The organism is Paraburkholderia silviterrae (assembly GCF_004353915.1).
GTDB lineage: Bacteria > Pseudomonadota > Gammaproteobacteria > Burkholderiales > Burkholderiaceae > Paraburkholderia > Paraburkholderia silviterrae.
In genome coordinates, this window is the sequence record NZ_SMRP01000044.1 from 1 (window position 1) to 48,673 (window position 48,673).

Below are 48,673 nucleotides of genomic sequence, written 5' to 3' on the forward strand. Positions count from 1 at the left end.
GCGGGCGCGGGCGCGGGCGCGGGCGCGGGCGCGGGCGCGGGCGCGGGCGCGGGCGCGGGCTTCATCATCGGCCACGTGTTCGGGCGGACTATGGGGGCGCGATCGGCATCTTCCTCTGGGCCACGTGGCTTTCGCTGTCTGCAGGCATCGAAGCGAGCGGCGATCTCGTCGTGCTCAAATTTCAGGCAAAGTTCCCCTGATCGCCAAATGGCTGCTCGCGGTGGCGTTCGCCGTGAACTTCGTGGCGATGCCACGCCTCGGTTCCTGCCGCGCGCTCTTCGGGCTCGCGCGTGCCTATCAAGCGGCGGCGCTCGTGAACTTCAACTACACCTGATTCGAGTTGGCTTCGTGACGCATCCCCGCCGCCGCTGTGGACTTGATCTCGCATGCAAAATTGCTTGTCTTTGGCTCAGGGGACCCGCGCCCTGGACTGATTCAATTGATCTGAGCACGCCGGCAAGGCTTAACCCGGAAATCTGCACTTTTTGTTGAGCTTTCCGTTTTGTCGCGCGCAGGCGCCTGCAGAATCCCGCTGCCGTGTAAAAGCTGAACTGAATACGTGAGCATTGCAGCGTGCCCAACGTGCGTACCCCGATTACCCTGGAAATGTCCCCGCGTCACGCACACATCAACCTGGCCGCACAGTCCTCGTGCCATCCCACCTTGATTTCGCGTCCCCGCGAGTCCCTTTGCGGTGCTCCGTACACCACGGGTCACGGCGAACGCGCTTCGCGCACGGGATTTCCCTGCTCGACACGACCATCGAAATCACCAGGCACGATCTGGGATACACGGTCGTGCTACACACGGCGAGGCTGCGCGGCACCGACTTCGCAGATCCATGGACGTCGCGTTTTGCAGCTGCACATGAGGCTGCCCAGTTGTGACAGCGGGCCATTTATGCGTCGCGCGTACCGGTGACCGTCTGAATTTTCCGCCGGTCCATCGGGCTGATTTTCACGAGGAGAGAATGAGCTTCTTTCAGTTGAAATCCTCCGCCCCATGAAGGGGAGGAGGACTTCTGGGGCAAGCAGCCGCTCGGTGTGGCTGATACTGCAATGGTTTTTCCAAACACTGGCAATTGATTGATTTCTAGTGCGAACCATGTCCGCCGTTGCCGTTGCCGTTGCCGTTGCCGTTGCCGTTGCCGTTGCCGTTGCCGTTGCCGTTGCCACCACTTCCCTGACCGCCGTTACCCTGACCACCACTTCCCTGGCCGCCGTTACCGTGGCCGCCGCTACCCTGACCGCCGTTGCCCTGACCGCCGTTGCCCTGACCGCCGTTGCCCTGGCCGCCGCTACCCTGACCGCCGTTACCGTGGCCGCCGTTGCCCTGGCCGCCGCTACCCTGACCGCCGCTACCCTGACCGCCGTTGCCCTGACCGCCGTTGCCCTGGCCGCCGCTACCCTGACCGCCGCTACCCTGACCGCCGTTACCCTGGCCGCCGTTGCCCTGGCCACCGTTGCCCTGACCGCCGTTACCCTGGCCACCGTTGCCCTGACCGCCGTTACCCTGGCCACCGTTGCCCTGGCCGCCGTTACCCTGACCGCCGTTACCCTGACCGCCGCTACCGTGGCCGCCGTCGCCCTGGCCGCCGCTACCGTGGCCGCCGTTGCCCTGGCCGCCGTTACCCTGACCGCCGTTACCCTGGCCGCCGTTGCCCTGACCGCCGCTACCGTGGCCACCGCTTCCCTGACCGCCGTTACCCTGACCGCCGTTGCCCTGCCCGCCGTTGCCCTGCCCGCCGTTGCCCTGCCCGCCGTTGCCCTGCCCGCCGTTGCCCTGACCGCCGCTACCGTGGCCACCGCTTCCCTGACCGCCGTTGCCCTGGCCGCCACTACCGTGGCCACCGCTTCCCTGACCGCCGTTGCCCTGGCCGCCACTACCTTGGGCACCGCCACCTTGACCGCCACTACCTTGTGCACCACCACCTTGCGCACCGCCACCTTGACCGCCAGTACCTTGCGCACCGCTACCTTGGCCGCTGCCAGCCTGTCCTCCCGTGCCCTGACCACCGGCACCCTGCTGGCCGCCGTTGCCTTGGCTACCAGCGCTTCCAGTGCCAGTGCCGCCCGTGCTCCCTGCACCTGCGCCCCCACTATTTGAACTCCCCGCTGTGGTGCCTCCCACGCCCATACCAGCTATTCCAGCGTCACCTGCGCCACCGCTTGCGGCTCCCGCGGTCGCGGCTCCCACGCCGGCTCCGACGTTGTCAGAGTTCCCTACACCGCTGCCAGTACCACTGCCGATACCCGAATTCCCGATGCCGGTGCCCGTACCACCGTCCGTCGCGACGCCTGTCGTGCCGGCCCCACTGGACCCGGCACCATCGCCCGCGCCCGGTCCCGGGCTGCCAGCCAAGCCGACTCCTTCTCCCGCGCCGCGCGCGCCTCCCGGCATCTGCGGGCTGGTTGCAGCGAGAGCATCAGTTCCGCTTATTGACGAATCGATGCTGCCTTGTCGGAATAGCAGATCTGCGCCATTTGCGAGGACATCTGGCGCGTTCTCGGCAACGGACGGGCTCGCCACCCCCGTCGCCGCATGCAGACTGACCGTCAGCAGCGCCAGAATTTTCAATGGCATCCATTCCTTACGTCCCCGGTTCTTCGTATTCATTTTCCATTCCTAATTAATATTTTTTGATCGAAATCAACCCTCGGCATATCTCAAGCAGCGTCGCCGATGCCTCAGCGTTTGCCGCCCCCCTTTACGTGTCGTTAAGGTATCCGGGACACGAGGGGGCGACCGTTCGCTAACTCACTGAGCGATTGAAAGCGCGAAGAAATCTGGAATAAAGGACTCGATGGACGATTGCTGAGCGGCCCGGACTCAGAAAGTCAATCGTGTCGGCAGCTGATCGGTTGTCAGGCCAACGATCGCTTTGGCATAGACGTCGCAATTGGGCGTCCGGCAGGTTGCGGAGTGAATCAGGCTTCCGAATGAAGGCATGGCGGAATGTGCGGGAGGCAACATTTGGACGAACCCGGACTGATCGCGCTACCATAGCCGCGGGTCGCACCATCGCTACGAACACGCCCGGTACTTTGCGCCGACTATACCAACGCGCACCACTCAAACCAGGGCTGACGCAATGCAATAAACCCGCCCGGCAAGACGCTGGGCGGGCTCTTATATGAAGCGTTGGGCAAGGCAAACCTTTTCGACCCGGTCCATCAGTCTTCGTCCTTTACCCGGTGTGAGGGCTCAAAGGCGACGTCGTCGAACCCCCAGTCAGCGATCACCACAGCGGCGAGTGCCGCGAGGTATTTCCACGTGAGGTGTTCGCCCAGCCGGTGACCGTGAAGGACGGCGCTGATCAGTTGGGGTTCCATGTTTGTTTCTCCAGTTGAGGTTCATGCACCGGTGCATTAGCCGCGCGCGCAACTAGTTCCTACGATTGCAGTTCATTGGCGCATCGCACGGATCATGCTACGGGCTTCGGTACCCATAGACTCCCAGGGCGACGACGAGTCCGATCGTCCAACTGTGAATCATCGAACTGTTATTGGCCAAGCAAACCGCTTTCGCCCTCCGACCTTGGGGGTGGGCGTATCCGTTCTGAACCGCCGCCGCGCACTCTCGGCCGCTGCCGCTTTGTTGCTCCCAAGGTTCGCTGCGAAGGCGACGAAGAGCCTTGTCATAAACTCCTCCAGTCGTGAAAGATGCGGTAGCAATTGGTCGAGGTCGGGAACATCTACACGTAAGGACCTTTTGTCGCGTGCCAGACGAACCCGCACCATGTTCGGCGTGCGATTTGGGATGCGATCGAAAACGGCAAACTCCAGAATGTCGTCTACTGCGGCGTAACCCGCACGCACGGCTTCGCACACTCGCGTGAGGAACATGGCTTCGCCAAGCTTATCGATCGCTTCCAGCAACAGCTCACCGAGGAAGCTGCGGTCGTAATTCTCTTCTGCTCCGAGGCCCGAAAACGCGCCCATCTCCTCGCTCACCTGAAACGCCCGTGCGGTGCCGATGCCGTGCGACGCCACGCCGATCGCAAAACCGCGCACGTCGGCTTCGCGCACACGCACGATATCGAGAATCCAGCGCGCGCTCACGGCGCCACACGCCCGTCGAGATCACGAGCACGGCAGTGAGCGAGGGAATGCCGCCGACCCTCTCGGCGACGGCCATGGCGATGGACGTCGTGACCGACTTCGGCGCAAGCGACGCAAGCGTTTGATGCGAGGCACCGAAGAGCCTGGCGATGCCGACCGCCGAGACGATCGCGGTGAGCGATCCGGCCACCAAACCGCCAAGGAGCGGCAGCGCACCACGCCTGAGTTTGTCCCATTGCCGGTACAACGACAACGCAAGCGCGACCGTCGCAGGCCCGAGCAGGAAGTGGACGAACTGCGCGCCCTCGAAATAGGTGCGATACGGCGTATTGGTGATCTTCAGCGCTGCGACGACGATCGCCACCGCGATCAGCACCGGGTTGGCGAGCGGATTGTGCTTCGCGCGCGCATGGATACTCAGCGCAATCAGATACGCGACGAGCGTGACCGTGAGGCCGAGCAGCGGCGAGGCGGCAAGGTAGGCCCAGATCGCGTCGAGTTTAGCGAACGGCAGCTGCGTATTCATCACGCGCTCTCCCCTGCGTTTTCGTGACCACGCTGACGCCGCAGCAGCGCACGCGTGACGAGCGCGGTGACGGCGATGCCGAGCGTCGTGCTCACAACGAGGCTCGCGATCACGGCAAGCGCTGCGCCGCGCACGGCCTGAGCGCAGACCATGATGCCCACGCCCGCGGGAATGAAGAGCAGTGACAGGTGGCGCAGCAGCTCGAGCGCGGTGGGCTCGATCGCCTCGGCCGCACTGGGCCGGAACATTGCGAACGTGAACAACAACAGCATGCCGATCACGGGACCGCGGACGGGCAGCGAGAACACGCAGGAAACGCTCTCGCCGAGGCACTGGAAGATCAGTCAGGTGGCTGGGGAACGGAGCATGGTCGAATCGGTGCGGTACTCGAGTCAGGCACGCGTGCGCCGCAGCAAAATGCCCGCTCTGTTGCCGAGGTTTGCCGAACCCATCGACCTACTACTGAAACAACCACGAATTGCCCAACGGATTCGCCGCAGACGAGCCAGGCGCAATTGCGCGCCCGCGAGCCACGCGCGCCACACGCGCAGCGGGATGGGAAGCGTGCACAACACGACAGTGTGTGCCGCCCACGCGGCGCGCGGACGGCCAATGCAAACGCGGCGCCTAGAACGCGCCACGATTCGCGGGTGATGACGTGGGCTACCCCGCCGCACCAGCAGTGTTTGCAGGACGCATCGGATTCATGCTGCCAAAAAGCCGCCTCCTGAGCGAATCAGAGGGCAGGAGCTTCATGAAATCTGCATGGTCAGACGTGACCCGCTTGAAGTCGGCATCGCTAAGATACGTCATCGCCGCCCAGATATCGTCCTTCGCCCGCTTCAGGTACTCCTGCTTGAATTCGCTGGCAATTTGACCAACCGCCCACGCATGGGTGTTGAGCTTGACTCGCAGCAACTGCTCCGAAACCTGCTGTGCTCCGAGCTTGCGCGTAAATGCATCAAGAAGCGCAAAGATATCGAAATGCACGAAGAGCCGGTTGTCGGTCACCGCTACGTCCTGCCCCGGGCGCTGCAGTCGATAGTTGTAGATAAAGTCTGGGATGGCCTTGAACGAACGGCTCAAGCTCAATGCTTCGAACTGAAACGGCAAGTCGTCAAAACGACGGATCTCGTGGTAGAAATCCAGTCCGTTTTCCAACAGGAATCGGCGCTTGTAAACCCGGCGCCAGATCGTTGGCTGCGTCGTGAGCAGCCCTCGAATCCTGCCCTGGTCCGTTATCTTTTCACGGAAATCATTCGCTACCCAGGTTTCGTCGATCAATTCCGATTTGCTGGTTGACTCGTAGTATTTGACGAATCCGCCTTGCACGATGTCAACGGAGCCAAGAAATGCGGCCTGGCAAAGCCGGCGAAGCGAATCCGGAAAGAGCCAGTCGTCCGGGTCGACGAACGCGACATATTCCCCCTTGGCTTCCCGCAAGCCTGCCGATCGTGCCGAAGCACAACCGCCATTGGGCTTGTTGATAAGCCGGATGTTCGGATATTTTCTGGCCCATTGGCTAATGACTTCCTCCGAATTGTCAGGAGATCCGTCGTTGACCGCGAGAAATTCCGTGCCTTGAGGGGCCGCAGCTAGCAGCGATTCAAAGCAAGCCGGCAGGTACTGCGCGACGTTGTAGATCGGCAGCACCACCGAAAGGAGATCTTTCTCCACCAGCGTCTCGTGGAGAAAGTGCTGGCGGTCGTCACTACGCACGAACGCAGGAATCCCCAGCTTCTTGAGAGCAAACTTGATCGCGACCGGATCTTCATCGCGATCGAGATAACCAGCCAAGTATCCGCATTCGTTTGCTGTCATATGCGACAGCACCGCGCCAACCGAGTTGGGCCAGCGGGAAACGAAAACCAGGTCGAATCGTTCGACATTCGCCGCGGCGCGTACATTGGCAAAGGAGATCGCGGGTACATCCTTGATTGATGTGAAACGCCGCAGCTTGCTCCGATCCTCGCTATAGGAAAGCGGATGATTGCTCCGGTCCGCATAAAGGCTGGCCTGATCGGTCGCCCCATCCGTGAGCGCACCTTCAATTATCGAAATATTGACCAGGCCATTGTTCTTCGCGTTCCGCTTTAGCAGCTTGATGGCCGGGCCGAACGACTCCACTACGCAAACAGGCCGGTTGGGGAACAGCGACGCCAGAAACAGGGGAATCACGCCAGAACCCGCTCCGAGCACCAGCACAGACTCGATCTTTCGGGACGTGATGATGGACTGGAGGTTGAAGTGATCGCTCCTGAGCCAGTGCGCATCAACTGAAAAACCGAACTGCTCCGCTTCATCCTCAATAGATAAAGTCGCTCCGGTAACAGGCAATTCAAGAAAGTGCATTTTGTTCTACCCCACCCGCTATTTCACAGAAATTGCCTTCACCAGGCCGGCGAAGAATTTCGGAAGATCCTTCGAGACAAGATGATTAAGAGCAACATTTATTGCATACCGCTTTTCTCGGCTGCGACTCAAATATCTCGAATAAAAACCCTTCGTCATCGAGAAAATTCGGAATTTCTCGGCATTCCCGACGCTTTTCGAGGAAAAGAAGCTCGCCAGCCACGGCTTCGGCACCGTCCCGAAGAATTCCCTGGTGGCGATATCAAACGAGCGCGCCATCCTGGACGGCACGCTGCCAAGACACCATCCGATGGCGCGCGATGCTGCCCGTAGAAAAACAATGCCGACCTCAGGCCCCGCGCCGTACTCGTTCAGATCCCGAGCGGCCATCGCAAAGACTTTGAGAATGTCGTAGCGGCGGTCGTCGTTGCGCTCAGTCAGCTTGCCCGAACGCCCAACCCGGTAGTAATAAAGCGGCTTGTTAATCAGCAAAACGCTGCCGGCCAGCATGAATGTCGAAAAGTGAACCGGAAAATCTTCATACAGCACGCCCTCCGGATATTTCATTCCGATAAGCCTGACGAAATCCGTCCTGAATATGCGGCGCGACGTATTGGGTTCCAGCAAGAAAGCGTTGAGGGTCGTGCGAGGCGCCAGCATGCGCACTGAATCACGCGGGCAGAGCTCGTTAAAAAGCCAGTCATCGTAGAACGGATAATAGTCCTGCTTGACCTGGTCGTAAACGAGCGCATTGGTCAATGCCATATCGAACGACTGTCTGGCATCGTTCTTCACGAGTTCTTCGATAAACGACGAGGCGATCCAGTCGTCGCTATCGAGGCAACTAATATATTTCCCGCGCGCCAGCGGAATTCCGGCGTTTCTGGCAGACGACAGGCCGCCGTTTTCTTTCGTGACGATGGATATGCACGGGTACTTCGCCTCGTAACTGCGCAACAGGTCGAGCGTTCCGTCCGTCGACCCGTCATTTACCAAAATGATTTCGAAAGGCGAATCAAAACCATTAACGGCGGTCTGCGATTGGTTCAGTATTGAAGAAATGGTGTGCCCGACGTAATCTTCAACATTGAAACACGGGACTACAAAACTAATAAACGGTTTATTTGACATTTTCCAACTCACAATTCGGCCTAGCTTTTACCGTCTTTTGTGCGCGCACCGCTTTCCCTAATGGTTGTCGCTTTTTCGGACCTCCATTAGTGCACCAACTGAGGAATGCAAAAAGTAACACGTCCAAAGCCGCTGCCCACAGCCACCCTTGCTCAACAATTCGCCAATCGCGCATCTGCATCAAGGAACCGCACCGCAGTCATGCCCCGACCCTGCAGTGCAATCTTGCCCCCATGCATCAACCGACCCGATCAGAATATTCCGAGAAAGAAATCCTTACAAAGTATCACGTTCAGCAAAGAATTGGAATGCTTCCGCAACAAGCCTTTCGCAGATTTAAACCATTTCTGTAGTACGCACACCACAAAGCACTCACCACCATTACAATTAGCCGTCAAAAGTCAACCGCACGTGAAACCAGACACTCGTTGCCGCTGCGCGATGAGGCCGGGGGTTGGCCGCATCCGTCAGTTAAACTATCCGCCTTGCCCGCAACCCAGCATCGCCGCTCGCGAGCGGCTCGCACCCCGTACGCGTTTTGATTGTCCCTTCCCGGAATGTCGTGCCCGTGAACTCTCCCGCCCCCCCTGTACCCGGACTCACCGACACTCGCCGCCTTCACGTCGCCCTCGTCTGCAACACCGCATGGGCGATCTATACCTACCGCCAAGGCTTGCTGCGTGCGCTCAACGCAGCCGGCGCGCAAGTCACGGTGATCGCGCCGCGCGACCGCACGTTCGAGCCACTGGCGGCAATGGGCTGCAACTGCATCGACCTGCCTGTCGCCTCGAAGGGCACGAATCCGCTCAACGATTTGCGGACATTGCTTGCGCTCGTCAAGCACTATCGCGCGCTCAAGCTCGACGTCGTCTTCCATTACACAATCAAGCCGAATATCTACGGCTCGGTCGCGGCGTGGCTTGCACGCGTGCCATCGGTGGCGGTCACGACGGGACTCGGCTACGTGTTTATCCAGAAGAGCCGCGCAGCGCTGGTCGCCAAACGCCTCTACCGCTTCGCCTTTCGCTTTCCGCGCGAAATCTGGTTCCTGAACCGCGACGACGAAACCGCTTTCAAGCAGGAAAATCTGCTCGCGCATCCCGAACGCGCGCGCCTGCTGCACGGCGAAGGCGTCGATCTGGACGAATACGCCTTCGCGCCGCTGCCCGAGCGCGATGCGTTCGCCTTCGTGCTGATCGGCCGGCTGCTGTGGGACAAGGGTGTGGGTGAGTATGTCGAGGCCGCGCGCCAGTTGCGCTCACGCTACCCGCATACGCGCTTTTGCCTGCTCGGCCCGGTGGGCGTCGACAACCCGAGCGCGATCACGCGCGAGGAAGTGGCCGCATGGGAGCGCGAAGGCGTGATCGAGTACCTCGGCGACACCACAGATGTGCGACCTTATATCGCTGACGCCGACTGTGTCGTGCTGCCGTCGTATCGCGAGGGCGTGCCGCGCACGCTGATGGAAGCGAGCGCGATGGGCCGTCCGATCGTGGCGACCGATGTGCCCGGATGCCGGGAAGTGGTGACCGATGGTGAAAACGGCCTGCTCTGCCCAGCGCGCGATTGCGGATCGCTCGCGTCAACGCTCGCGCGCATGCTCGACATGCCCCCGGCGGTGCGCGCCGCCATGGCAAAACGGGGCAGGATAAAAATCGAACGGGAGTTCGACGAAAAAGTCGTCATTCAGCGCTACCGTGAACTGGTCGCCGAAGTGGCCGGGACCACCTTCTGAGTGTCTGCCAGGTATAGCGGCAAGAACATCAAAAGTTCATAAATTTTCCAACAAACACAAAGTGATACAGACTACTGGGGGCTAAATGCGTACAATCGCGGTAGCAATAATTCGCGATGTCGATACAGTGACATCGCTTCCCCCGCCCTGTATTCAAATCGTATTGACCCCGCATGACTGCAACGAACTCGAAAAGCACGATTCTCGTCACCGGCGGCGCCGGCTACATCGGCTCGCATACGTGCGTTGAACTGCTCGCCGGCGGCTACGAAGTCGTGGTAATTGACAACCTTGTTAATAGCAGCAGGAAGTCCATCGAACGCGTCGAGAGCATCGCAGGAAAGTCCGTGGCGTTTTATGAAGCGGACGTGCGCGACGCCGCCGCGCTTGAGCGCATCTTCGGTGCTCATTCGATCACCGGGGTCATCCACTTCGCAGCGCTGAAGGCCGTCGGCGAATCGGTGGCAAAGCCGATCGAATACTACCGAAACAATCTCGACGGCCTCCTCACGGTGCTCGATGTCATGCGCGCGCACAACGTGAAGCAATTCGTGTTCAGTTCGTCCGCTACGGTGTACGGCGTGCCGCGCAGTTCGCCGATCGACGAGTCGTTTCCGCTTTCGGCCACCAACCCGTATGGCCAGACCAAACTGATGGCCGAGCAGGTCCTGCGGGACCTCCAGGTTGCAGACCCGAGCTGGCGCATCGCGATCCTGCGCTACTTCAATCCGGTCGGCGCGCATGAAAGCGGGCTGATCGGCGAAGATCCGGCGGGAATTCCGAACAACCTGATGCCGTTCGTCGCCCAAGTGGCAGTCGGAAAGCTGGACAAGTTGCGCGTGTTCGGTGGCGACTACGACACGCCGGACGGAACCGGCGTGCGCGATTACATCCACGTCGTGGATCTCGCTCGCGGGCATCTGGCGGCGCTCGACACGCTGGTGTCCCGCGAGGAAAGCTTGACCGTCAATCTCGGCACCGGTCGCGGCTATAGCGTGCTGGAAGTCGTGAAGGCCTTTGCGGCAGCTTCTGGCCGCGACGTGCCTTACGAGATTGCCCCCCGTCGCCCTGGCGACATCGCGCAATGCTACGCGAACCCGGCCTCCGCGAAAGAGCTCCTCGGCTGGCAAGCCGAGTTCGACATCGACCGCATGTGCTCCGATCACTGGCGCTGGCAGGAACGTAACCCCCAAGGGTACGTCTGACGCGCTTGGGCGTACCAGTGGCAAGACACGCGAGTCCATGATGGGCCAAGTTGTCGTCACCGGCGCAAACGGCTTCGTCGGCCGCGAATTGTGCCGCCAGTTGCTCGCGCGCGGCCATCGTGTGATTGCCCTCGTGCGCACACCGGGCAGCGCAGTCGCGGGAACCGATGAATGGGTGTTCGCCGGCAAGGATTACGCCGGCATCGGCGCAGCCTGGCCGCGCGAGCTGCAGCCAGACTGCATCGTGCATCTCGCCGCGCGTGTGCACATTCTCCGCGATGACGCGCTCGACCCGGACGCGGCGTTTCACGCAACCAATGTTGAAGGCACCATACGCCTCGCTCGCGCCGCACGCGAACGAGGCGTCGGCCGCTTCGTCTATGCCAGCAGCATCAAGGCCATCGCCGAAATGGACAACGGCCGTCCGCTGCGAGAGGACGACGCGCCCATGCCGCAAGACGCGTACGGACGCTCGAAGCTCGCGGCAGAAGCCGCGCTGAAGCAGTTTGGCGCGCAAAGCGGGCTCGACGTGGTGAGCGTGCGCCCGCCGCTTGTTTACGGGCCGCAGGTGCGCGCGAATTTTCTGCGCATGATGGATGCGGTGCGTCGCGGTATGCCGCTGCCGCTAGGCGCAGTGCAGGCACGCCGCAGCCTCGTCTACGTCGGCAATCTTGCCGATGCGCTGGTCCAGTGCGCATTCGATCCGCGCGCAGCCAATCAGACCTTTCATGTGGCCGACGACGTCGCGCCGAGCGTGCCCGAATTGCTCGAGCAGATTGGGGTAGCGTTGGGCCGGCCCGCCCGCCTGCTGCCGATCCCGCCCGCGGCGCTGCGTGCATTGGCACGGCTGGCGCGACGCCCTGCCCTGGTCGACCGGCTCACGTGTGACCTGCGAGTGGACTCCTCGCGCGTGCGCAGCACGCTTGGCTGGCAACCAGGCATCAGCCTGGCAGACGGCCTGCGGGAGACTGCCCGCTGGTACTTGTCGAATCACTGAGAGTCTATGGCGCCCCCTTCGACGTTCACCGCCCTGCCCATCATTTACTCGAGCGCCCTGACCAGCCTCGTGGCGGCGCTCGCGAGTAGCCTGATCCTGTACTTGCTGTTGAAGACCGGATTCGCGTGGCGGCTGGCGACGGACGTACCCAACCACCGTTCGCTCCATAGCGTGCCGACACCGCGCGCCGGCGGCTGGGGCATTGTGCCCGTTGCCCTTGCCGCTATCGCGACGCTGGCCCCTGCGCTGTGGATCATAGGCGTTTGCGCGCTGGCGCTCGCCGTGGTCTCGCTGATCGACGACCGCCGCGACCTGCCGGCACGCCTGCGCTTCACAGTGCATCTGCTGGCCGTTGCGGCTGTGCTGACCGTCTGGCACACTGGCGTGCCGTGGTGGGCACTCGGGATAATCGCCTTTCTGATGCTGTGGCTCGTCAACCTGTACAATTTTATGGACGGGGCGGACGGACTTGCAGGCGGCATGACGCTGTTCGGTTTCGGCGCGTATGCGGTAGCGGCATCCCTCGGGCCGCCATCGCTCGCGCCGCTCGCCTGGAGCTGCGCGGCCATTGCGGGCGCGGCGCTCGGCTTTCTGGTATTCAACTTCTATCCGGCGCGCATTTTCCTTGGCGACACGGGATCAATCACGCTGGGCTTTCTTGCTGGCGCACTCGGCTACTGGGGCTGGCGCGCCGAGGCGTGGCCAATCTGGTTTCCAGCGCTGGTGTTCGCGCCTTTTATCGTCGATGCATCGGTAACCCTGCTGCGCCGCCTCGCGCGCGGTGAACGATTCTGGCAAGCCCATCGAGAGCACTATTATCAGCGCATGGTCCGTTCAGGCATGGGACATGCTCAGACGGCCGTGTTGTGGTATGCGGTAATGTTTGCCGGCATAATCGTCGCAATCTGCAATCTACGCTGCACGCCACGCGTGCAGTGGGGCATCGTTTTTCTCTGGGCCGTTGCATTGATGCTGATGGGCATTGCGATCGACCGGCGCTGGGTACGTTTCCAGTCCACCTTCAACAAACCGCTCAAGGCCGACGATGATGTTTAGAAACAAAGCCACATGGTTGTCCTTTAGTGCATTTTTGTTTGATTTACTCGCGGTTACCGCTTCGTGGCTGGTCGCGTACGTGATCCGGTTCAATGCCTTGGTGCCCGTTGAGTTCTGGGAGGGTGCGCTCAAGGCAATGCTGTGGGTACTGCCGATCTACGCATTCATGTTCTGGCTGTTCGGCCTGTACCGCGGCATGTGGGTTTTCGCAAGCCTGCCCGATCTCATGCGCATTTCGCGGGCAGTCGTTTCCGGTGCAATCGTTGTGATGGTGGCGGCCGTGATGCTGCAGCCGCACCCGATCGTGCCGCGCTCCGTGCTCGTGATTTCGCCGCTGCTGCTCTTTCTTGCGATGGGCGGCTCGCGCGCGGCATATCGCGCGCTCAAGGAATTCTATTTGTACGGCGGCCTCATCGGCCAGGGCAAGCCCGTCATCGTGCTCGGCGCGGGTGGCGCAGGGGCGAATCTCGCGCGTGAATTGTCGCGCTCTGGCGAATGGCGGCTGGTCGGCCTGCTCGACGACGACACAGCCAAACAGGGGCGAGAAATTTACGGCTACAAGATTCTCGGCCCTATCAGCGAACTGCCACACTGGGCCACTTCGCTCAAATGCGAATGCGCAATCATCGCCATGCCATCGGCGAGCGTCGAGGTCCGCAAGCACGTCGCCATGCTATGCGTTCGCGCCGACGTCAAGGCACTGATGCTGCCCTCGCTCGTCGAACTGAGTCAGGAACAGGGGTTCCTGTCGCAAGTCCGAAAGATCGACCTCGAGGATCTGCTTGGCCGCGATGCGGTGACCATCGACACCGACCACGTCGAAGAGTTGCTGCACAATCGCGTTGTCATGGTGACGGGTGCCGGTGGTTCTATCGGCTCGGAATTGTGCCGCCAGATCATGCGTTTTTCGCCCGCACAGATTATTGCCGTAGACCAGTCCGAATACGCCATGTACAAGCTCGCGGAGGAGATGAGTGAGCGATTTCCTGAGCAGGCACTGGTCACAGTCGTTGGAGACGTAAAGGATTCGCTCCTGATCGACCACGTAATGGCACGCCACGCCCCCCATATCGTGTTCCATGCGGCAGCGTACAAGCACGTGCCGATGATGGAGGAACTCAACGCGTGGCAGGCGATCCGCAACAACGTGCTCGGCACCTTCCGGGTGGGCCAGGCAGCTATGCGCCATGGCGTGCGGCGCTTCGTGCTGATCTCGACTGACAAGGCCGTGAATCCCACCAACGTAATGGGGGCAAGCAAACGGCTGGCAGAAATGGTCTGTCAGGCATTCCAGAGTGAAAAGGCTCAGGGCACGAAATTCGAGACCGTGCGTTTTGGCAACGTGCTCGGCAGCGCGGGCAGCGTAATCCCCAAGTTCCAGCAGCAAATCGCAAAGGGCGGCCCGGTTACAGTCACACATCCGGAAATCACACGCTTTTTCATGACGATCCCGGAAGCGTCGCAGCTTGTCCTGCAGGCTTCCAGCATGGGCAACGGCGGAGAGATCTTCATCCTCGACATGGGCGAGCCCGTGAGAATTGCGGACCTCGCGCGCGACCTGATCCGATTGTATGGCTTGCGCGACGAACAAATTCCGATCGTTTTCACTGGATTGCGCCCCGGCGAAAAGCTCTACGAGGAGCTTCTCGCCGACGACGAAACGACAACTCGCACGCTGCATCCGAAGCTGCGAATCGCGAAGGCGCGCTCAGCACCCGACGATCTGCTCGACGCGCTATTGCCTTGGCTGATGCAACGCCGGATCCCAACCGATAACGAAGTTCGGCGCGATCTGCGCAAATGGGTGCCTGAATATCAGCCGGTGCCATCGACGGAACTCAAGAGCCTGCCGATGGAGCAATTGCAAAGACGCGCCCTGCACTGACCTTAAGTGCCGCGTGGCTGCGACGTCACCGAAGCCTCGTGGCCTGTGATTGCGCAGCACCCTCGGAGCATTGATCGGCGCGCCCAGTCAGCGCATGAGGCTTCATCGATTCAAAGGCCTGAATTCTCGCTCGCCGCACGGCATGTCCGGTACGGTGGCACGCGGGCGCCTTGACTGCGGGCAACGCTCACGAACCGTGCCGCGCGTTATGCCGACACGGTGTCGCTTTGGCGCTCGAATACCAACACAGTCAGACGGCTGTCCCGGCCAATGTGCCAAGGCTCCACTGCGTATCGTTGATACTCGTTCTTCGAATAGCCGCTCAACACAAATCCAGGCGCCGCCAACGAGTCGCTCCGTGCGTACGGATTTGCCGAAATAGAGTGCGCCGGAACAGAACTCCCAACCTGGCGCCGCCGGGTCCCAGTTCCACTTGTGCATACCAAAATCAACGTCGATCGTCCCGAAGGGCACAGGCTTCGATTCGACTGTCGCGTCGGCGTCGAGCCACACAATCGTGCCATCAGACCGCGCCACATCTTGTGAATGAAACGCGCCTTATATGCGCAGTTGTCCGCCCATGTCGCCATAGTCTCGACCGGCTCGATGTGGTAACACGAGTTGGCCATCAAGCGTCATATGGGCCTGTCTATCAAAATCGCGGTCTCGTGTGCGATCTGATCCAATTGGATGACTCGCGCGCTTGCATTTATTTACAGCGACTACTCGCCGAGCACTAGACGACAACGCTCACGCAGCATTCGAAACTGCGAATCGCCAAGGAGCACACAGCCCTCGACGATCTACGCTGCGCGCGGGTGCCGTGGCACCGCATCCCAAGAGTGATCAAGTCACACTCCATAGGGGCCTCGAGTCTTCGCCTTCTTCGCAGTCTGACCGGATCACGAGAAGACCCCAAGCTCAAAAATTCAACACAAGCTCGCGTCGCGCCAGGAAGCAGAGACGGCGAGAGACAGCGGGCCACAACGGACACCCGGCGCTCAAGGCCGGGCGGCGCCGGCACGCGGCGCACCTGTTACCGACGGAAATATTTCGCTTCTGTCAGCACTGCAGGGGTCTGGGTATAATTCTTGTAAGCTAATTGTGGGCTGCTGTGTACGATGTTGCCGGAGGCGGCCGCTGTCACGTTTCGCATCTTTCTCTTGGCGACCGTGCGCATTTCCACAACGTTCATGTACAGGTTCATCGCATTCCAATGATTGAAGGCATTCAAGCCAACAACCTTGCTCAATCAGCATGGGATTGCCTGCTCGTCATGCTGGCAATCGGCGTGCCCGGACGGAGACCGCTCCTGAGTCTCACTGCCCGCACCGTGCGCTGTTGAACCTTTTCGACCCGTCATCATCGCGAGCAACTCGCGGCCCCAGTGCAGCCGCTGTTGCCCTTAGGCCGGTCCAACCAGATCAGATACCGATAGCCATGGAACTTTGAATCATGAGAGCAACCATCCGTGCGCTGGCGACACGCCTGCTTCCCTGGCGGCGTGTAGCAGACGATATGCAGCGCATCGAAGAACGCATCATCCAACACCTCGATCATAACGATCAGGCGCTAGCCGATGGGTTGACGCAACAGCGCGCCCATTTCGATGCGCAGACGGCTCGCGTCGATGAGTCGCTTGGAAAGCTCGACCAACGGCTCACCCACCAAGATCAGGCGCTTGACGAACTCCAGCAACGGACCGCCAGCCAGAATGACTCAATTGGCCAACTCGAACAACGGCTCAGCAGCCAGAACGATTCGCTCGGTAAGCTCGAGCAGCACGTCAGTGTCGTCCTCGGCACGCTGAGACCGAAGCGGCTCTTCATCTCGACGGGCTATTTCGCCACGACAATGGCCGCGACGATCTCTGGTCAACAACATCGTCAGTTCGACGACTACCTGCTCATCACACTCGACAGGCAGTCGGCTGCTGCCAATCGCCAATGGGCTTACCAGTTGAAGGACGAATGGGCCAGCGTTCAGACCGTTTCTCACGAGGACTACTACGAACGGACGGAAGCGTCACCCGAGTTGCCGTTCGCGGGAATTGAATTCGAGGAAATCTATTCCCCGTTCATCGAGATGGCGGGATTCGTGGAGCAACATTTCGCTGCCGGCCGCCACCAGTTCTATGAAGAAGGGCTGACCAGCTATCTGCAGGCACTGCGGTTTGCACCGCCTGACGAGAACTCGCGCTTCTTTGCGCTTGCGCCAACCGCGCTTCGGCAAGCGAACGTTGTGAGCGCACCCATCGACTACACAGTATTCGCGCAAGTGCTGCGCCGCAGTGCACAGTGTTACCGAATCCCACGCCTCAGCGGGGAGCGCAACGTGATCATCGTCACCAGCGGCGCGCCGCCGAATGAAAGCGCAGACCCGCTGACGGTGCTCGATCCCTACAACGAGCTGGCGGCAACGCTACTGAGCAAAGGCTACACGGTATGGGTGAAGGATCACCCTCGCGTCCCCCTCAAGGACATTTTTGCCACGTCGATACTAGCCCAACTAGGTGCGCAACTACTTGAAACGGACGCCCCTTTGCTTGAAACGGTTATCTCGTGCAATCGCGCCTCGATTGCGGCAATCGTCTCGGTCTACTCAAGTATCCTCGTGCATTCGTTTTGGCTGTTCGGGATCCCCGCGTTTTCGCTACGCACGGAACCAATCGGCATAACCCAGCAGTGGTGGAAGGACGTCCAGGACGCAATAGTCCCGGATATCGCCGAATTGATGAACTCCGCTCCCAACGATCTTGAGCGGGTGACGCGCGAGTTTCACAACCGGAATCTCACCTGGACGCCCCCCCATCTGACCGGCGCGGAGCACTGTTAACTTGCCCCAAAAAAAGGGGGGAATGTCATAAAGCAGGGTCACGTGTCCAATGGCCCGCCTCTTCCCCTGCGGCCCCCTTTTTTACACAATTCGGCAGCCGGAAAGCAACCGAGACCGCCACAAGAAGGGCTCACAAAAAATGTAAAGCTCAATGATCTCGACCATCCAACGACCCTGGACACTGCTAACATCAACAGCATCATGACCACGGAGGCGGCATGAAAGATCTTGTGCAAGGCATCGCGGGTGCGCTTGGATATGCAATTCGCAAATCCGATACGCTGGAAAATCTCCTTGAGTCGAAAGACTGGCTTTCGAAAAAGGTCGCTGCCCTCGAAGATAGGCTCCATGCGTCGACGAGCGAAATCGGCATGCTGCGTGACAGGTGTCGTCACCTCGAGGAAGATGCCGCGCAATCGAAACTGGCACTCGAAAACGCTCAGCAGCAAATTTCGGAGCGTGACCTCAAGATAAACCGTGCACAACGTTACCTGAATGCGGCTCAATATTCCGATTGGGCACACTCCGTTTTCGGACGGAGAATCATGCCGGTCACCGACACGTCCGTCAAAGGGATCGCTATATTTTCCGATGAATCCCTTTATTCGCGAGCGGCTGGAAGAACTCTGGGATATATCGAAGAAGCCTATGTCATCCAACTACTACAGAAAATACGGGATGAAAAAGTAACTGGTCAGATTGCCGAATTCGGCGTCTATCAAGGGAAGTGGCTAAAACTTCTCATGAACATGATGTCAAGTATCGGGCTTGAGCGGGAGCTGTGGGGTTTCGACAGTTTTGCCGGATTGTCTCATCCCAGCAAGGAATACGACGATCCTTTCTGGAAAGAAGGCATGTTCAGCGCCGGACTCGAAGAAGTGCGCCGCAATATAAATGCCGATAACCACGAGAATATTCACCTCGTCCCGGGCTGGTTTTCGGAGAGTCTGAGCACCCCAAAGGCTCAAGAACTCAAAGACATCTCCTATGCACGCATCGATTGTGACATTTATGAACCGGCTGTCGAATGCCTGCAGTTTCTTGGTTCCCGTCTTTCGCATGGAAGCGTCCTGGTTTTCGATGACTGGAGTCATGACATTTCCATTGGCGAAACGCGCGCATTTGCGGAATGGATAGAAAGTGTTCCACATTTAGATTTCGAATTTCTGTTTATGGGCGTCTGGGATCACTTCTACATGCGCGTATGGCATAAAGCAAAGCCACGACCGCTCGGCAATTAGGTTTTACACGCAGCTCTTCCTCATCTACAGGCGCCCGCGCGGCAATACCATCCCTCCCGGCCAATCATTTATTACTTTTTCCCGACATATTCATGTCTAAGTGATAACATGCGCTAAACTGCGCACACTTATTGGCCATACGAGGGTAATGCCCGCGCCGGTACCACCCTCGGTCGATCCGATCGCAATTTGGGTCCTCGGTCACACGTTGGCGTGTCCAGTGCCGCCCAATACTTCTTAAGACAGAAAATGTCAGGCATCCGCGGTTTCAAAGTACCTGCTATCCGTGAGCCGGTCATGTACGCGTGCGCCGGTCTTGCGAACACGGCAACTACCGCGGTCGTCATTATCGGGCTCATGCATATTGAATTGGGCACCGTACCGTCAAACTTTGCCGGCTATGCGGTCGGGCTCCTCCTGAGTTTCGTGCTGAACAGCCGCTACACGTTCCGAGCGAATGCCAGCGGGGCAATGCTCGTCAGATTTCTGGCTGCGGCAGGTATTGCGTACGTGGCGAATCTGATTGTGGTGCTCGCGACCCTTTACCTTACGGGGGCGCCGCGCATTTCGCAGATCGCCGGGATGCCCGTGTACACGATCGTGGGATATCTCGTGAACAAGAACTGGGCGATGAAAGGATAAACCGTCATGGCACCGACGCTGACCATTGTGGTTCCCTGCTTCAACGAGGAGGAATCGCTTCCCACGACGGCAGAGAAGCTGCGAACGAAGCTAGCCGACCTCGAAGCCGAACAACTCGTGAGCGGCGAAAGCCGGATCCTCTTTGTCGACGACGGTAGCCATGACCAAACCTGGGCGATTATCGACGAACTTGCGAAGGCGTCCAGTGCGTATTCGGGCGTCAAGCTTTCGCGCAACGTCGGCCATCAGAATGCATTGATCGCGGGCCTCGAGCATGTGAAAACAGACATATGCATCAGCATCGACGCCGATCTTCAGGACGATATCAACGCGATAGACGACATGGTGAGGCGATATCGCCTGGGAAGCCACGTCGTCTATGGCGTGCGCAAAGATCGGAGCTCGGACTCGCCGTTCAAGCGCAATACCGCACAACTGTTCTATCGCGCAATGAGCAGGCTCGGCGTCGAATCGGTAGAAAATCATGCCGATTTCCGGTTGCTCAGCAGCGAGGCCCTTGCCGCGCTGCTGTCCATGCGGGAGGCAAACGTCTACCTTCGCGGCATGGTGCCGCTGGTCGGATTTCCTGCCGCATGCGTCTACTACGACCGTGCCGCGCGGTTCGCCGGTCAATCGAAGTATCCACTGAAGAAGATGCTCGCGCTCGCCGTCAACGGCGTCACGTCGCTGTCCGTCGTCCCACTCAGGATCATTGCGGCCTTCGGGATGATCATGTCCTTCTTTGCGGGTTTGATGTCGCTCTGGGTGATCGCCGCCAAGCTCTTCGGGAACGCAGTGCCCGGATGGACGTCGACCAATCTCATCATCGTTTTTATGGGTGGCGTGCAGATGCTCGCGCTAGGCGTCGTTGGCGAGTACGTCGGATGCATCTATCTGGAAGTCAAGCGCCGACCTAAATACTTTGTCGAGAAAGCCACCGAGGCATGATGCGCCCTTACGCCAAGTTCCTGACGATCGCTGCGCCTCTCCTCGCTGGATTGCTTCTCTACCCCTACTTTCGCGCTTCCCTCCAACTTTACGAAATCGAGCATGCTCATACCCTCGCAGCCGTAGCGTCCATCGCTGGCGCGAGTTCCATGTATGCATTGATCTCGTATTGGCTGCGTCAGGCATCACGTGCGGCAATACGGTTCATGATCGTGATCTCGATAGCAGGCTCCCTGTTACGGCACGCAGGCATCCCCGGCGGCGCCGCCGCTTCCGTTGGCGTGGGCCTTGTGCAGGCATTTGCCGTCGGCCTCTTCGCGGTCTGCCTGGTCAACAGGCTCCTCATAGTCATGCGCGCAGCCAAAGCGGCACCGACGCTTCGCGCATCCACAGCGTGGGCTGCCATCGCGGTCTGGGTCGCTGTGGTCCTGCTATTCGTGCTCTGGTTCTCCATGACGCGATATGTCTGGTACTGGGATTACGCGCATTATGCACACCTCATCGCGGGCCTGAGCGAGACAGCAAGCAACGCCGGATTCCGCGGATTCATTTCGCAAATCAAATCGACACTGGACGCCGAATACAACCTGGTGCCGGCGATTGCCCCGTCTCTCGTCGAGTACTTCATTGGCAGCGCCGAGCGACCGATATTGATCTTTGCCATCGCGCTGGTCTACGTGGGTCCGATGTTGCTCTTCATGGCCTGGCTCGTGCACCGGGCTAGCGGCAGGAAGTTAAATGGAGGTGCCTCGCTGCTGATTGCCGTGCTTGCCACGCTGCTTTTCCCCCTCACATTCTTTTCGCCGCTATACGGCATGCCGGATATTGGGGGGGTGATATTGGTCATTGCAGTCGCCTGCACGCTTTACCGTGGCGGGGAACGAGAAAAGAGCGAGCACGACCGGCTCGCCACCCTCGTCCTTTGCGCCGGCACCGTCTTCATGCTGTGCCTGTTTCGGCGCTGGTATCTGTTCATCGTGCCCCCCCTCATCGTGGCCCTGGCAGCGCGTGAATGGTGCTTCTGGCGGGTAGCCCCTGAAGGTCGAAAGCACGCGTTCTGGAGAGCGGCGATGGTATTCGCGGCCTTCCTGACACTCTGTTTTCTTTCTTTCTACTGGCAGCGCCTCGCCGTCATGATCAAGGGAGACTATGCAGGCGCCTATCAGGCATATGGGGCGAGCACGAGCGTGGTTATCGCCATGGCGGTGCATTATCTGGGATATCTACCGCTCGCGATTTTCCTGATCGCGGTGCTCATGCTGGCGATCGATCCTCGCACGCGTATGACCGCGGCAGGCGTCGTGCTGTGCATCGGCTCCACGCTTTACCTGTTCACGCGCGTGCAGGCAATGGGCCCGCATCACTATCTGCTGATCGTTCCGGTGATGACTTTTTCCGTTGCCTATGCAGTCGCATCGCTCTACACGAACCGTCCTGCTGTGGGAAAAGTGTCGATCTGTGTGCTGGGCTTGCTTGCCATGACTTCGATCATCGGAGTCATGCACCCCAACAGCCGCGGGAAATTGATCGCATGGAGCGTATTTCCCACTGTGGATATGCGCCCTCCCCGCCGCGGTGATCTTCCCGAGCTCAATCGCCTGGATCGTGCTTTGGGTGAGGAAGCGAAAAAAGGCAGGACGTTTTGTGTCGTATCCAGCGGCGCGGTATTGAACGGATCGACAATAGCGGAATCCGCCATCAGTTTTGGCGAAACAGCGCGATATCCAATCGCCCAAAAGCAGCTCTGGCTTGGCGACGTCGATCGTCGCGACGGCCCCGCCATAAACTTCCTGTCTTGCGACGTTGCCGTCGTCGGCAACAAGGACTTCACCCACCTGAGTCCGGGTGAACAACAGGTGATTGTGTACCTTGCCAACGCCGTCAACTCCGGGCAGGGCATTGGCGCGAGCTTCCAGGAAACCGGCCAGACATACGACCTCGATGGCGGGGTGCAAGCCCGGCTGTTCCGAAGAATTGCTCCAATTCAGGTAGGCGACTGGCGGCAGTACGTCAAGGCCGTCAACCATCGATGAGGACCTGACTGTACGCAAACGGGCCCAACCGCTCACAGCAGAACCTATGGGTGCCGTGCCTGGCCGCGCCTTTGGGCAGCGGCCGCAGCTCCACCCGGAGGCAATTCAGATGTGCACGCGCCGGCTGTCCCGCACTGCCTTGATCCAGGTTCGCAATGATGCGACGCTCAAATCCCTGGCGGCAATCATTCCGTGAGACACAATGGGCCACCACAAGCGCCAGCCGGGCGCCGAGCCATAGTGACGAAAGACCGCGAGTTGGTTGCGCAGGTTGTAATAGTGCTTCATGCCATAAGGGCCGTCCCGCAAGCGCCCTTTCGCATTGCGCAGATGCGTGACGGAGGCCTTCGGTACGAGCCAGATCGACCACCCCGCGCTGCCGAGGCGTAGCGAGTATTCGGTGTCGTCATAGGCAAGAAAAAACGATGCATTGGGCAGGCCGATTTCCCGGACCGCCTCTGTGTTCAGCAGAAAGCCGACGAACGAAGCCGTGTCGACCTTGACGAAAGGTTCGCCATAGCGCTCACTCGCCACAGCCGGCTCCCGCAGCGTCTTCGGATCGAAGTAACGCCGGTGCATCACCGCGAGGCGGCCGAATTCAACCACGGCGGTGCACAGCGCGCCAACACGCTGTGCACGCATCTCTGGCAAAGCAGCGAGAAGCTGCTCCACCAGATCCGGGGCTGCCATCGCGTCGTCGTCCAGCAAAAGCATCCAGTCGGCGCCCTGGCGCATCGCATGTTCGACACCGGCCGCGAAGCCGCCCGCTCCGCCAACGTTCTGCTCGAGCCGCAGAACGTCGACCTGAACGAAACCTCGCAGCACCTGCGCCGTTTCCGGCGCGCTCGCATTGTCGACCACGATGAGCGACTGCAGCGCGCAAGTCTGTGCGCTCAGCGCCTTCAGTGCGTTGGCGAGCAGTTCGGGACGATTGTGCGTTACGACGACAGCCGCAACATTCACTGCAACGGATCCACAAAGAAGCGCGGCACGTCCTGTCCTGCCGTCTGCGCGGCGAGGAATGCATCGGCCGCATCGAGCGCTTCGCGAATCGTCACGTGCATGTCGAGATAGCGGTAGGTGCCGAGACGCCCCACGAAGCTCACGCCACGCTCTTGATTAGCGAGATCGACGTAATGCTTGAGCAGCGTCTTTTCCTTCGCAAGACGAATCGGATAGTACGGCACGTCATTTTCGCCACAGAAGCGGCTGTACTCCTTGAAAATGAGCGTGCGCTCGTGCGACTCCCACGGCGCGAAGTGCTTGTGCTCCGAAATACGCGTCCAGGGAACGTCGACGTCGCAGTAGTTGATGACCGCGTTACCCTGGTAGTCACCGTCGTGGCGCGATGCCTCGAAGTCGAGCGTGCGATAGCCGAGACGGCCGTCGCTGTAACCGAACCATCCGTCGATCGGACCGCTGTAGAAGACGTGCGCGTAGTCGCCCGCCTGCTTGCGATCGAAGCGTTCGTTCAGGTGGACCTTGATGGACGGATGATCGAGCAGTTTTTCGACGATGTACGTGTAGCCGTTCTTGGGCATCCCCTGGAACGCGCTGTTGTAGTAGTTGTCGTCATAGTTGAACCGCACAGGGAGGCGCTTCAGGATGCTCGCCTGCAGTTCGGTCGGATGCATGCCCCACTGCTTCGTCGTATAGCCGAGGAAGAAGGCCTCGTAGAGGTCGCGGCCGACGAACTTGAGCGCCTGTTCCTCGAAGTTCTGCGGCGTCTCGATCGATTTATCACCAAGCGATGCGAGAAACTCCCGGGCTTCGGCCGGCGACAGCGCCTTGCCGAAAAACTGGTTGATCGTCAGAAGGTTGATCGGAAGCGTATAGACGCGGCCCTTGACGATGGCCTTCACGCGGTTGACGAACGGCATGAATTCGTCGAACTGGTTCACGAACTGCCAGACCTGCTCGTCATTCGTATGAAAAATGTGCGGGCCATAGATGTGGACCATCACGCCCGTATCCGCATCGCGCTCCGAATGGCAGTTACCCGCGAGGTGGGGCCGTGTATCGAACACTTCCACGCTGTAGCCTTCGCGCGCGAGTCTGTAAGCCAAGACGGCCCCGGTAAAGCCCGCTCCCACGATTCCGATCTTTTTCACTTCCAACCCTTTCAACGATGGATAACTTGAACTTGATACGCCCCTGCCGACGCAAGACCGGCCACGCGGGGCAAAGTGCAGTCTGCGCGCGTTTGTTCCCTGGTGCGGCGCGCAGGCAACTGCGTCAGTGTAACGAACATCCCTGGGCGCGAATGGAGTTGCGCGGCATGTCCGAGGCACACAGCACGCGCCCTTACAGCATCATGTCGCGTGCCCAGAAGAGGGTGCGCTGCAAGCGGTTCGGCATTCGGCGCCAGACCTTGCGCGCAAGGCGATACGCCCGACTGCGGTTCATGCTGGCATCGACCGTTTTCGCGGCAACCGGACGACGCTCGATCACGGCCTCATACCAGAACGTGCGGCGCAGGAAATACCAGTAGAAGTAGGCGAGCGGCGCAGCAGCGTTGTTCCACGGCTTCGCCTCGAAGCCCGCGTAGTGGATCATGCGCGGACTCGCGAATGCCTCACGCACCTTCTCCGCCAGATTCACGTGAAGCCCGGAAACGACGTCCATCGACATGTTCACCACGTTCCAGCTGAGATCGAGGAACTTCACATGGCCGACGAGGTGCTTGTTGAGCACGTCCTGATCGAGGAACCAGTAGCGCTTGCTGGTGAGATCGGCATAGGCGACCTCGCGCAGATTCATCTTGCGAAGCGCCTCGAGGTCCATGACGATGAGCCCAGCCTGGAAGTACTCGTGGCCACGATCGCCCATGCCGAGCCAGTCGCGCAGATAGTTTCCGGCGCGTGCGCCACCGGCTTCCTTGAGCGCGGGCACGCCAGTCGCCGCGAAGCTGCGCATGATGATATCGGGCACCGCTGCCACGGCGTTGCCGTCGAGCTCCATGTCGAAGAGGGTCGACAGGTCGCCGAGCACGACCGTGTCCGCGTCGACGTAGACCACGCGATCGTGGTTGGCGAGCAACTCGCCGAGGCTCAACCGATAGAACGTCGCGGCGGAAAAGTGCGCATGCAACGGAATATCGCCGAACATGTGCGAGCACGACACGAACGTGAGACGGCCGCGGCCGTTCAGGCGGAATTGCCGCTCCAGCATGCTGCGCTGGTCGGCGGGAATGCCGCCGTCCAGGACAACGAGATCCAGTTCGCGCTGTGGATCGAGACTCGCCTGCACCGAAGTCATGAAGGTCGCGAGGTGCGGCACGAAATTGCCGTCCGATGCCGTCACCACGCTCACCGCGTGGGCGGGCGGCCGCTCGGGCGCATGGTAGATGACGCGTTCGTCGCGCACGAAGACGCGCTCGAGCTCCACGTACTTTGCCGGGTCAGCAAGGCGCTTGTGCGCGAAGATATTGAAGAGGCGTTCCGACATGTAACCGAACACGCGCTGGGCGGCGACGGAGTAGTTCGTCAGATCGAGACGACGCTCAACTTCGAAGAGGATCGAGAACAACCATTCGCAGTACTCGTCGAAAAGGTCGCGGCGCAGAACGAAGATGTTCGTGAAGTAGCCGTCGTGCGCCGCCATCACGGCGTCGAAATGTTCGACATCGGCCGGATACAGTTCGTCGATGACCTCGCGCAGCACGTCGAGGTCCGCTTCGTGATGATGAGCGGCCTTCACGTAGTGGGCGCGCAGTGTGCGGTTGCCCGCGTTGCGCACCGACCACTTCTGCGGCAACACGGCTAGCAGGCCGGCCTTCGAGTTGAGCAACGACTCGACATGCGATGTCGTCAAGCCGAGCTTCTCGATCGTTGCATAGTCGAGCTTGTCGTAGTTTGCGCAGCCATGCACGTCGATTTCATGCGTCTCACCACTGAAGTCGAGGAAGCGACGATAGTGCATGAGCCCGATCCATCGCGCATCGTGATCGTTCTTCCAGGCCCAGTACAAGGCAGTCAGTTCGCAAAACGTTCCGTTCTTAAGCGAAATGTTTTCGCCCGTATCGTCGCGGATCAGGCCGAGTTTGGCGGACGACCGGGCGGCGCCCACCTGGATCGGCAGGAAACAAGCGTCGGACACCGTTACCGGTATCGGCTTGTGGTAGCAGACGTAGATATGGGCGGAGCTGGTCATCGTCGACATGGCAGATTAAATCGGTAAGCGCAAGCGCGTAATTTCGGAGAGCCGAGCGGGCGAAGGCGCCACTGGCTAAACAGGCTGATCGACCGGCACCTCGGTCAACGCGCCCTTCTCGAGCACGATCTTGCGGTTGCAAACCTTCTGCACCAGTTGCGGAGAATGCGAAGCCATCACAAGGATCGACGATCGCTCGACAAGCGAATTCAAACGATCGGACGCCTTTTTGTTGAACGACGCATCGCCCACGGACAGCCATTCGTCCATCAGCAGGATATCGGGGTGCACCGCGGTCGACACGGCAAACGCAAGGCGCAAGGCCATGCCGCTCGAATACGTGCGGGCGGGCATGTTGAGATAATCACCCAGTTCGCTGAACGCAGCAATCTCGTCGATTTTCTGCTCGATCTCGCTCGGGTGCAGCCCCATCACGACGCCGCGCAGGAAGATGTTCTCATAGCCCGTGGCCTCCGGATCCATCCCCAGAGACATGTCGAGCAGCGAGCCGATCTTGCCCTTGACATCCAGTTTGCCGAACACCGGCGCGTAGACGCCAGACAGAACCCGCAGCAGCGTGGTCTTGCCTGCACCGTTGTGCCCCACCAACGCGACCCGGTCGCCGGGCTTGAATTCGAAGCTCGCTTCGCTCACCGCGCGCACGACCACGTGCTTGCCCGCGTCGCGGGCGACCCGGCCGCCCGTGGTCGCGCGCAGCACGGCCTTCTTCAGGGACCGGTGCGACGCGTTGAAAATGGGAAACTCGACCGTGATGTTTTCGGCGCGAATATGTACGGAGTCCATTCGACGGTCCTCTTAAAGCCAGTACGCGATGCGATGCCGGTAGCGCGAGAGCAGCAGCGAAGCCAGAATCGCGAAGAAGGCCGTCGTCCCCAGCACCCAGACCCATGACTGCCAGGCGGGCAGCGTGCCGAGCAACGGATCACGCACGATGCTGATGAGGTGAGTCGCGGGATTAAAGTCCACGAGCCACCTGAAGCGCTCGCCAAGCGTCTTCGGCTGCCACAGGATCGGCGTGACATAAAAGCCGATCATGGTCAGGTTCTGGACAACGGGCTGCAAATCCCGAAACCGCGTGCACGGAATGGCCACGCACAGCGACGCGAAATAGATCGCCAGCGTGGCAAGCAGCAGGCCGGGAATCGCCACGAGCGCCGTCCACGACCATCCTGGCCCGACGAACGAGATCACCACGACAATCACGACGAAGTTGTGCGCGAGAATGATCAGGTTGCGCACGACAAGCCGCAGAATGTACGAGGGCATCGGCAAACGTGTCTGTTTCATCAGCCCTTCGAAGAGGGTGAAGCCTGTGCACGACTCGTTGATCTGTGTCGAGTAATACGACCAGAACACCTGCCCCACCGCATAGAACGGCAGGTACTCGGTGATCTTCATGTTGAAGATGAGCGACCAGACGGCGCCGAGCGTCGCGATCAGAATGCCGGTGCTGAGCGTCACCCAGAATGGCCCGAGCACCGAGCGGCGATAGCGCTGCTTGATGTCGTACCAGGCGAGCAAGCCCCATAGATGGGGTGCTTTGGCCGTATCCCAGAGCTCGTTCCTGCGAAAATCTATTCGTCCCATAAATCGAGGTGTGATTGGTTCAGTTGCCTTCGTCTGTCGAAGGTCATAGGGAACGCCGACGCTGGCCAGCTTGACGCGCGCTCGCGCAAGGCCGGGTGGCAGACAGTGCTTCCGGCGAGCGCCTCGGTGCTTATAGCCACCGCCAGCCAAACCGGTTGAAAAAACGTACCGCCGAAACGGCGAACATCCTGATGTGCTTCGCTCCTTTGCGCGCCGCGCCTCCCCCGTGGTGAACGATGCGCACGGCCGGACAATAGACAAGCCGAGCGACCTTCGCGATGCGCAGGCTCAGGTCGTAATCCTCGAAATAGAGGAAGTAGCTCGGATCGAATCCACCCACCGCCTGTAACGCGCGCGTGCGGCACAACATGAAACAACCGCTCACAATGGCCGGATCCCAGACATCGGCATTGCTGGCACATCTGTCGCGCATTTCGTAACGATCGAGGCGGTGCCTGAACATCCGCTGGACAGAACGCGGCGCAAAGCCGCGCAGGACCAGATCGGCAACCTTGGGAAAGCGCCGGCAGAGGTACTGCTGCTTGCCGTCATCGTCGCTCACGTAAGGCGCGAGCATGCCGACGGCCTCATGCCGCATCATGAAGTCTACGGCGTTGGCCATCGCGTCCTTGCTGAGCCGGACGTCCGGATTCAGCACGAGATGAAACTCGCTGTTGGCTGCCATGATAGCCAGGTTGTGTCCGCGGCCATATCCGACGTTGCCGTGCCCGGAAACCACCGTGAATTCGAACTGCTTGCGCACAAAGCGCTCCGCCATGCCGGCCGGCACTTGTGTCCCCCCGTTGTCGACGAGCCAGATGCCCGCAATCGACGGCGGGCCGTCGCTCGTGCGCTTGCTTGCCAGCACCTCGAGGGCGTCGGCGAGCGTATCCATCGTCTCCTCCAGCAGACGGCGATCCGGATGATAGGTGACAACGGAAATGGAAACCCAGCAATCCGGACGGGCGGTTCGATTCATTGAACAAAAACCGGGGACAGGCAATGCGATATCTTGCGGCAGTAAATTCGAGTCAAAGCTTGCGAAATCCTTTCGCAAACAGACTGCCGCCCGATTGCTGCCAGCCTGTCTGGATCCATTACACAGCGTGCGCCCGGACGGCCCACGATGGCGACTACGTTTCGCAATAAGCGCCCGAAATCCGGCATGCGAAATTGACCGGCAATTATAACGGAGCCGCCGCACCAAGACACGCGATATACAATCTGAGACATCTGTTGCATTGCACTCGCGTGCCATCGCGCCCCGCGGATTCAGGGGTCCGGCGCGTTTTTAGCGCATGTCTTCCCTAGCCGCACCGAACCGCACCCCATAATCTGCATATTCGTCCATCACGCAGCGCAGCGCGTCCTCCCAGTCCGGCGCGAAAAAGCCAAACGCCTGCCGGATTTTCTCAGTCGACAGACAGGAGTTCGCCGGGCGGGTTGCCGGGGTCGGGTACTCTGTAGTTGCAATCGGCATCACGTTGGGACGTTTCGCCGCTGGCAGATAGCTGAAGATCGCCGACGCGAAACCATGCCACGATGTGCTCCCCGCCGCCGTAAGGTGATAAAGCCCACTATAACGCGCCCACCACGCTTCGAGCGCCTCGGCTTCACGCGGCCATTGCGCCACGATATGTGCGGTCGCCGCCGCGATCGTCCGGGTCCAGGTCGGCGCGCCGCACTGATCGGACACGACACGAATCTCGTCGCGCGTTTGCGCGAGGCGCAGCATGGTCAACAGGAAATTGGCGCCGCGCAGGCCATAGACCCAGCTGGTGCGGAAGATCAGATGCCTGCCGCCCACCTGCGCGATCGCCGCTTCGCCGGCCAGCTTGGTGCGGCCGTAGACATTGAGCGGACTCGCCGCATCCGTCTCGACGTAGGGCCGCGCCAGCGTACCGTCGAACACGTAGTCGGTTGAATAGTGAATCAGCGTAGCGCGAAGTCGCGCCGCCTCTTCGGCCAGCACGCCGGGTGCCTGCGCGTTGATCCGTTGCGCGAGCACCGAATCCGCTTCGGCGCGATCCACGGCAGTATAGGCCGCGGCATTGACGATTACGGCAGGGCGCAGCGTGCGCACAACCTGACGTATCTGATCGAAATCCGCGAGATCGAGGCCATGCCGATCAAGCGCGACAATATGCCCCTCGCCCTGTAGCGAGCGCAGTAACTCCTGGCCGAGTTGACCGTTGGCGCCCGCCAGCAGTATCACGGGCGCCCCCTGCCCAACGCCGTTCGGAACCGGGGTGGCCTCACGCATAGATTTGCGCGTGTGCAAGGCTACTGCCCGCCGCGTCCTTCTGACCCAAGACGGGTGCGACGTCAAGCGGCCATTCGATGCCGATCGTCGAATCGTTCCAAATGATGCAGCGCTCGTGCTCGGGATACCAGTAGTCGGTAGTCTTGTAGAGGAATTCGGCGTAGTCGGAAAGCGCCAGAAAGCCGTGAGCAAAGCCAGGGGGAATCCAGAGTTGCCGTCTGTTCTGCGCGCTCAGATGCACGCCGACCCATTTGCCGAACGTGGGCGAACTCGCCCGGACATCCACCGCCACGTCATAGACTTCGCCTGCGACTACGCGCACGAGCTTGCCCTGCGGCTTCACGAGCTGATAATGCAGCCCGCGCAACACGCCGCGCGTCGAGCACGAGTGATTGTCCTGCACGAAGGTGACATCGACGCCCACCTGCCGCGCAAACTCGCGCGCGTTAAAGCTCTCGTAGAAGAACCCGCGCTCGTCCTTGAAGACTGTGGGTTCGATGATCTTCACTTCAGGCAGCGCGCCAGTCGCTATAGCTGTTTTCATAGGCTCCGGCCCGTCAACAGACTTCTCAAGTATTGTCCATAGCCGTTCTTCGCAAGCGGCTCGGCCAGTTGTGCCAGTTGTTGCGCATCGATCCAGCGATTGCGGAACGCAATCTCTTCGGGGCACGCCACCATCAGGCCCTGGCGCTTCTGCAAGGTCGCGATGAACGTCGCTGCCTCGATCAGCGAATCGTGCGTTCCCGTATCGAGCCACGCATAGCCGCGCCCCATGATCTCGACGTGCAGCTTGCCCGCTTCCAGATAGCGCGAGTTGACATCCGTAATTTCGAGCTCTCCGCGAGCCGATGGACGAATATCCATGGCGATGTCGCAGACGTCGTTGTCATAGAAGTAGAGACCCGTGACCGCGTAATTCGATCGGGGCACCATCGGCTTCTCTTCGATCGACAGCGCGCGATAAGCTTCGTCGAATTCCACGACGCCATAGCGCTCGGGATCGTTCACGTGATACGCGAACACGGTTGCCCCACCGGTCCGTGCATTGGCCTGCACAAGCTGGTGCACGAGGTCATGCCCGTAAAAGATGTTGTCGCCGAGAACGAGTGCGCACGGGTCGTTGCCGATGAACTCGCGGCCGATCAGAAAGGCCTGGGCCAAACCGTCCGGCGAAGGCTGCGTCGCGTACTGGAGGTTCATGCCCCATTGAGAGCCGTCGCCAAGGAGGCTCTGAAAACGCGGCGTGTCGGCGGGCGTGGAGATCACCAGCACATCCCGGATTCCCGCGAGCATGAGCGTCGTGAGCGGATAGTAGACCATCGGCTTGTCGTAGACGGGTAGCAGTTGCTTGGACACCGAATGCGTGACCGGATACAGCCGCGTGCCCGATCCGCCCGCAAGTATGATGCCTTTGCGCTTCATCGCTTTCTCCACGTGTTCAAGCGTAGTGCGAGTCGATCCAGTGACGATAACTACCGCTCGTCACGCCTGCTATCCATGCGGGATTGTCGAGGTACCACTGCACCGTCTTCGCCAGCCCCGTTTCGAAGGTCTGCGCAGGCCTCCACCCGAGTTCGCGCTCGATGCGCGTCGCATCAATCGCGTAGCGCCGGTCATGGCCGGGCCGATCCTTGATCAATTCGATCTGCGAAGCGTGCGACGCGCCATCCGCGCGCGGCTCGTGTTCGTCGAGCATGTTGCATATCGCCTGCACGACGTCGAGATTCGTCATCTCGTTCCAGCCGCCGATGTTGTAAGTCTGCCCGGGCACACCACGCTCGAGAACCGCGCGAATCGCTGCGCAATGGTCGCCGACGTAGAGCCAGTCGCGCACGTTCTTGCCATCGCCGTAGATCGGCAACGGCTTGCCCGCGAGCCCGTTGAGGATCATGAGCGGTATCAGTTTCTCCGGAAACTGGTACGGGCCGTAGTTGTTCGAGCAGTTCGTCGTCAGTACAGGGAGGCCATAAGTGTGATGCCAAGCCCGCACCAGATGGTCCGACGCCGCCTTGCTTGCCGAATATGGGCTATTCGGCGCGTATGGCGTGCGTTCATTGAAGGGCGCATCCTCGGCCGCGAGCGAGCCGAACACCTCGTCGGTCGAGACATGGAGGAAACGGAACGCGTCGCGCTCCCCCGCCGGCAATGTGCGCCAATAAGCCGTTGCGGCCTCGAGCAAGGCGAAGGTGCCGATCACGTTCGTCTGCACGAAAGCGCCGGGTCCATGAATCGAGCGGTCCACATGGCTTTCCGCCGCAAAATGCAGCAGCGCGCGCGGACGATGCTGCGCGAAAAGCGCGTCGATCGCATCTCGGTCGCAGATATCGACGTGCGCGAACCCATAGCGCGGATCGCCCGCGAGCGGTGCGAGAGTTTCGGCGTTGCCGGCGTAGGTCAGCTTGTCGATGTTGACGATCGCTTCGTCGTGATCGCAAAACCAGTCGAGAATGAAGTTGCTGCCGATGAAACCGGCGCCACCTGTGACGAAAATCAAACCGTATCCTCCTTGGCCTCTATGGCGCCAAGTTGCCTCGGGAAACCTTCGCGGCGGCAATGTCTGGCCGCCCGGCACGCGCTCGGGCGGCAACCATGCCCGTCACGCCAGCGCGCTGCACCGGCATGGCAGCAGGCATCAGCCTGGCTGAACTGTCGACAGGTATGCGCGGAAATCCGCCGCCACTTCCGGGTGGCGCAGGGCAAATTCAACGGTAGCCTTGAGGTAGCCGAGCTTGCTGCCACAGTCGAAGCGCGTGCCGTTGTACTTGTACGCGAGCACCTGCTCGTCGGCGAGCAGCGACTGGATGGCGTCGGTGAGCTGTAACTCGCCGCCTGCGCCCGGCTTGAGCGCGCGCAGGTGGTCGAAAATGCGCGGCTTGAGCACGTAGCGCCCTACCACGCCGAGATTCGAAGGCGCGACTTCGGGTGCCGGCTTTTCTACGATGCCCGAGAGCTTGACGATCGAGTCTTCCCACTCCTTGCCGTCGACGATGCCGTACGAGCGTGTTTCCTCGGGCGGAATCTCTTCCACGCCGAGCACCGAGCTATGGTAGTGGTCGAACACCTCGACCATCTGCTTCATGACGGGCGGCTGCCCGTAGAGCAGGTCGTCGGCAAGGATCACGGCAAACGGATTGTTGCCCACCATTTTTTCCGCGCAGAGCACGGCGTGGCCCAAGCCAAGCGCCTCCGGCTGGCGCACGTAGAAGCAGTCAACGTTGTTCGGCTTGATGCTGCGCACCAGCGCAAGGAGCTTTTCCTTGCCGCGCGCCTCGAGTTCGGCCTCGATCTCATAGGACTTGTCAAAATGGTCCTCGATCGCGCGCTTGCTACGGCCCGTCACAAAGATCATCTCGGTGATGCCAGCCGCCACGGCCTCCTCGACTGCGTACTGGATCAGCGGCTTGTCGACGACCGGCAGCATTTCCTTCGGACTGGCCTTGGTGGCCGGGAGAAACCGCGTGCCGAGACCCGCCACCGGGAATACGGCCTTTGTAACTTTAAGCATATGAAATCCGAGTCCCACTCAAACGTATAATGGCAGCGACTCATCGCGCGGCGCTTCGCCGTCATGCGATGCATTTGCGTCGCACGTTGAATGCCCCTGCTGGTTGGCGCCGGAAGGTTGACCCACCGTGCTGAATCTCCCGGCAGTTTACTTCACCGCCCAGCTCCCTAGCAATTTTTCCAATCGATGAGCCCATTTGCCAAGCCGGTCCCGTTTGCGATCGGCGACCTGCAAGGCTGCCGAGGCGCCCTGCAGGCGCTTCTCGCCAAAATCAACCCCGCCCCGGATACGCCGCTCTGGTTCGCAGGCGACATGATCAATCGTGGCGCTGAATCGCTTGCGACATTGCGCGACGTGATCGCGCTCGGTGATCGCGCGGTCGCTGTGCTCGGCAACCATGACCTGCATCTGCTGTCAGTGTCGGCGGGAATCCGCAACGCGAAAAAGGGCGACACCATCGACGAGATCCTGAACGCGCCCGATGCCGACGACCTGCTCCATTGGGTGCGCCATCGTCCTGTCGCGCACTACGCAGACGGTATGCTGATGGTTCATGCGGGCGTGCTGCCGCAGTGGGACGTCGATCTCACGCTGGAGCTTGCGCACGATTTCGAAAAAGCGCTGCGCCGCGACGACTGGAAAAAGACATTGGCCGGCCTCTATGGCAACGAGCCGAATCGTTGGTCGAACAGTCTGAAGGGCATGGAGCGCCTGCGCATTACCTGCAGCGCATTGACACGCATGCGTTTCTGCAACCGTGACGGGGCGATGGATTTCAGCTCGAGCGGCGGAATCGATTCCGCGCCGGCGGGGTACATGCCGTGGTTCGACGTGCCTGGACGTAAAACTGGCGACTGCACAGTCGTGTTCGGCCATTGGGCCGCGCTTGGCCTCACACTGCGCGAAAACGTGATCGGCGTCGATTCGGGTTGCGTCTGGGGCAAGCAGCTCTCGGCGGTCCGGCTCGACGCCGACCCCAGACGCCGCACGCTTACCCAAGTGGAATGCCCGAATTGTCGCACCGCCGGCGTGTGACGTCACACCCGCTGCGCCACCCCATCCCCTTCCACCCGCGGCGCCGCCCGCATCGCATCGAGTGCCGCGCCCACCGCATCCTGGGCTCGCGCCGCGAGCTTGCGACGATCATCGCCGGGTGCGATCGCCTCGCCCACGTACACATGCGCCGTGATCGGCCCGGCCTTGAGCAGCGCGTCGAGTGACTGCTTGAGCGAGACGTCGTCGATATACGCGGGCGCCGCCGACTGCCGCCCCTGCGCGTCCTCATACAGGATGCAGATGGGCTGCACGGGCTTGCCCGCCGACACCGGCGCCTGGAACATGTTCGAGTGGAACGGCTTGACTGCGAAGCCGTCGGTGGTCGTGCCCTCGGGGAACACGCACATCAGCTCGCCACGCTCGAGACGCGCCGCCAGTTCGTGCATGATGCGCCGTGCGTCGCTGCGCTTCTCTCGCTCGACAAACACGGTGTCCAGATTCTGCGCGAACCAGCCGATCAGCGGCCAATGGCGGATCTCGGCCTTCGAGACGAACGGCGTCGGGCGCCACGCGTTGATCACGTAGATGTCGATCCACGAGATGTGATTGCTGACGACGAGCGCGCCCGCGTCGAGGCGCGCTGCGTCGTTATGGACGACGAGCTTCATGCCACACAGCTCGAGCATCCTGAGCGACCAAGCGCGGTTCATGGCGTGGCGAGCCTCGGGCGTCGCGCGCGGAAAGCGCACGCCAACGGTCCAGGCGCCGCGCAACAGGTGCCCGAGCAGTCGGGCTTTGCGTAAAAAAAGGCTCATGGTAGTTCGGATGTCGAAGTCGGTCGCGAGTGCGCTCGAAGATCCTCAATGAGGTTGCGCGTGGCGCTCGAAGCCGATGCGCCCCGCCACCAGCGTCGCGCGCACCACGGCGGGCAACTCGTAGCCGAGGAACGGCGTGTTGTGCCCCTGGCTCTTGAGCGCGCGCGGCTCGACGCGCCAGTGCGCGTTCACATCGAACACGCAGAGGTCGGCCTGCGCCCCTGCCTCGATACGCCCCACTGCGCGCTGCATCACCGCGGCCGGTGCCGAGGTGACAAGCGAAAGCGCCTTCGCAAGCGGCACGCCGGCTTCCTGCGCCCACTTCACCGTAAGCGAGAGCAGCAGCTCGAGCCCGCTCGCACCCGGCGTCGCTTCGGCGAACGGCAGGAGCTTTTCGTCGTCGTCCACGGGCGTGTGCTGCGAGCAGATCGCGTCGATCGTGCCGTCGGCGAGACCCGCGCGAATCGCCTCGCGGTCGCGTTGCTGGCGCAGCGGCGGATCGAGCCGGAACTGGGCGTCGAAGTAGCCGATGTCCATGTCGATCAGATGCATGTGATTGGCGGTGACGTCGCACGTCACGGGGAGGCCTTCCGCCTTCGCCGCGCGCACGAGCGCGACGCCCGCCGCCGACGAAAGATGCTGCACGTGCACGCGCGCGCCGGTCACGCGTATCAGCTCGAAGAGCGTGAAGAGCGCGATTGTCTCCGCGCTCACCGGCACGCCCGAGAGCCCCAGCCGCGAGGCCAGCGCGCCGCTAGCCGCCACGCCGCCCTTCGCGAGATACGCGTCCTGCGGGCGCAGCCACACGGCATAGCCATAGGTGCTCGCGTACTGGAGCGCGCGCAGCAGGACCTGGGTGTCGGCGATCGGCCGGTCCGCCTGGGTGAAGCCGATGCAGCCGGCCTCGGTGAGCGACACCATCTCCGTGATCACTTCGCCCTTCAAGCCGACCGTGAGCGCACCGAGCGGATGCACGTGCGCGCGCTCGAGCTTGCCCGCGCGGAACTTGAGCATCTCGATCAAGCCGGCCTCGTCGAGCACCGGGTCGGTGTCGGGCGGGCACACGAGGCTCGTCACGCCGCCCGCGAGCGCGGCGTTCATTTCCGAGTCGAGCGTGGCCTTGTGCTCATAGCCCGGCTCGCGCAGCCGAGCGCTCAGGTCGACGAGGCCCGGCGCAACGACAAGGCCGTTCGCGTCGAGCGTTCTGTCCGCGTGAAAGCCGGCCGGCGCGGCGCCGAGCGCGACGATCTTGCCGTCTGCGATGTACACGTCTTGCCGTGCTTCCGTGCCTTCCGACACATTGGCCGGATCGATCAGCGTGCCGCCTTGAATGTGAATCTTCATGCGCTGCCCTTTTTGTTCTCGCCAGTTCAATCGTGGTTACCGGCGACGATGCCCATCACCGCCATGCGCACCGCAATGCCGAAGCTCACCTGGTTGAGGATCACCGACTGCGGGCCGTCCGCGACCTGCGAGTCGATCTCCACGCCGCGGTTCATCGGCCCCGGGTGCATCACGATCGCATCGGGCGCGGCGAGCGCGAGGCGCTCGGGCGTCAAGCCCCAGCTCTTGAAGTACTCCTGCGCCGATGGCAGCAGCGCGCCGCTCATGCGCTCGTTCTGCAGGCGCAGCATGATGACGACGTCGACGTCCTTCAGCCCCTCGTCGAGGTTATGGAACACGCGCACGCCCATCTGCTCGAGCCCGCCCGGCAGCAGCGTGCGCGGGCCGATCGCGCGCACTTCGGGCACGCCGAGCGTGGTGAGCGCGTGGATGTCCGAGCGCGCGACGCGCGAGTGCAGGATGTCGCCGACGATCGCCACGCGCAGGTTCGTGAAATCGCGCTTGTAGTGGCGGATCGTGTACATGTCGAGCAGGCCTTGCGTCGGATGCGCATGGCGCCCGTCGCCGGCGTTGATCACGTGCACGTGCGGCGCGCAGTGCTCGGCGATCAGGTACGGCGCGCCGCTCGATGCGTGGCGCACGACGAACATGTCGGCGTGCATCGCCGAAAGATTGCCGATGGTGTCCAGCAGCGACTCGCCCTTGCTCGTCGAAGACGCTTTGATGTTCAGGTTCAGCACGTCCGCCGAGAGGCGCTTGGCCGCGATCTCGAAAGTCGTGCGCGTGCGCGTGGAGTTCTCGAAGAACAGGTTGAACACCGACTTGCCGCGCAAGAGCGGCACCTTCTTCACGTCGCGGTCGGTCACGCTCACGAACTGCGTGGCCGTGTCGAGGATGTGGGTGAGGATCGCGCGCGGCAGGCCTTCGATGCTGAGCAAGTGCTTGAGCTCGCCGCTCTTCGTGAGCTGCGGATTGCCCTTCAGGAAGCCGTAGCGAAAGCGCTTGTCGTCCGGAACGGTCGGTGCCGGCGTGGGCTGTGTGTTCATCGCATAAATCCTGCGCTGGTGTCTGGCTCGATCTCGTTCGATCTAGCCGGGTCTGGCCGGGTTGGGTTTGAGTCGGTTCGGTTGGCGCTGCGCGCGCCGTGTGCGCCTCGATGGCGTCTTGTTCGGCGGCAAGCGCGCTCAGTGCGCGTCGCGAGGCTCGATGCGCAATGCGAAGTGGCCATCGTCGGCGCGCTCGAGCACGAGCGTCGAGCCCGGGTCCAGTTGCACCTCGCCGCCCACGAAACTAGCCGACACGGGCAGCTCGCGCCCGCCGCGCTCGACCAGCACAGCCACCTCGACACAAGCGGGCCGGCCGTAGTCGTAGAGCTCGTTGAGCGCCGCGCGCACGGTGCGCCCGGTGTGCAGCACGTCGTCGACGAGCAGAATGCGGCGGTTCTCCACCTCGAACGGCAGCGCGGTCGGGCTCGCCTGGCTGTGCAGGCCCTTCTTCGCGTAGTCGTCGCGATGCAGCGCGACGTTCACCACGCCCCACTTCGTGGCCCCGAGATCGCGCGCGAGGCGCCCGGCAAGCCAGGCGCCACCGCTGTGGATGCCGGCGATCGCCACGCCGTCGGGCGCGCTGAACGCGCCGGCCGGGTAAGCCGCGCGGATCTGCTCGAGAACGGCGCGGTACAGCGCCTCGGCGTCGGGTGTGTTCATCACGTGAATTGAGGCGGGTTTTCGTCGAAGTACTGCTGGAGGATCACGCAGGCGGCTTCAGCGTCCACATGCTCCGCGCGCTCGCCGCGCTCGCGCAGGCGTGCTTCGGCGTCGACCGAGGAATAGCGCTCGTCCACCCACACCACGGGCAGGTTGAAGCGGCCATTGAGCTGATTGCCGAAGCGCCTGGCCAACTGCGTCATGGCATGGGGCGTGCCGTCGGGATGGCTCGGCAGGCCCACCACGAGCAGGTCGGGCTGCCACTCGCGCAGCAATTCGCCCACGGCTTCAAAACGATAGTCGCGATTGCGGTTCTGGATCACGGTGAGGGCGCGGGCACTGCGCGTGAGCGCGTTGCCGAGCGCCACGCCGATGCGCTTTTCGCCATAGTCGAACGCCAGCAAGGTCGCCTCGGCGGCGCCTCGCCCCGCGGCTACGCTCATGCGTGACCCGCTTCGCCCGAAAGCATCGTCGACGAAATGCCGAGCAGCGCAAGCGCCGCTTCGAAGCGCTCTTCGGCGGGCACGTCGAAAACGATCTTGGGATCCGCTTCGACGGTAAGCCAGCCGTTCTTCGAGATTTCGTCTTCGAGCTGGCCCGCGCCCCAGCCTGCATGGCCGAGCGTGAGCAGGAACTGCTCGGGGCCGGTGCCGCTCGCGACGGCTTCGAGCACATCCTTCGACGTGGTCATCTCGAGGCCGCCGGGCACCGACATCGACGAGGTGTAGTTCGTGCCGGACTTGGGTGCGTGCAGGACGAAGCCGCGCTCGGTCTGCACCGGGCCGCCGAAATAGACGGGCACGTGCAGCAGCGGTTCGATTTCGAGCTTGAGGTCGATGCGCGAGAACAGCGCTTCGAGATCGATATCGGTCGGACGATTGATGACGAGGCCGAGCGCGCCGCGCTCGGAATGATCGCAAAGGTAGACCACCGTTCCTGAAAACGTGGGATCCGCCATATTGGGCATGGCGATCAGGAACTGGTTGGTCAGATTGATGCGATCGTTACTCTTGGACATGGTTTGAATTCTAGCAAAGACGATGCGGAATGGCGGCGGCCTTCAACGCCTTCCGGGTGCCCCTCGGGCCGCGCTCCGTGGCACGGAGAATGGCTCACTCTACCATGCGCGGGCGACACGGCTGAACGGTAGCCGGGGCTTGCCAAATGTGGCGGGCCAGGCGATGCGCCTCAACGCGGCACGACCTGCGCTGCTGCGCCCGTGACGGCTGCGCCGCCAGCGCCAACTGCAATCGCCGCGCCAAGCGCGCGCACCGCTGCGCTCGCGTCCGGTTGCGCGACGCCCGCCGCCACCTTGTGCAGGATCGCGCGCAGCGCCTCGTTCGCGTGCTCGATCGCCTGCGTGCCAGGCGGCGTCACGGCCGCTCCCACTGCGGCCGCAGCCGACGCCGTTTGCGCCCCGGCATCGGCCGCCGCAGCGTGCGCGGTACACCGCCAGGCAAGGCCTAGCGCGTCGGCGAGCAGGCCCACGTGGCCGAGCCCGAGCGCCCACGCCGCCGCGCCAGTGCGGTAGGCCGCATCGGCCGCGAGGAGCGCCGCCGCAGGATCGGCCGGCGCACCGGCCGGCCGCAGCGACAGCGCGCGAGCGGCGGTGCCGAGCTCGAGCATGGCGGCGTCGGCGGTCTGCAGGAAATCTTCGTAGGCGTTGCCGTTCACGACGAGCGCGCCCAGCTCGCGCGTGGGCGCAACGCGCGTCGCCAGCGCGTCGGCCTGCGCTGTGCCGGCCTCCCAGAGCGCCTCGGACGCCTGCGTGCCCGCAACGTGCCAATCCACGGTCAGGCCGTAATCGAGCAGCAACTCGACGTCGGCGGTGTCTTCCGCGGCGGCGCCGAAGAGCGCGTAATCGCGCCACAAGAGCGCAAGCGCCATGCGCACGAACGACTGGGGCGCGACGTGCAACCCGCGCGCGTGTTCGCCGATCAGCAGATTGCAGCGCGCGTAGAAACGACGCACTTCCTCGTCGCCCCAGGTCGTCACGCCGCGCCGCAGCACCCGGCCGCAAGCCGATGCAAGACGCCAGAAGTCGTAGGGATCGGCGCTCGCGAGATCCGCGATACACGCGTCCATCTCGCCGAATGCCGCCTGCGCGAGCGCTTGCGCCGCGCGGCTGCCATTGCCGTTGCGCGCCTTGAGTGCCGGCAGCAGCGCCGCCTCGTAGCGCGCTCGGGCCTGCGCGAGCCGGTGTGCGGGCTGCGCGCGCAGCGTGGCGACCGCGAAGGGCCGGCCGTGCAGCGCGACATCCTCATAGGCGAGCGCGACGCCCGGCGCGTGCTCCGCCAGCGCGTCGACCAGGACGCGCTGGCGCGCATAGAGCGCAGGGGAACAGGCCAGCTCGCGCAGGTTGTGGCGCTCGAGCGCGTCGGCCAGATCGGCTAGCGCGCCGCGAAACGCCTCGCGAATGGCGCGGTCGTCAGAAGCGTCTTGATCGTGCGCGGGCCGCGGCGGCATGCCGGGCGGCGGCGGCGTGGGCACGGATGCCGCCAGCGCGAGCGGCGAGGCAAGCAGCAGCGTGTCGGCGAAACGCGCCGCCGCGAGCCAGCCCGCGTCGCGCAGCGTGCGCGCCGCCTGGCGCAGCGGCCGGGCGACGTCGCGCTGCTCGTCGAGCGCGGCAAGCGCCTGGGCCAGCGCGGCGTGCGCGAACGGGACGTGCCCGCCACGCGGATTGGGCAGCGCTTCGAAACGGGCGACCGACATCGTATGAAGACTCATAAGACAGCGCCAGGAGCAATTGCGAGCGGATGCGATAGCGGCGAGCCGGCCGGCTGGCCGACTGCCTCGCACGAAAACCGGCGAAATCAGCCGAAAAGCGCCGGCGAAAAATGCCGACGAGAAGCGCAGCAATTTGCGCGCCGCAAGGGCCGCGCGGCGCTCAAGCATCTGCACAGCGTGCCGGCACAACGTGCCGGCACAGCGTTCGAAACGGTACTAAACGGCTGGCGATCCGGCCACAGACCCGCCAGTGGTCCGGCTAGCAGCGTGCTACCCGGCGCGGCCACAGGTACTGAACAGCCCCGAACAGCAGGTACGAAATCAGGCAACGATCGAGTCAATCGAAAGACCGGCCGAAGCGTGCATCGAACTCAACCCGGCTCAACCGGACTCAGCGGGCTGCCTGCAAGCGTGGCCACGCGCCGACCGGCAATGAGGCACAGCTTCGGCAGCGGGCGAGACGCCTCAGATCTGGACCATCTCGAAGTCTTCCTTGCGTGCGCCGCACTCGGGGCAGGTCCAATTGATGGGAACATCCTCCCAGCGCGTGCCGGGCGCGATGCCTTCCTCTGGCAAACCGGCTTCTTCGTCGTAAATCCAGCCGCAGATCAGGCACATCCAGCTTCTATATTCCATTCTTATGCCGCGTCGAAAAGTCCAAAAAACCGCCCGCGTATACATGCCGCGACCGGTTGGGAAAACTGCCGGGAAAACAAGAGCCATGATGGTACCGTGTTGCCGTTTCCATGCCTAGCAACTGTGGCGGCAGTCGAGTCCCGCACCTGGCGCTCTGTCAAGACGAGAAAATCCCTCGCGCGCGGCAGGTCATCCGTCCCCCGCAAGCGGCGCCAGGCTGCATAATTGACTTGTCGGCGCCTGACGTAGATAGCGGCGCCGGCTTCTGCACCGCATCTGCACCTACCTCGAGCCAACCCAACTCTCCCCGTCAACGTTCATGTCCGGCGACACCCCACCCATCGTCCTTACCTTCGGCCTTTCCGATCCGACCGGCGGCGGCGGCCTGCAAGCCGACCTGCTCACGCTCGCCAGCATGGGCTGCCACGGCGTGAGCGTGCTCACCGGCTATACCGTGCGCGACTCCGCAGGCTGCGACGAAGTCACCGGTCTGGACCCCGAAACCGTCGCGAGCCAGGCACGCATGCTGCTGGAAGACATGCCCGTCGCGGCATTCAAGGTGGGCGCGGGCACGCGCGCCGAAGTGGTGAGCGCGATCGCCGAAGTGGTTGCCGACTACGATGAGATTCCGCTCATCGTCGCGCCCGACTTCACGCTCGACGACGAGCACGTGCTGGCCGCCGACGAGCTGCGCGAAGTCGTGACCGATCTGCTCGTGCCGCAGACCACCGTGCTGGTCGCCGACGTCTCGGTGCTGCTCGCGCTCGCGCAGCCCGACGGCGACGGCGATACGCCCAGCATCGACACCGCCATCTCGCACCTGCTCTCCACCGGCTGCGAATACATCCTCTCGATGGAGACTGGCTCGCACCGCGTGGTGAACACGCTCTACAGCGAAGAAGGCCAGTTGCGCCAGGACTTCTGGGACCGCGCGAACCAGCCGATGATGGGCCTCGCCGACACTCTGGGCTCAGCCATCGCCGCGCTGCTCGCGAACGGCCAGGAGCCGCCCGAGGCGGTGCGCGAGGCGCAGGAATATCTCTATCAGGCCGTGCAGAACGCGTTCCGGCCGGGCATGGGCGCGTGGATGCCGGACCGGTTCTTCTGGGCGCGCAGCAATGACGCCGAGGGCGACGAAGCGTCGCCGGGCGACTCCGACGACGTGCCGCCGTCGGGCGAGGCGCGGCACTGATGGGACGCTAAAGGGACCGCGCGGACCGCATGGGTACCTGCCGCGCGCGTCACGACATCGCGGCCTGGCGCGCCGTCGCGTCGATCTCGCGTTGTCGTGCGTCGATAGCCGCAAGGAACGTGGCAGTGAGCAATGCCACCAGAACCGTCACCATGATGGGGACGAGCACGTCGATCGTCAGACCGAAAACAATCGTGCTGGCCGACACCGCCATACCCGACCAAGCGGCCGTGCGTATGAACGCATCGGTCGAGCGCCTGCGGCGCCAGAAGTAGACCGTCGATCCATAGTAAAAAACGAACAGAAAAAGAAGGCCGATTGACCCCGATTCGGCGAGCGTAGAGAAGAAGTCGCTATGCGCGCGCTCGTTCACAGCCCCACTGGGCATGAGGCCCTGCTTCGCCAACTGGCTCATGGAGCTCTCGAGCCGCCCTTTGCCCACACCATAGATGGGGTGCTGCGCGTACAGACGCGCCGACGCCCGCCACAACTCGAGGCGGATACCCGTCGACGTATCCGGATTGCCCTTGGAAAGCATCGAGACGTCCGCAACGAAATCGTGAACGCGCTGTTCGATACGTGGCGTTGAGAGCAATGCGGCGGCGCCGAGCACGACGACGCTCGATGCAAGCGCAAATCTCTTGAAGTTCGCGAACCAGCCGTACTGCACACCGAGCATCACCACGAACACGGGAATGGCGAGCCATCCGCCGCGCGTTCCTGTGGAATAGGATGAAAATCCACCCGCGACCAGCGCTGCAAACTTCAGCCACGCGGTCAGCCTGCGATGCTTACCGTCCCATCCGATCGTGAATACGGAAAGAAATGCGAGCAGCAAAGCCGTATCCCCGTACGGAATGGCATTGGTATAGTCGTTGTTGAGGCGGTCAGCGTCGGTCCAGCCGCCCACTGGACGATGCGCCAGCGCGAGCGCGCCCAGCACCAGCGCGCCGGCGGCACAGCCCCAGCCCAGCGCACGGAAATGGCGCGCGGGCATCTGGCGCAGCATCAGGAAGATCGGAATGGCCAGCGCGAATCGCGAATAGGCATCGAATTGACGCGGCGCCCAGATCCCGTAGACGAGCTGTTGCACGAAGATGGCGAGCACGAGGCCGCACATCCCGACGACGTACCAGGGATAGTCGCGCAGTACGGAAAAGTAGCCCGACACGCTACGGTAGCGAACACCCATGTAGAGCGCCATGGCAAGCAGCGCAAAAAAACAGTAACCCGTGCCGCCCTGCCAGACGAGGTTGACCGCGGGTGCAAGAAAAAGCAGTACAGCTGCAGACCAGGCAGCCACAGGAGCGAAACGCATAGAGTTGTCAGAGCCAGCGATACAGGGCCGTCGAGTTCGATTTCCGGAGTGCCTGAAATCCCGACATCACACGTCGAACGGAAAGCAGCTGCTTCCACAACCGCTCCTTGAGCTTGCCCGACGGCACTACGTTGAGCGGCAAGACAATTTCGCCGGGCCCCCAGCCCGGACGCCACGAGCGGGCAAGACCACGGCGCATGAACAGCGTGAGCGTCGGCACGCCGATCGATGAGGCAAGATGGCCGAGACCTGAATCATTGCCGATAAACCAGCCCGATTCCGCAATCCACTTTGCAACGTCGCCCAGATCGAGCGCGTTCACTTCGTGCCCCTGTGCCGCGATCCCGCGCCACGCCTCGAACTCGTTGGGCGCAACAAGGAAACTCGGTCGCAGGCCGAGGCGCTCGAGCGAGCGCGCCAGCGCGAGAAACTTCCCTCGGCTCCACATCTTTTCGGGATGACTGCCCGTCGGGTGGATCACGACGCGATTCGCAGCACCGCCGGGGACCACGCCCGGCGGCAAGGTCAAACCATTCGAACGGGTAACGTCTTGCAGTTCGAAAGTATGACAGGCAATGTCGACGATACGGTCCACCATGTGATGCTTCGGCCCGTGGTAGGCCGGCAGGTCCGCGAGGCACAGCGTCCGGCCCGAGCGCGCGATTGTCGGCCCCTTTTTGGTTGGACGCAGCTCGATCACCGTCTCGAACGCACCGGCGTGATCGGTGAAGCGGCCCACGCGCACCCAGGGAAACCAGTCGGCGAGCTGTTCCGCCACCCAGCCGAACACGACCGGCTGGTAGCCGTTTCGAACCAAGTTGTTCACGAGGACCATGCCAATGAGGCTGTCACCGATCGGCGGTGGCAGTACGACCGCGACGCTGCTATTCGTCTGAATTTTCATTGGTGATTGAAATGCTATCGGACGCCGTTTGTCGCATCGGCACGAGACGCCCGAATTACGTCCCTCGTGTGCCACACTCGAAGCGAAGGCGCATTCGCGGTCGCAAGGGTCGGCCGGCGTCCGATCTAACCCCACGGCGGGTTCCCATATTCAAATGCTGCCCACCACTGCGGCCAGCGGGGCCGACTCGCGAAAGTATAACGCCCCCGGGCAACCCCAAGCATGTTTAATATGCCCCCAATTACATGTTCGCGGCGCAAAACCTCGCAGCACGGGCGTAAGGCACAGCGCTCTCGCCGGAGCGAAGACAACGCCGCTCCCTCATGGCGGGGATATGTAATGAACTCGTCACCCCTCCCTTCGGAGAAGAATCGAGCGCCCCACTACGCATGGTGTATTGCCCCCGGGAGCAATTAGCCTCCGTCATGCGGGTTGCACACCGCCGGGCGGTATCGCCGGCTGTCACCGTGCAACGTTTCGGTGCGCGTACGCCGTCGCCCTGCGACAGCGTCCACCACTTCTCATCCATCGTTTGAACACCATGTACATCCGCCGCGTTTCATCCGTGTGGCCTACCCGAGCAGTGCATGGGCCACACAGGGTTAGCTGGCGAACAGAAACTGTCCACAACCGTTGATAGCTTTCCGGAATGTCAGAGAGAACAACGGGCGCCCCGGAAATGTCGACTTTGATCCAAAACCCTGCTTCATTTTATTTGATGTCAGGTCACCTCCGTCGATTGCCGTCGATCCCAATGTCCGACTCTTAACCAACCTTGGCGCTCCACATGATGCGCTTTATGCGATTGGATCCGGCCGAAATCGTTATGCCCTTTTCAGCATCCGAAGCTATCTGAGGCCATTGAGACATGACGGACTATATAGATTTTGAAATAGACACCGAGTCTCGGATCGGGCACGAGCCATTTGATCTCATCGTTGTTGGTGGCGGTGCCGCTGGATTGACAATCGTGCGCGAACTGTCCGGCCTTGGGCTCAAGATTCTGCTTCTGGAGAGCGGTGGACTCCAGGAATCTTCCAGCCACGAGGCTCTGAACAGGGTGGAAGTGCAGGGGTCTCTCAACGACGCCAACATTCGGCAAGCGCGTCAGCAATTCCACGCGCATCAATTGAAGTTCTGGAGCGCCGAGACTCAGAAATTCGGCGTCCGATGCCGTGTCCTGGGGGGATCTACGACCGGCTGGGCGGGCAAGGTGGCGCCCTTCGACGCGGTGGATTTTATTCAGCGCGACTGGATACCGAACTCTGGATGGCCAATCGATTCCGCCGCCATCGCACCTTATATCGACCGGGCAGCCGAGCGGCTCGACCTGGGACCGATCATCCACGATCGCGCGTTCTGGAGCGCCGCGAAACTGAAGGAACCGACCGAAGTTTCGCGAATGCAACACTTGACGTCGTTCTTTTGGCAATTCTCCCGCTCTCGTCACGACACGATGGACGTCATGCGATTCGGGCCCGACTTCAGGCAAGAAACACATCACGACGTGACGGTCGTGTTTAACGCGACGGTCGTGATGGTGAAGGTCGACGCAGATGGGATAACGGGGGTGGAGATCATTTCGTCGCTCTCCGGCAGCAGGAGGAGTACCGTTGAATCGGCCCACGTGGTGCTCGCCGCCGGCGCGATAGAAAATGCCCGCTTATTGCTTATGTCGAAAGATCTCGCGGGCGGCGCGCTGGGAAATGCGCATGACGTAGTCGGGCGCTACCTGACGGACCATCCGTGCATATTGCTGGGCGCTGTTTCGCCGAAAAACCACGCGCATGCCGCCACACTGCTGGGCTTTTTTCCGCTGCATAAGAACTATCGAGCCTTTATCTATTCTCACGGACTCGCTCTTCGTCAAGAGGTTCAGAAAGGCGAACGTCTGCCCAACATGGCCGTTTTTGCGAATATGCATATTTCGGATGATGACCCCATGCTCGCGCTGAAGCGGTTGGTAAAAAAGCAGAGCAAGGCTCCGATGTCGGATATGCTCCTGGTCGTGAAAAGTTCGGGACTCGTCTTGAGTTTCGTCGGTCGCAGAATCCTCGGCAGCCAGAAAGTGCCTTACCGGCTGCGCCGCTTGATTGCAGACGCCGCAGTTCTGCTGAATGCCAATTTTGTTGCCCGAGACTATGCGACTAAAGGCACTGCGCGAAAAATCGAAGCGCTGACGCTAAATCTGATTTGTGAGCAACCACCGTTGCCCGATAACCGTATCACGCTGTCCGAACGGCGCGACCGCCTCGGGCTCCCGCTCGCCCATATCACATGGGAGGCCGGGGATTACATGAAGCAGGCCGTCCAGACGTTCTCGGAGCTTCTGAAACAGGATCTATCTGCCGCGGGTATCCGCGGGTTCGAATTTTCGCCGGAAATCGCAGGGGGCGACATAGCGAAGATCGTCTTGCACGACATGGCCCATACTGCCGGGACAACGCGAATGGGGCTGAACCCCGCGACGAGCGTCGTGGACGACACATGTCAGGTACACGGCATACGTGGCCTTTACGTGGCAGGCGCTTCCGTTTTCCCGACGAGCGGACACGCCAATCCAACGATGGTTCTCATGGCGCTCGCAATCCGATTGGCCGACCATCTGAAATCGCGACTGGCGGCGCACCGCGCAGCACGTAATTGATCGCAGACGCAACAAAGCCCGCGAACGAAACATTCGCGGGCTTTTTTCGTTCAGGCAGAAAACGCGCCTTGCGGCGCGTCCCCAGCACTTCGATGCCATACCGGCGTAAGCCGCTATTACATGTCCATGCCCATGCCGCCGGGCATGCCGTCAGCCATCGGGGCATCTTCCTTCGGCAGTTCAGCAACCGCTGCGTCCGTCGTCAGCAGCAGG

Annotated in this window: 41 protein-coding genes and 2 pseudogenes; 15 read left to right on the forward strand and 28 right to left on the reverse strand. The window is 61.7% G+C overall.

The annotated features are described in order from the left end of the window. Both EYW47_RS42275 and EYW47_RS42530 read left to right on the forward strand, forming a co-directional pair. Window positions 1-334 (forward strand): annotated as a pseudogene (locus tag EYW47_RS42275) (hypothetical protein); the annotation flags it as partial. A gap of 770 nt (window positions 335-1,104) precedes the next feature. Further along, window positions 1,105-2,106: a hypothetical protein gene (locus EYW47_RS42530; RefSeq protein WP_165976797.1), complete on the forward strand. Its 1,002-nt coding sequence runs from the start codon at window positions 1,105-1,107 to the stop codon at window positions 2,104-2,106. A 1,067-nt stretch (window positions 2,107-3,173) separates the two neighbouring features. On the opposite strand, the gene EYW47_RS41205 is transcribed toward EYW47_RS42530, so the two are convergent. The 6 genes and pseudogenes from EYW47_RS41205 to EYW47_RS37740 form a co-directional block, all read right to left on the reverse strand. After that, entirely contained in the window at window positions 3,174-3,332 is a 159-nt protein-coding gene (locus tag EYW47_RS41205; protein WP_165976798.1) for a hypothetical protein, read from the reverse strand. A gap of 159 nt (window positions 3,333-3,491) precedes the next feature. After that, complete coding sequence (locus tag EYW47_RS41510; protein WP_205710227.1) at window positions 3,492-3,941, reverse strand: hypothetical protein; 450 nt, start codon at window positions 3,939-3,941, stop codon at window positions 3,492-3,494. Then, window positions 3,918-4,587 (reverse strand): annotated as a pseudogene (locus EYW47_RS37725) (LrgB family protein); the annotation flags it as partial. The gene EYW47_RS41510 and the pseudogene EYW47_RS37725, both read right to left, overlap by 24 nt. Next, window positions 4,587-4,931, reverse strand: coding sequence for a CidA/LrgA family protein (locus EYW47_RS37730; protein WP_240764098.1), 345 nt, complete (start codon window positions 4,929-4,931; stop codon window positions 4,587-4,589). The pseudogene EYW47_RS37725 and the gene EYW47_RS37730, both read right to left, overlap by 1 nt. Window positions 4,932-5,250: 319 nt before the next feature. After that, entirely contained in the window at window positions 5,251-6,939 is a 1,689-nt protein-coding gene (locus EYW47_RS37735) for a glycosyltransferase (protein WP_133199902.1), read from the reverse strand. An 18-nt stretch (window positions 6,940-6,957) separates the two neighbouring features. Beyond that, on the reverse strand, window positions 6,958-8,070 hold the full coding sequence (locus EYW47_RS37740; RefSeq protein WP_133199903.1) for a glycosyltransferase family 2 protein: 1,113 nt from the start codon (window positions 8,068-8,070) through the stop codon (window positions 6,958-6,960). A 568-nt stretch (window positions 8,071-8,638) separates the two neighbouring features. Between EYW47_RS37740 and EYW47_RS37745 the strand changes: the two genes are divergently transcribed. The 5 genes from EYW47_RS37745 to EYW47_RS37765 all read left to right on the forward strand — a co-directional run bounded on the left by EYW47_RS37745 (window position 8,639) and on the right by EYW47_RS37765 (window position 14,948). Further along, window positions 8,639-9,805: a glycosyltransferase family 4 protein gene (locus EYW47_RS37745; protein ID WP_133199904.1), complete on the forward strand. Its 1,167-nt coding sequence runs from the start codon at window positions 8,639-8,641 to the stop codon at window positions 9,803-9,805. Between the two features lie 173 nt (window positions 9,806-9,978). After that, complete coding sequence (gene galE, locus EYW47_RS37750; RefSeq protein ID WP_133199905.1) at window positions 9,979-11,010, forward strand: UDP-glucose 4-epimerase GalE; 1,032 nt, start codon at window positions 9,979-9,981, stop codon at window positions 11,008-11,010. Window positions 11,011-11,050: 40 nt separating this feature from the next. Then, window positions 11,051-12,007, forward strand: coding sequence for an NAD-dependent epimerase/dehydratase family protein (locus tag EYW47_RS37755; RefSeq protein WP_133199934.1), 957 nt, complete (start codon window positions 11,051-11,053; stop codon window positions 12,005-12,007). 6 nt (window positions 12,008-12,013) lie between these two features. Next, window positions 12,014-13,063: an MraY family glycosyltransferase gene (locus tag EYW47_RS37760; protein WP_133199906.1), complete on the forward strand. Its 1,050-nt coding sequence runs from the start codon at window positions 12,014-12,016 to the stop codon at window positions 13,061-13,063. After that, window positions 13,056-14,948 carry a polysaccharide biosynthesis protein gene (locus tag EYW47_RS37765; protein WP_133199935.1) on the forward strand — a complete coding sequence of 631 codons (1,893 nt, stop codon included), beginning with the start codon at window positions 13,056-13,058 and terminating at the stop codon, window positions 14,946-14,948. The genes EYW47_RS37760 and EYW47_RS37765 overlap by 8 nt, the downstream gene beginning before the upstream one ends. Window positions 14,949-15,984: 1,036 nt before the next feature. Here the strand turns inward: EYW47_RS37765 and EYW47_RS37770 are convergent. Further along, on the reverse strand, window positions 15,985-16,200 hold the full coding sequence (locus EYW47_RS37770) for a hypothetical protein (protein ID WP_133199907.1): 216 nt from the start codon (window positions 16,198-16,200) through the stop codon (window positions 15,985-15,987). 203 nt (window positions 16,201-16,403) lie between these two features. Here EYW47_RS37770 and EYW47_RS37775 point away from each other — a divergent pair, with 203 nt between their 5' ends. The 5 genes from EYW47_RS37775 to EYW47_RS37795 all read left to right on the forward strand — a co-directional run bounded on the left by EYW47_RS37775 (window position 16,404) and on the right by EYW47_RS37795 (window position 22,647). Further along, on the forward strand, window positions 16,404-17,783 hold the full coding sequence (locus EYW47_RS37775; protein WP_133199908.1) for a polysialyltransferase family glycosyltransferase: 1,380 nt from the start codon (window positions 16,404-16,406) through the stop codon (window positions 17,781-17,783). 218 nt (window positions 17,784-18,001) lie between these two features. Beyond that, window positions 18,002-19,024: a TylF/MycF/NovP-related O-methyltransferase gene (locus EYW47_RS37780; protein WP_133199909.1), complete on the forward strand. Its 1,023-nt coding sequence runs from the start codon at window positions 18,002-18,004 to the stop codon at window positions 19,022-19,024. Window positions 19,025-19,273: 249 nt separating this feature from the next. After that, window positions 19,274-19,666 (forward strand): GtrA family protein, encoded by a 393-nt coding sequence (locus tag EYW47_RS37785; RefSeq protein ID WP_205710225.1) that lies wholly within the window; start codon window positions 19,274-19,276, stop codon window positions 19,664-19,666. A gap of 6 nt (window positions 19,667-19,672) precedes the next feature. Continuing rightward, complete coding sequence (locus EYW47_RS37790) at window positions 19,673-20,614, forward strand: glycosyltransferase family 2 protein (RefSeq protein ID WP_133199910.1); 942 nt, start codon at window positions 19,673-19,675, stop codon at window positions 20,612-20,614. Window positions 20,615-20,763: 149 nt separating this feature from the next. Beyond that, a complete protein-coding gene (locus EYW47_RS37795) occupies window positions 20,764-22,647 on the forward strand; it encodes a hypothetical protein (RefSeq protein WP_133199911.1) in 1,884 nt (627 codons plus the stop codon). A 105-nt stretch (window positions 22,648-22,752) separates the two neighbouring features. On the opposite strand, the gene EYW47_RS37800 is transcribed toward EYW47_RS37795, so the two are convergent. From EYW47_RS37800 to galU, 11 genes are all read right to left on the reverse strand, one after another. Continuing rightward, window positions 22,753-23,610 carry a glycosyltransferase gene (locus EYW47_RS37800; RefSeq protein ID WP_133199912.1) on the reverse strand — a complete coding sequence of 286 codons (858 nt, stop codon included), beginning with the start codon at window positions 23,608-23,610 and terminating at the stop codon, window positions 22,753-22,755. Beyond that, entirely contained in the window at window positions 23,607-24,758 is a 1,152-nt protein-coding gene (gene glf / locus EYW47_RS37805; protein ID WP_133199913.1) for a UDP-galactopyranose mutase, read from the reverse strand. Before glf ends, EYW47_RS37800 begins: the two co-directional genes overlap by 4 nt. A 193-nt stretch (window positions 24,759-24,951) precedes the next feature. Then, complete coding sequence (locus tag EYW47_RS37810) at window positions 24,952-26,808, reverse strand: DUF4422 domain-containing protein (protein ID WP_133199914.1); 1,857 nt, start codon at window positions 26,806-26,808, stop codon at window positions 24,952-24,954. A gap of 66 nt (window positions 26,809-26,874) precedes the next feature. Then, window positions 26,875-27,603 (reverse strand): ABC transporter ATP-binding protein, encoded by a 729-nt coding sequence (locus EYW47_RS37815; protein ID WP_133199915.1) that lies wholly within the window; start codon window positions 27,601-27,603, stop codon window positions 26,875-26,877. Between the two features lie 12 nt (window positions 27,604-27,615). Further along, window positions 27,616-28,407 carry an ABC transporter permease gene (locus EYW47_RS37820; protein WP_133199916.1) on the reverse strand — a complete coding sequence of 264 codons (792 nt, stop codon included), beginning with the start codon at window positions 28,405-28,407 and terminating at the stop codon, window positions 27,616-27,618. A 130-nt stretch (window positions 28,408-28,537) separates the two neighbouring features. Beyond that, window positions 28,538-29,386 (reverse strand): glycosyltransferase family 2 protein, encoded by an 849-nt coding sequence (locus EYW47_RS37825; RefSeq protein ID WP_133199917.1) that lies wholly within the window; start codon window positions 29,384-29,386, stop codon window positions 28,538-28,540. A gap of 312 nt (window positions 29,387-29,698) precedes the next feature. After that, window positions 29,699-30,670, reverse strand: coding sequence for a dTDP-4-dehydrorhamnose reductase (rfbD, locus tag EYW47_RS37830; RefSeq protein WP_133199937.1), 972 nt, complete (start codon window positions 30,668-30,670; stop codon window positions 29,699-29,701). Continuing rightward, window positions 30,663-31,214 (reverse strand): dTDP-4-dehydrorhamnose 3,5-epimerase, encoded by a 552-nt coding sequence (gene rfbC, locus EYW47_RS37835; RefSeq protein ID WP_133199918.1) that lies wholly within the window; start codon window positions 31,212-31,214, stop codon window positions 30,663-30,665. Before rfbC ends, rfbD begins: the two co-directional genes overlap by 8 nt. Further along, window positions 31,211-32,092: a glucose-1-phosphate thymidylyltransferase RfbA gene (gene rfbA / locus EYW47_RS37840; protein WP_133199919.1), complete on the reverse strand. Its 882-nt coding sequence runs from the start codon at window positions 32,090-32,092 to the stop codon at window positions 31,211-31,213. The genes rfbC and rfbA overlap by 4 nt, the downstream gene beginning before the upstream one ends. A 16-nt stretch (window positions 32,093-32,108) precedes the next feature. After that, window positions 32,109-33,164, reverse strand: a complete 1,056-nt coding sequence (rfbB, locus tag EYW47_RS37845) for a dTDP-glucose 4,6-dehydratase (RefSeq protein ID WP_133199920.1) — start codon at window positions 33,162-33,164, stop codon at window positions 32,109-32,111. 138 nt (window positions 33,165-33,302) lie between these two features. After that, window positions 33,303-34,175, reverse strand: a complete 873-nt coding sequence (galU, locus tag EYW47_RS37850; RefSeq protein WP_133199921.1) for a UTP--glucose-1-phosphate uridylyltransferase GalU — start codon at window positions 34,173-34,175, stop codon at window positions 33,303-33,305. A 186-nt stretch (window positions 34,176-34,361) separates the two neighbouring features. Here galU and EYW47_RS37855 point away from each other — a divergent pair, with 186 nt between their 5' ends. Next, entirely contained in the window at window positions 34,362-35,210 is an 849-nt protein-coding gene (locus tag EYW47_RS37855) for a symmetrical bis(5'-nucleosyl)-tetraphosphatase (protein WP_133199922.1), read from the forward strand. A gap of 2 nt (window positions 35,211-35,212) precedes the next feature. Here EYW47_RS37855 and EYW47_RS37860 read toward each other — a convergent pair whose 3' ends face one another. The 8 genes from EYW47_RS37860 to EYW47_RS37895 all read right to left on the reverse strand — a co-directional run bounded on the left by EYW47_RS37860 (window position 35,213) and on the right by EYW47_RS37895 (window position 42,399). Next, a complete protein-coding gene (locus EYW47_RS37860) occupies window positions 35,213-35,986 on the reverse strand; it encodes a lysophospholipid acyltransferase family protein (protein ID WP_133199923.1) in 774 nt (257 codons plus the stop codon). Window positions 35,987-36,031: 45 nt separating this feature from the next. Further along, window positions 36,032-37,330 (reverse strand): dihydroorotase, encoded by a 1,299-nt coding sequence (locus tag EYW47_RS37865; protein ID WP_133199924.1) that lies wholly within the window; start codon window positions 37,328-37,330, stop codon window positions 36,032-36,034. Between the two features lie 26 nt (window positions 37,331-37,356). Continuing rightward, on the reverse strand, window positions 37,357-38,376 hold the full coding sequence (locus tag EYW47_RS37870) for an aspartate carbamoyltransferase catalytic subunit (protein ID WP_133199925.1): 1,020 nt from the start codon (window positions 38,374-38,376) through the stop codon (window positions 37,357-37,359). 138 nt (window positions 38,377-38,514) lie between these two features. Further along, complete coding sequence (gene pyrR / locus EYW47_RS37875; RefSeq protein ID WP_133199926.1) at window positions 38,515-39,036, reverse strand: bifunctional pyr operon transcriptional regulator/uracil phosphoribosyltransferase PyrR; 522 nt, start codon at window positions 39,034-39,036, stop codon at window positions 38,515-38,517. Then, a complete protein-coding gene (gene ruvX / locus EYW47_RS37880; protein WP_133199927.1) occupies window positions 39,036-39,479 on the reverse strand; it encodes a Holliday junction resolvase RuvX in 444 nt (147 codons plus the stop codon). The genes pyrR and ruvX overlap by 1 nt, the downstream gene beginning before the upstream one ends. After that, window positions 39,476-40,054 carry a YqgE/AlgH family protein gene (locus EYW47_RS37885; RefSeq protein WP_133199928.1) on the reverse strand — a complete coding sequence of 193 codons (579 nt, stop codon included), beginning with the start codon at window positions 40,052-40,054 and terminating at the stop codon, window positions 39,476-39,478. Before EYW47_RS37885 ends, ruvX begins: the two co-directional genes overlap by 4 nt. A gap of 170 nt (window positions 40,055-40,224) precedes the next feature. After that, window positions 40,225-41,763, reverse strand: coding sequence for a hypothetical protein (locus EYW47_RS37890; protein ID WP_133199929.1), 1,539 nt, complete (start codon window positions 41,761-41,763; stop codon window positions 40,225-40,227). Between the two features lie 465 nt (window positions 41,764-42,228). Next, the gene (locus EYW47_RS37895) at window positions 42,229-42,399 is read right to left on the reverse strand and encodes a rubredoxin (protein WP_025527884.1); all 171 of its coding nucleotides are present in this window, start codon (window positions 42,397-42,399) and stop codon (window positions 42,229-42,231) included. 319 nt (window positions 42,400-42,718) lie between these two features. On the opposite strand from EYW47_RS37895, the gene EYW47_RS37900 reads away from it, so the two are divergent. Continuing rightward, the gene (locus EYW47_RS37900; protein ID WP_133199930.1) at window positions 42,719-43,591 is read left to right on the forward strand and encodes a hydroxymethylpyrimidine/phosphomethylpyrimidine kinase; all 873 of its coding nucleotides are present in this window, start codon (window positions 42,719-42,721) and stop codon (window positions 43,589-43,591) included. A gap of 49 nt (window positions 43,592-43,640) precedes the next feature. Here EYW47_RS37900 and EYW47_RS37905 read toward each other — a convergent pair whose 3' ends face one another. Then, window positions 43,641-44,909, reverse strand: coding sequence for an O-antigen ligase family protein (locus EYW47_RS37905; protein WP_133199931.1), 1,269 nt, complete (start codon window positions 44,907-44,909; stop codon window positions 43,641-43,643). 7 nt (window positions 44,910-44,916) lie between these two features. Next, window positions 44,917-45,744 carry a glycosyltransferase family 9 protein gene (locus EYW47_RS37910; RefSeq protein WP_240764099.1) on the reverse strand — a complete coding sequence of 276 codons (828 nt, stop codon included), beginning with the start codon at window positions 45,742-45,744 and terminating at the stop codon, window positions 44,917-44,919. Between the two features lie 937 nt (window positions 45,745-46,681). Here EYW47_RS37910 and EYW47_RS37915 point away from each other — a divergent pair. Continuing rightward, window positions 46,682-48,460, forward strand: coding sequence for a GMC oxidoreductase (locus tag EYW47_RS37915; RefSeq protein ID WP_133199933.1), 1,779 nt, complete (start codon window positions 46,682-46,684; stop codon window positions 48,458-48,460). Window positions 48,461-48,673 lie beyond the last annotated feature (213 nt).

What these genes read in the sequence shown, in the direction of transcription:
- EYW47_RS42530 (WP_165976797.1), top strand. Translation starts at nt 1,105, where the DNA reads ATGTCCGCCGTTGCCGTTGCCGTTGCCGTTGCCGTTGCCGTTGCCGTT.
- EYW47_RS41205 (WP_165976798.1), bottom strand. Translation starts at nt 3,332, where the DNA reads ATGGAACCCCAACTGATCAGCGCCGTCCTTCACGGTCACCGGCTGGGC.
- EYW47_RS41510 (WP_205710227.1), bottom strand. Translation starts at nt 3,941, where the DNA reads ATGGGCGCGTTTTCGGGCCTCGGAGCAGAAGAGAATTACGACCGCAGC.
- EYW47_RS37735 (WP_133199902.1), bottom strand. Translation starts at nt 6,939, where the DNA reads ATGCACTTTCTTGAATTGCCTGTTACCGGAGCGACTTTATCTATTGAG.
- EYW47_RS37740 (WP_133199903.1), bottom strand. Translation starts at nt 8,070, where the DNA reads ATGTCAAATAAACCGTTTATTAGTTTTGTAGTCCCGTGTTTCAATGTT.
- galE (WP_133199905.1), top strand. Translation starts at nt 9,979, where the DNA reads ATGACTGCAACGAACTCGAAAAGCACGATTCTCGTCACCGGCGGCGCC.
- EYW47_RS37755 (WP_133199934.1), top strand. Translation starts at nt 11,051, where the DNA reads ATGGGCCAAGTTGTCGTCACCGGCGCAAACGGCTTCGTCGGCCGCGAA.
- EYW47_RS37760 (WP_133199906.1), top strand. Translation starts at nt 12,014, where the DNA reads ATGGCGCCCCCTTCGACGTTCACCGCCCTGCCCATCATTTACTCGAGC.
- EYW47_RS37765 (WP_133199935.1), top strand. Translation starts at nt 13,056, where the DNA reads ATGTTTAGAAACAAAGCCACATGGTTGTCCTTTAGTGCATTTTTGTTT.
- EYW47_RS37775 (WP_133199908.1), top strand. Translation starts at nt 16,404, where the DNA reads ATGAGAGCAACCATCCGTGCGCTGGCGACACGCCTGCTTCCCTGGCGG.
- EYW47_RS37780 (WP_133199909.1), top strand. Translation starts at nt 18,002, where the DNA reads ATGAAAGATCTTGTGCAAGGCATCGCGGGTGCGCTTGGATATGCAATT.
- EYW47_RS37785 (WP_205710225.1), top strand. Translation starts at nt 19,274, where the DNA reads ATGTCAGGCATCCGCGGTTTCAAAGTACCTGCTATCCGTGAGCCGGTC.
- EYW47_RS37790 (WP_133199910.1), top strand. Translation starts at nt 19,673, where the DNA reads ATGGCACCGACGCTGACCATTGTGGTTCCCTGCTTCAACGAGGAGGAA.
- EYW47_RS37795 (WP_133199911.1), top strand. Translation starts at nt 20,764, where the DNA reads ATGTATGCATTGATCTCGTATTGGCTGCGTCAGGCATCACGTGCGGCA.
- EYW47_RS37810 (WP_133199914.1), bottom strand. Translation starts at nt 26,808, where the DNA reads ATGTCGACGATGACCAGCTCCGCCCATATCTACGTCTGCTACCACAAG.
- EYW47_RS37815 (WP_133199915.1), bottom strand. Translation starts at nt 27,603, where the DNA reads ATGGACTCCGTACATATTCGCGCCGAAAACATCACGGTCGAGTTTCCC.
- EYW47_RS37820 (WP_133199916.1), bottom strand. Translation starts at nt 28,407, where the DNA reads ATGGGACGAATAGATTTTCGCAGGAACGAGCTCTGGGATACGGCCAAA.
- EYW47_RS37825 (WP_133199917.1), bottom strand. Translation starts at nt 29,386, where the DNA reads ATGAATCGAACCGCCCGTCCGGATTGCTGGGTTTCCATTTCCGTTGTC.
- rfbD (WP_133199937.1), bottom strand. Translation starts at nt 30,670, where the DNA reads ATGCGTGAGGCCACCCCGGTTCCGAACGGCGTTGGGCAGGGGGCGCCC.
- rfbC (WP_133199918.1), bottom strand. Translation starts at nt 31,214, where the DNA reads ATGAAAACAGCTATAGCGACTGGCGCGCTGCCTGAAGTGAAGATCATC.
- rfbA (WP_133199919.1), bottom strand. Translation starts at nt 32,092, where the DNA reads ATGAAGCGCAAAGGCATCATACTTGCGGGCGGATCGGGCACGCGGCTG.
- galU (WP_133199921.1), bottom strand. Translation starts at nt 34,175, where the DNA reads ATGCTTAAAGTTACAAAGGCCGTATTCCCGGTGGCGGGTCTCGGCACG.
- EYW47_RS37855 (WP_133199922.1), top strand. Translation starts at nt 34,362, where the DNA reads ATGAGCCCATTTGCCAAGCCGGTCCCGTTTGCGATCGGCGACCTGCAA.
- EYW47_RS37860 (WP_133199923.1), bottom strand. Translation starts at nt 35,986, where the DNA reads ATGAGCCTTTTTTTACGCAAAGCCCGACTGCTCGGGCACCTGTTGCGC.
- EYW47_RS37865 (WP_133199924.1), bottom strand. Translation starts at nt 37,330, where the DNA reads ATGAAGATTCACATTCAAGGCGGCACGCTGATCGATCCGGCCAATGTG.
- EYW47_RS37870 (WP_133199925.1), bottom strand. Translation starts at nt 38,376, where the DNA reads ATGAACACACAGCCCACGCCGGCACCGACCGTTCCGGACGACAAGCGC.
- pyrR (WP_133199926.1), bottom strand. Translation starts at nt 39,036, where the DNA reads ATGAACACACCCGACGCCGAGGCGCTGTACCGCGCCGTTCTCGAGCAG.
- ruvX (WP_133199927.1), bottom strand. Translation starts at nt 39,479, where the DNA reads ATGAGCGTAGCCGCGGGGCGAGGCGCCGCCGAGGCGACCTTGCTGGCG.
- EYW47_RS37885 (WP_133199928.1), bottom strand. Translation starts at nt 40,054, where the DNA reads ATGTCCAAGAGTAACGATCGCATCAATCTGACCAACCAGTTCCTGATC.
- EYW47_RS37890 (WP_133199929.1), bottom strand. Translation starts at nt 41,763, where the DNA reads ATGAGTCTTCATACGATGTCGGTCGCCCGTTTCGAAGCGCTGCCCAAT.
- EYW47_RS37895 (WP_025527884.1), bottom strand. Translation starts at nt 42,399, where the DNA reads ATGGAATATAGAAGCTGGATGTGCCTGATCTGCGGCTGGATTTACGAC.
- EYW47_RS37900 (WP_133199930.1), top strand. Translation starts at nt 42,719, where the DNA reads ATGTCCGGCGACACCCCACCCATCGTCCTTACCTTCGGCCTTTCCGAT.
- EYW47_RS37905 (WP_133199931.1), bottom strand. Translation starts at nt 44,909, where the DNA reads ATGCGTTTCGCTCCTGTGGCTGCCTGGTCTGCAGCTGTACTGCTTTTT.
- EYW47_RS37910 (WP_240764099.1), bottom strand. Translation starts at nt 45,744, where the DNA reads ATGGTCCTCGTGAACAACTTGGTTCGAAACGGCTACCAGCCGGTCGTG.
- EYW47_RS37915 (WP_133199933.1), top strand. Translation starts at nt 46,682, where the DNA reads ATGACGGACTATATAGATTTTGAAATAGACACCGAGTCTCGGATCGGG.